This window comes from Aurantimonas sp. E1-2-R+4, assembly GCF_036549515.1.
GTDB lineage: Bacteria > Pseudomonadota > Alphaproteobacteria > Rhizobiales > Rhizobiaceae > Aurantimonas > Aurantimonas coralicida_A.
This window is the reverse complement of record NZ_JAZHLK010000006.1, coordinates 56,014-112,842: the sequence shown is the minus strand read 5'-3', so window position 1 is coordinate 112,842 and position 56,829 is coordinate 56,014. Positions and strand designations below refer to the sequence as shown.

Annotated in this window: 56 protein-coding genes (2 of these 56 cut by a window edge); 46 read left to right on the top strand and 10 right to left on the bottom strand. The window is 62.9% G+C overall.

Going from position 1 to position 56,829, the window contains the following annotated elements; all coding sequences use genetic code 11:
* The 3 genes in view from mnhG to VQ045_RS04910 are tightly spaced (at most 31 nt apart) and all read left to right on the top strand, a layout consistent with a single transcriptional unit that may run on beyond the window.
* On the top strand, positions 1-335 hold the 3' portion of the coding sequence (mnhG, locus tag VQ045_RS04920; RefSeq protein WP_327622501.1) for a monovalent cation/H(+) antiporter subunit G. It extends 67 nt beyond the left edge of the window; only the last 335 of its 402 coding nucleotides appear in the window; its start codon lies beyond the left edge, outside the window; its stop codon occupies positions 333-335.
* A gap of 31 nt (positions 336-366) precedes the next feature.
* Entirely contained in the window at positions 367-747 is a 381-nt protein-coding gene (locus VQ045_RS04915) for a DUF423 domain-containing protein (protein ID WP_331829338.1), read from the top strand.
* 22 nt (positions 748-769) lie between these two features.
* Positions 770-1,555 carry an SDR family NAD(P)-dependent oxidoreductase gene (locus tag VQ045_RS04910; protein WP_327622499.1) on the top strand — a complete coding sequence of 262 codons (786 nt, stop codon included), beginning with the start codon at positions 770-772 and terminating at the stop codon, positions 1,553-1,555.
* 94 nt (positions 1,556-1,649) lie between these two features.
* Here the strand turns inward: VQ045_RS04910 and VQ045_RS04905 are convergent, their stop codons facing one another.
* Together VQ045_RS04905 and VQ045_RS04900 are read right to left on the bottom strand one after the other, a co-directional pair.
* Positions 1,650-2,519, bottom strand: a complete 870-nt coding sequence (locus VQ045_RS04905) for a F510_1955 family glycosylhydrolase (RefSeq protein ID WP_327647598.1) — start codon at positions 2,517-2,519, stop codon at positions 1,650-1,652.
* A gap of 33 nt (positions 2,520-2,552) precedes the next feature.
* Positions 2,553-3,200: an SCO family protein gene (locus VQ045_RS04900; RefSeq protein ID WP_331829337.1), complete on the bottom strand. Its 648-nt coding sequence runs from the start codon at positions 3,198-3,200 to the stop codon at positions 2,553-2,555.
* A gap of 520 nt (positions 3,201-3,720) precedes the next feature.
* Here VQ045_RS04900 and VQ045_RS04895 point away from each other — a divergent pair.
* From VQ045_RS04895 to VQ045_RS04880, 4 genes are all read left to right on the top strand, one after another.
* A complete protein-coding gene (locus VQ045_RS04895) occupies positions 3,721-5,700 on the top strand; it encodes a CHASE domain-containing protein (protein ID WP_442879824.1) in 1,980 nt (659 codons plus the stop codon).
* Between the two features lie 178 nt (positions 5,701-5,878).
* Positions 5,879-7,252 carry an NAD(P)-dependent oxidoreductase gene (locus VQ045_RS04890; RefSeq protein ID WP_331829335.1) on the top strand — a complete coding sequence of 458 codons (1,374 nt, stop codon included), beginning with the start codon at positions 5,879-5,881 and terminating at the stop codon, positions 7,250-7,252.
* 11 nt (positions 7,253-7,263) lie between these two features.
* A complete protein-coding gene (preA, locus tag VQ045_RS04885) occupies positions 7,264-8,607 on the top strand; it encodes an NAD-dependent dihydropyrimidine dehydrogenase subunit PreA (protein ID WP_327622490.1) in 1,344 nt (447 codons plus the stop codon).
* Between the two features lie 395 nt (positions 8,608-9,002).
* Entirely contained in the window at positions 9,003-11,441 is a 2,439-nt protein-coding gene (locus VQ045_RS04880; RefSeq protein ID WP_331829334.1) for a putative bifunctional diguanylate cyclase/phosphodiesterase, read from the top strand.
* 43 nt (positions 11,442-11,484) lie between these two features.
* On the opposite strand, the gene VQ045_RS04875 is transcribed toward VQ045_RS04880, so the two are convergent.
* On the bottom strand, positions 11,485-11,793 hold the full coding sequence (locus VQ045_RS04875) for an EthD family reductase (RefSeq protein WP_327623934.1): 309 nt from the start codon (positions 11,791-11,793) through the stop codon (positions 11,485-11,487).
* A gap of 77 nt (positions 11,794-11,870) precedes the next feature.
* The gene (locus VQ045_RS04870; protein WP_442872899.1) at positions 11,871-12,539 is read right to left on the bottom strand and encodes a TetR family transcriptional regulator C-terminal domain-containing protein; all 669 of its coding nucleotides are present in this window, start codon (positions 12,537-12,539) and stop codon (positions 11,871-11,873) included.
* 168 nt (positions 12,540-12,707) lie between these two features.
* Here VQ045_RS04870 and VQ045_RS04865 point away from each other — a divergent pair, with 168 nt between their 5' ends.
* From VQ045_RS04865 to VQ045_RS04805, 13 genes are all read left to right on the top strand, one after another.
* The gene (locus VQ045_RS04865) at positions 12,708-14,036 is read left to right on the top strand and encodes an aspartate aminotransferase family protein (RefSeq protein ID WP_327647149.1); all 1,329 of its coding nucleotides are present in this window, start codon (positions 12,708-12,710) and stop codon (positions 14,034-14,036) included.
* A gap of 41 nt (positions 14,037-14,077) precedes the next feature.
* Positions 14,078-15,325, top strand: a complete 1,248-nt coding sequence (locus VQ045_RS04860; RefSeq protein WP_331829333.1) for a Zn-dependent hydrolase — start codon at positions 14,078-14,080, stop codon at positions 15,323-15,325.
* Positions 15,326-15,360: 35 nt separating this feature from the next.
* A complete protein-coding gene (locus VQ045_RS04855) occupies positions 15,361-15,579 on the top strand; it encodes an antitoxin MazE-like protein (protein WP_331829332.1) in 219 nt (72 codons plus the stop codon).
* Positions 15,576-15,959 (top strand): type II toxin-antitoxin system PemK/MazF family toxin, encoded by a 384-nt coding sequence (locus VQ045_RS04850; protein ID WP_331829331.1) that lies wholly within the window; start codon positions 15,576-15,578, stop codon positions 15,957-15,959. The genes VQ045_RS04855 and VQ045_RS04850 overlap by 4 nt, the downstream gene beginning before the upstream one ends.
* Entirely contained in the window at positions 15,956-17,404 is a 1,449-nt protein-coding gene (gene hydA, locus VQ045_RS04845) for a dihydropyrimidinase (protein ID WP_331829330.1), read from the top strand. Before VQ045_RS04850 ends, hydA begins: the two co-directional genes overlap by 4 nt.
* A 13-nt stretch (positions 17,405-17,417) precedes the next feature.
* Entirely contained in the window at positions 17,418-18,236 is an 819-nt protein-coding gene (locus tag VQ045_RS04840) for an ABC transporter ATP-binding protein (protein WP_331829329.1), read from the top strand.
* 32 nt (positions 18,237-18,268) lie between these two features.
* Positions 18,269-18,502, top strand: coding sequence for a hypothetical protein (locus VQ045_RS04835; protein ID WP_331829328.1), 234 nt, complete (start codon positions 18,269-18,271; stop codon positions 18,500-18,502).
* A gap of 74 nt (positions 18,503-18,576) precedes the next feature.
* A complete protein-coding gene (locus VQ045_RS04830; protein WP_331829351.1) occupies positions 18,577-19,446 on the top strand; it encodes an ABC transporter permease in 870 nt (289 codons plus the stop codon).
* Between the two features lie 47 nt (positions 19,447-19,493).
* Positions 19,494-20,417, top strand: coding sequence for an ABC transporter permease (locus VQ045_RS04825; RefSeq protein ID WP_442872900.1), 924 nt, complete (start codon positions 19,494-19,496; stop codon positions 20,415-20,417).
* Positions 20,418-20,450: 33 nt separating this feature from the next.
* On the top strand, positions 20,451-21,449 hold the full coding sequence (locus VQ045_RS04820; RefSeq protein WP_442879823.1) for an ABC transporter substrate-binding protein: 999 nt from the start codon (positions 20,451-20,453) through the stop codon (positions 21,447-21,449).
* Between the two features lie 206 nt (positions 21,450-21,655).
* The gene (locus VQ045_RS04815) at positions 21,656-22,753 is read left to right on the top strand and encodes a TRAP transporter substrate-binding protein (protein ID WP_331829326.1); all 1,098 of its coding nucleotides are present in this window, start codon (positions 21,656-21,658) and stop codon (positions 22,751-22,753) included.
* Positions 22,754-22,837: 84 nt separating this feature from the next.
* A complete protein-coding gene (locus tag VQ045_RS04810; RefSeq protein WP_331829325.1) occupies positions 22,838-23,389 on the top strand; it encodes a TRAP transporter small permease in 552 nt (183 codons plus the stop codon).
* Positions 23,390-23,393: 4 nt separating this feature from the next.
* Positions 23,394-24,716, top strand: a complete 1,323-nt coding sequence (locus tag VQ045_RS04805) for a TRAP transporter large permease (RefSeq protein ID WP_331829324.1) — start codon at positions 23,394-23,396, stop codon at positions 24,714-24,716.
* Here VQ045_RS04805 and VQ045_RS04800 read toward each other — a convergent pair whose 3' ends face one another.
* From VQ045_RS04800 to VQ045_RS04775, 6 genes are all read right to left on the bottom strand, one after another.
* Positions 24,717-27,929, bottom strand: a complete 3,213-nt coding sequence (locus tag VQ045_RS04800) for an efflux RND transporter permease subunit (protein ID WP_331829323.1) — start codon at positions 27,927-27,929, stop codon at positions 24,717-24,719.
* Complete coding sequence (locus tag VQ045_RS04795; protein ID WP_331829322.1) at positions 27,929-29,476, bottom strand: efflux RND transporter periplasmic adaptor subunit; 1,548 nt, start codon at positions 29,474-29,476, stop codon at positions 27,929-27,931. Before VQ045_RS04795 ends, VQ045_RS04800 begins: the two co-directional genes overlap by 1 nt.
* On the bottom strand, positions 29,473-29,985 hold the full coding sequence (locus VQ045_RS04790; RefSeq protein WP_331829321.1) for a GbsR/MarR family transcriptional regulator: 513 nt from the start codon (positions 29,983-29,985) through the stop codon (positions 29,473-29,475). Before VQ045_RS04790 ends, VQ045_RS04795 begins: the two co-directional genes overlap by 4 nt.
* Before the next feature lie 72 nt (positions 29,986-30,057).
* Positions 30,058-31,407: a flagellar protein export ATPase FliI gene (fliI, locus tag VQ045_RS04785; RefSeq protein WP_327623917.1), complete on the bottom strand. Its 1,350-nt coding sequence runs from the start codon at positions 31,405-31,407 to the stop codon at positions 30,058-30,060.
* Positions 31,404-32,129 carry a flagellar basal-body rod protein FlgF gene (gene flgF / locus VQ045_RS04780; RefSeq protein WP_327623916.1) on the bottom strand — a complete coding sequence of 242 codons (726 nt, stop codon included), beginning with the start codon at positions 32,127-32,129 and terminating at the stop codon, positions 31,404-31,406. Before flgF ends, fliI begins: the two co-directional genes overlap by 4 nt.
* Before the next feature lie 2 nt (positions 32,130-32,131).
* Complete coding sequence (locus tag VQ045_RS04775) at positions 32,132-32,914, bottom strand: DUF1217 domain-containing protein (RefSeq protein WP_331829320.1); 783 nt, start codon at positions 32,912-32,914, stop codon at positions 32,132-32,134.
* Positions 32,915-33,090: 176 nt separating this feature from the next.
* Between VQ045_RS04775 and motA the strand changes: the two genes are divergently transcribed.
* The 26 genes from motA to VQ045_RS04645 all read left to right on the top strand — a co-directional run.
* Positions 33,091-33,954, top strand: coding sequence for a flagellar motor stator protein MotA (gene motA, locus VQ045_RS04770; protein WP_327623914.1), 864 nt, complete (start codon positions 33,091-33,093; stop codon positions 33,952-33,954).
* Between the two features lie 3 nt (positions 33,955-33,957).
* Positions 33,958-34,896 carry a FliM/FliN family flagellar motor switch protein gene (locus VQ045_RS04765; RefSeq protein WP_327623913.1) on the top strand — a complete coding sequence of 313 codons (939 nt, stop codon included), beginning with the start codon at positions 33,958-33,960 and terminating at the stop codon, positions 34,894-34,896.
* Positions 34,877-35,263, top strand: coding sequence for a DUF6468 domain-containing protein (locus VQ045_RS04760; protein WP_327623912.1), 387 nt, complete (start codon positions 34,877-34,879; stop codon positions 35,261-35,263). The genes VQ045_RS04765 and VQ045_RS04760 overlap by 20 nt, the downstream gene beginning before the upstream one ends.
* A 73-nt stretch (positions 35,264-35,336) precedes the next feature.
* Positions 35,337-35,687: a flagellar motor switch protein FliN gene (gene fliN, locus VQ045_RS04755; protein WP_327623911.1), complete on the top strand. Its 351-nt coding sequence runs from the start codon at positions 35,337-35,339 to the stop codon at positions 35,685-35,687.
* Between the two features lie 12 nt (positions 35,688-35,699).
* Positions 35,700-36,737 carry a FliG C-terminal domain-containing protein gene (locus VQ045_RS04750; RefSeq protein WP_327647129.1) on the top strand — a complete coding sequence of 346 codons (1,038 nt, stop codon included), beginning with the start codon at positions 35,700-35,702 and terminating at the stop codon, positions 36,735-36,737.
* A gap of 102 nt (positions 36,738-36,839) precedes the next feature.
* Positions 36,840-37,928, top strand: a complete 1,089-nt coding sequence (gene flhB / locus VQ045_RS04745) for a flagellar biosynthesis protein FlhB (RefSeq protein WP_327623909.1) — start codon at positions 36,840-36,842, stop codon at positions 37,926-37,928.
* A 2-nt stretch (positions 37,929-37,930) separates the two neighbouring features.
* Positions 37,931-38,374: a hypothetical protein gene (locus VQ045_RS04740; protein WP_331829319.1), complete on the top strand. Its 444-nt coding sequence runs from the start codon at positions 37,931-37,933 to the stop codon at positions 38,372-38,374.
* 209 nt (positions 38,375-38,583) lie between these two features.
* Positions 38,584-38,964, top strand: a complete 381-nt coding sequence (flgB, locus tag VQ045_RS04735) for a flagellar basal body rod protein FlgB (protein WP_327623907.1) — start codon at positions 38,584-38,586, stop codon at positions 38,962-38,964.
* 5 nt (positions 38,965-38,969) lie between these two features.
* Entirely contained in the window at positions 38,970-39,386 is a 417-nt protein-coding gene (flgC, locus tag VQ045_RS04730; protein WP_327623906.1) for a flagellar basal body rod protein FlgC, read from the top strand.
* 2 nt (positions 39,387-39,388) lie between these two features.
* Positions 39,389-39,700, top strand: coding sequence for a flagellar hook-basal body complex protein FliE (locus tag VQ045_RS04725; protein WP_327623905.1), 312 nt, complete (start codon positions 39,389-39,391; stop codon positions 39,698-39,700).
* A 95-nt stretch (positions 39,701-39,795) separates the two neighbouring features.
* Entirely contained in the window at positions 39,796-40,584 is a 789-nt protein-coding gene (gene flgG / locus VQ045_RS04720) for a flagellar basal-body rod protein FlgG (RefSeq protein WP_327623904.1), read from the top strand.
* Between the two features lie 12 nt (positions 40,585-40,596).
* Positions 40,597-41,082 carry a flagellar basal body P-ring formation chaperone FlgA gene (gene flgA / locus VQ045_RS04715; RefSeq protein ID WP_327623903.1) on the top strand — a complete coding sequence of 162 codons (486 nt, stop codon included), beginning with the start codon at positions 40,597-40,599 and terminating at the stop codon, positions 41,080-41,082.
* Entirely contained in the window at positions 41,079-42,260 is a 1,182-nt protein-coding gene (gene flgI / locus VQ045_RS04710) for a flagellar basal body P-ring protein FlgI (protein ID WP_327623902.1), read from the top strand. Before flgA ends, flgI begins: the two co-directional genes overlap by 4 nt.
* The gene (locus VQ045_RS04705) at positions 42,260-42,853 is read left to right on the top strand and encodes a MotE family protein (protein ID WP_327623901.1); all 594 of its coding nucleotides are present in this window, start codon (positions 42,260-42,262) and stop codon (positions 42,851-42,853) included. Before flgI ends, VQ045_RS04705 begins: the two co-directional genes overlap by 1 nt.
* A complete protein-coding gene (gene flgH, locus VQ045_RS04700) occupies positions 42,850-43,554 on the top strand; it encodes a flagellar basal body L-ring protein FlgH (protein WP_327623900.1) in 705 nt (234 codons plus the stop codon). The genes VQ045_RS04705 and flgH overlap by 4 nt, the downstream gene beginning before the upstream one ends.
* A gap of 201 nt (positions 43,555-43,755) precedes the next feature.
* Positions 43,756-44,256, top strand: coding sequence for a flagellar basal body-associated FliL family protein (locus VQ045_RS04695; protein WP_331829318.1), 501 nt, complete (start codon positions 43,756-43,758; stop codon positions 44,254-44,256).
* Positions 44,253-45,017 (top strand): flagellar type III secretion system pore protein FliP, encoded by a 765-nt coding sequence (gene fliP, locus VQ045_RS04690; RefSeq protein WP_327623898.1) that lies wholly within the window; start codon positions 44,253-44,255, stop codon positions 45,015-45,017. The genes VQ045_RS04695 and fliP overlap by 4 nt, the downstream gene beginning before the upstream one ends.
* A 150-nt stretch (positions 45,018-45,167) precedes the next feature.
* Positions 45,168-46,442 (top strand): flagellin N-terminal helical domain-containing protein, encoded by a 1,275-nt coding sequence (locus VQ045_RS04685; protein ID WP_327623897.1) that lies wholly within the window; start codon positions 45,168-45,170, stop codon positions 46,440-46,442.
* Between the two features lie 371 nt (positions 46,443-46,813).
* Positions 46,814-48,082, top strand: coding sequence for a flagellin N-terminal helical domain-containing protein (locus VQ045_RS04680; protein ID WP_327623896.1), 1,269 nt, complete (start codon positions 46,814-46,816; stop codon positions 48,080-48,082).
* Positions 48,083-48,292: 210 nt separating this feature from the next.
* Positions 48,293-49,966 carry a flagellar basal-body MS-ring/collar protein FliF gene (gene fliF, locus VQ045_RS04675; RefSeq protein ID WP_331829317.1) on the top strand — a complete coding sequence of 558 codons (1,674 nt, stop codon included), beginning with the start codon at positions 48,293-48,295 and terminating at the stop codon, positions 49,964-49,966.
* 51 nt (positions 49,967-50,017) lie between these two features.
* Positions 50,018-50,809 (top strand): hypothetical protein, encoded by a 792-nt coding sequence (locus tag VQ045_RS04670; protein ID WP_331829316.1) that lies wholly within the window; start codon positions 50,018-50,020, stop codon positions 50,807-50,809.
* Positions 50,806-52,011, top strand: a complete 1,206-nt coding sequence (locus tag VQ045_RS04665; protein ID WP_331829315.1) for a MotB family protein — start codon at positions 50,806-50,808, stop codon at positions 52,009-52,011. The genes VQ045_RS04670 and VQ045_RS04665 overlap by 4 nt, the downstream gene beginning before the upstream one ends.
* A gap of 44 nt (positions 52,012-52,055) precedes the next feature.
* Entirely contained in the window at positions 52,056-53,330 is a 1,275-nt protein-coding gene (locus tag VQ045_RS04660) for a hypothetical protein (RefSeq protein ID WP_331829314.1), read from the top strand.
* Between the two features lie 152 nt (positions 53,331-53,482).
* Positions 53,483-54,889 carry a flagellar hook-length control protein FliK gene (gene fliK, locus VQ045_RS04655; protein WP_331829313.1) on the top strand — a complete coding sequence of 469 codons (1,407 nt, stop codon included), beginning with the start codon at positions 53,483-53,485 and terminating at the stop codon, positions 54,887-54,889.
* A gap of 303 nt (positions 54,890-55,192) precedes the next feature.
* A complete protein-coding gene (locus tag VQ045_RS04650) occupies positions 55,193-55,864 on the top strand; it encodes a response regulator transcription factor (RefSeq protein ID WP_327623890.1) in 672 nt (223 codons plus the stop codon).
* Positions 55,865-56,029: 165 nt separating this feature from the next.
* A protein-coding gene (locus tag VQ045_RS04645; RefSeq protein ID WP_327623889.1) for a flagellar hook protein FlgE crosses the window boundary here: on the top strand, positions 56,030-56,829 show its 5' portion. 460 nt of this gene lie beyond the right edge of the window; only the first 800 of its 1,260 coding nucleotides appear in the window; its start codon is at positions 56,030-56,032; the stop codon falls past the right edge of the window.

Below are 56,829 nucleotides of genomic sequence, written 5' to 3'. Positions count from 1 at the left end.
TTGCCGCGCTCGGCATTCTGCGTTTGCCGGATATCTACACGCGGATGCACGCCGCCTCGAAGGCGGGCTCGGTCGGCTCGGCCATGCTGCTGATCGCCCTCGCAATCACCGCGGACGAGACGCCGGTCGTGCTCAGGGCGCTCGCCGCCGTAGTGTTCTTCCTGTTGACCGCGCCAATCTCGGCCCATCTCCTGGCCAAGGCCTCCTATTCGGTGGGCTATCGGATGTGGGAGGGCTCCGTCCTCGACGAGATGCCTCCTGTCGATCCGACCTTGGGAGTCGCGAAAGCGCCACCGCCGCAAGGCCCGGTCACCAGCGTCGGCGAGAGCCAATGATGCCGCTCGGTCGCTCGACGGATGCCGCCGCGTGACGGCGCTGCTGATCGTCTTTGCGGGCCTCTTCGGCGCGGCCGGAGTGGCCGGCGCCGCCTTGGCCGCCCATGGCGGCGACACACGGCTTGTCGCCATCGCGGCGGCGATCGCGCTGGTTCACGCGCCGGCATTGCTGGCGCTGGCTGTGTTGCGGCCGATGATGCCGCACCTGTCGGCCATTGCGGGGATGCTGACCATCGCCGGAACGCTGTTGTTTTCCGGCGATCTGGCGGCGCGGGTCGTGTGGAGCGAGCGGTTGTTCGCCAATGCCGCGCCGCTCGGAGGTCTGATCCTGATCGGGGCGTGGCTGGTGACGGCAATCGCTGGTATCGCTGTGGGAATGGCACGGCAGCGGTCGACGCCGCCGGCACTATGAAATCGAAATTGGAGGAATCCCCATGAATGGTTTCGATCGAGCGCTCTTTGCCCGAAAGACCGTCGTCATCACCGGTGCGGGACGCGGCATTGGCGCGGCGGCCACGCGGGCGTTTCTCGCTGCGGGCGCCGATGTCGTTGCCCATGCGGGACGCAGTCTGGAACATGCGGAAAAGGACTTGCTCGCGAATTTACCGGCAGAGGATCGCAAGCGTTTGACGCTGCTGACCGCCGATCTTGCCGACCCGGAGGGGGGCGAGCGCCTGGCTGAGGCGATCCTCGCCAAAGTCGGCGGCCGGATCGACGTTCTCGTCAACAATGCCGGCACGATGGGCGGCCGGGTGGCGGCGGGAGACGTCGACCGGGCGCAATACGATCACGTCCTCGACTTGAACGTCCGATCCGTCGTGGCGTTGACGACGAAGCTCCTTCCGGCGCTGAAGGCCGCCGAAGCTCCCGCGATCGTCAACACATCGTCGGTCGCGGCGACCATCGGCGGCAGCCCGGGCTCATCGCTCTATTCGGCCTCCAAGGCCTTCATCTCGACTTGGACACGGGCACTCGCCAAGGAACTCGCGCCGGACAACATCCGCGTCAATGCCGTTTCGCCCGGCACGATCATGACCGACTTCCATCGCCGCTATTCGACGCCGGAAAAGCTGGAGGCGACAGCCGCGACGATTCCGATGCAGCGCCTTGGCACCGCCGAGGATTGCGCGCCGGCGTATCTGTTTCTCGCCAGCCCGGAGCTGTCAGGCTACATCACCGGCCAGGTGATCGAGGTGAATGGCGGTCAGTTCATGGGCTGAGGCGGAGCGCCCGCGAGCGCTCCGCCATTTTCCTCGGCCGCCCGGCGGACGCAGCCTAGCCGCCGTGAATCGTCCGGCGGCTTGGGGGGCTGGTTCAGCCGAGCGGCTTCCAGCTCTTGCCGCCGTCATTGCTGACGATCACTTCGCTCTGCTGGGTGACAGCGAACAGATTGTCGGGATTGCTCGGATCGGCGGCGAAGTGGATGAGGATACGGTTCCCGAAACGGTCGGTGATCGGCTCCCACTCGCTTGCGGATTTCGCCAGCTTGACCAGACCGGAGCCGACCACGAAGGCATAGACGGTTCCGTCCGGGGCTGCTTTGACGAAACTCGCCGGCTGTCCGGCAGGCCCGCTCGGCTCCCAGGTCTTGGCGCCATCGCGGCTGACCATTACGCCCTGGCCGGTGGCCGCGTAGACCGTTTTCGGATCTGAGACCGACGCCGCCAAGCCATAGATGTCGGCGGGCGGTGCGCCGACCACCTCCCAGGTCTTGCCGCCATCCGCGCTTGTCTGGATCTCGCCGTAAAGGCCGTAGAGCACGTTCGGATCGGCGGGGCTGACGGTCATGGCGTGGAAGTCGACCGGCCCGTTGACGCCAGGGGAGACCTGTTCCCAGGAACTCGTGCCGTCACGCGATACGAGAAAGCCCGAATTTCCGCCTGTTTTTGGGTGACCGCTCGCGAAGAAGGTGTTCGCGTCGGAGGGATGCGAGGTGAAGCTCATATAGTCGTCTGTGTTGCTCGATACCTTCTCGGCCGTGCCGTCGGGAGAGGTAAGGAACACACCGTCGTGGGTTGCCAGGTAAAGCCGGGACGGGTCGGACAGATTCACGGCAATGCCATGGATATGTGAGACCTCGGCGATTGGCATGCTCTGGGCCTGGCTGCTCGACCAACCGGAGCCTGCCACGGCCACGGCGGCGAGAGCGCCCATGGCGAGGAATGATGTCGTACGGTTTTTCATTGGAGTTCCTATTCGAGTTGCAGGGGGATGAGGTCAGAACAGCGAACGAAACGTCGTCCACCAGGAAGGATCGGCGGGCTTGTCATGCAAATCCCGATCGTTGGTCAGTGCGTTGACGAAGCTGACGAGGTTGACCGGCTGGAAAGCCAGGCCGTGAAAATTTCCTCGCCAAACGCCGTTCTGATCGATGACGTGGGTAACGATGCCGTGGAGCTGAAGGCCATCCTCCGTCACTTTGAATTTGTGACCGAAGGCTTCCGCCAGCTTGCGAGTCTGTTCCGGTCGTTCCGGTCCACTGGTGAGAAACCGCCAGTTTGCCGGATCAAGCCCATGATCATCGCCATAGCTTCGGAGAATATCGGGCGTATCGCGGACCGGATCGGTGGTTACCGTGACGAAAGTCACGCGATCCTTCATGGGGGCGATGTTCACCATCTTCTGCACGCGAGCGATCGTCTCGGCATGAAGAGGGCAAACATCCGGGCACTGCGTATAGACGAAGTTCAGCACCACGACCTGGTTACGAAGATCCTTGAGGCGAACCGTATTTCCTGCCGCGTCCTGAAGCGAAAAGTCGGGAGCGGGCTCGTTTCTCGGCTCAAAATATTGCTCGTTCTCGCCGAGTTGCGCCTGGAGATCGTCCAATGAATGCGCGGTTGCCGCAGGCGGCACGGACATCATGACGAAAAGCCCTGCCGCCAGGGCTTGGCGAAGGATGGATCGCATCTGAGTTTCCTATGTCCGGATCAGGTCGGGCCGACGATCCGAACGGCAACGAAAATCGCGGGCCGTCGGGCGCATCGGGGCGTCGACATCGACCGCCGCGGCTGCGGCGATCGCTTCGTCTTATGCGAAGAGTTTAGGAGGGAAAGGGTCTGGCGCGGCGATGGCGTCGGGCGTCGGCCGCTCGGGCATCCAACCGGGAACTTCTTCCGCCCCCGCCGGCAGACAATCGTCAGCACAAGACAGGACGCCGACGACTAGGCACGGAGAAACGCAGACCGATTTCGCCATGTCATTCGCGCACGTGTCGCATGTATCCGGCGTCGTGGCGCCGCTCGTGACCGTCAGGGCATTGTCCGCCATGTCGCCCGGCGGCATTCCATAGCCGGGCGTTCCCAACGCGAAGGTCAGGAAAAGCGTGAAGACGAGGATCCGACGAAGAGCCGACATGACGCCGATATAGCCCTTCGCGCGCCCGATGCCAACGCACGCCGGATCCGCAGCCACTCCGCCCCTGAATTGGCCGGTCGGCAGCCTCCGGCACGGGCGGCGTTCGATGTTGCCGTATCGGCCGCCGCGCCCGTCCACCGGTGGACGGCGAATCATCATTGTTCAAGCCCGTCGTCTGCGAGCGAGACAAATGGCAGGCGCACTGCTATGGCCCGGAGCGGGGGAGCATGAAACGATCGAACGGCGGCTCTGCTTGAGGACACGTATCCTTTCGGTTTTGGCGTTTGCCATCGTGACGACCTTGGGTCTCGCGCTGGCTGGCCATGTCTGGAAGGCGAGTGGCGACGCCGATCGTCTGCGCTTTGTGGGCGTCGCGGACGATGCCATGGCGCGGATATCCGCCCGTCTGCAGATGCATCTGTCGCTGCTGCATGCCACGCACGCTTTTCTCGTCGTCGAGGGTCAGCAGGTCGGGCGGGAAAAATTCTCCCGATTCCTCGACAAGGTTGATCTGACGGAACGGTTCGACGGGATTCAGGGCGTTGGTTTCGCGTTGACCGTCCCGACGCAGGACGACGCGGCCGCCCGCGCAACCCTGAGCAGGAATTACGGTGATGTGGCCGACATCTGGCCCGCGACCGACCAGACCGAGCGTACTCCGATCGTGCTGCTGGAGCCGCAGGACGAACGCAATCGCGCCGCGCTCGGCTATGATATGTTTTCCGACGCAAGTCGCCGCGAAGCCATGCAGCGGGCGGCGAGCACCGGCGAGGCGAGCGCTACCGCTCCGGTCAGCCTGGTTCAGGAGATCGACGAGAACCCTCAGGTCGGCTTTCTGATCTATCTGCCGTTTTTCTCTGAAGCGGCGCAGGCGGCGGGCGCCGTCGGTGAGACACAAGGCTTCGTCTACGCGCCCTTCCGGTTGGGCGATCTGTTTTCCGCCGCGCTTCAGCAAAGCCCGCGCCTACCGGTGCTCGTCGAGGCGTTCGACGGCGAGATGGCGCCAGGATCTCGGATATTCACATCGCGCGTCGATGCCGACGCGAGTCGCAACGAGAAGTTCGCGGTGGTGCGGAATCTCGAAGTTGCGGGTCGCGACTGGATTTTCCGGCTGACTCCCACGGCTGATTTCCAGAGAATCGGCTCGGTCCTTCCCGCGGTTGTCCTTGCGCTCGCGGGATTGTTGCTCGCCGTCCTTCTGGCGCTGCTGACCTTGGCGCAGGCGCGACGATCGGAAGCGGTCGCGGCACTGCACGCCGAAAGCGAGCGCAATCTCGCCCAGAAGGATCTGATGCTGTCGGAGATGAACCATCGCATCAAGAACTCGATCGCGCGGGTCTTGGCGATTGCTCGCCAGACCGCCCGCGGCGCCAAGGGGGTGGACGATTTTCTGGAGTCCTACGCGGCTCGGCTCGGCGCGATGGCGTCGGCCCAGGAGATATTGACCCGCTCGCAGTGGAAGCGGGCCAAGATTGGCGATCTTTTGGCGGGAGAGCTGCGCCAGGTGTTCGGCGATCGGCTGGAAGCTTGCGATATCAGCGGACCGGACATCGAGGTCAGCGAGACGAAGGCCCAGGCGTTGGGGCTGACCTTCCATGAGCTGGCCACCAACGCGCTGAAATATGGTGGCCTCGCTACGTTGCACGGAAGCCTTTCGGTTCGATGGGCGCTCTTGGGCGGCGAGGTGACGATTGACTGGTGCGAATTCGGCATCGCCGAAACTCCGTCACTGGCGCCGCGAAGCGGCTTCGGGACCCGTCTCATCGACATCAACGTCACCGGCGAACTCGGCGGTACGATCACACGGCGGCCGGGGGTGAATCGGCNCATCGCCGAAACTCCGTCACTGGCGCCGCGAAGCGGCTTCGGGACCCGTCTCATCGACATCAACGTCACCGGCGAACTCGGCGGTACGATCACACGGCGGCCGGGGGTGAATCGGCTCGGCATCCGGATCGCTTTCCCGTGGCCGGACGAGGCATTGCGCAAGGCTGAAACGACCGCGTGAGACGGACCTTGCGCGCGGGTGCCGGCCACTTTCGGAAAGCCAGCAGGTTTTGCTCATGTTTTTGACCAAACGATAAAAAATTTGACCTGCTGAAAAACTCGGATCATTCTCTTTCTCGATCAGGCTGACCGGGGAGGGCGCCTCTCGCGCGGTCGCTGATGGTGACTGGCTGGAGGGAATGTCCGTGATGAACGAAGCCCGACCGATCCGGCCCGATATCGGCGCGAAGCGCCTCGACGCCGACACGTTGAAAGCGAATTTTTCCGATCTTCACCCGCCGCTCGAGGCGCACGAGGCAGTGGTCGAGGCCGACCGCTGTTACTTTTGCTACGACGCGCCATGCATGACAGCCTGCCCGACCTCGATCGACATTCCGCTTTTCATTCGCGAGATTCAAGCCGGCAACCCGACCGGCGCGGCCAAGACAATCCTGTCGTCGAACATTCTCGGTGGCATGTGCGCCCGCGTTTGCCCCACCGAGACGCTTTGCGAGGAAGTCTGTGTACGCGAGATCGCCGAGGGCAAGCCGGTCAAAATCGGGCTCCTGCAGCGCTTCGCCACCGATATTTTGATGGACACGGGTGAGCATCCCTTCACCCGTGCCGCGCCCACGGGCAAGCGGATCGCCGTCGTCGGGGCGGGACCGGCGGGCCTGTCCTGCGCCCATCGCCTCGCCATGCACGGCCATGACGTGACGCTCTACGATGCCCGCGAAAAACCCGGCGGTCTCAACGAATACGGCATCGCCGCCTACAAGACGACGCAGGGCTTTGCTCAGCGCGAGGTGGATTTCGTCCTCGGTATCGGCGGCATCTCGCTCGAAACCGGCAAGGCGCTGGGCCGCGATATCCATCTCGCCGACCTACGCCGGGACTTCGACGCGGTCTTTCTGGGCCTCGGCCTTGCCGGCGTCAACGCGCTCAGCACCGAGGGCGAGAGCCAAGCGGGTTCGGCCGACGCCGTCGCCTGGATTGCCGAACTCCGCCAGACCACCGATCTCGCCTCGCTGCCGATCGGGCGCCGAGTTGTCGTCATCGGCGGCGGCATGACGGCGATCGACGCGGCCGTGCAAGCCAAGGGCCTCGGCGCCCAGGAGGTGACCATCGCCTATCGTCGGGGCCAAGAAGCCATGAATGCTTCCCGCTACGAGCAGGAGATCGCGCAGACCCGCGGCATTGCGATCCGCTGCAATTTGCAGCCGAAGCGGATTCTGGCTGAGGGCGGCCATGTCACCGGGATCGAGCTGGAGCGGACCCGCACCGAGGACGGCCGGCTGGTGGGGACGGGGGAGACGGTGACGCTCGAAGCCGACCAGGTCTTCAAGGCGATCGGCCAGAGCTTCCTGCCGGATGGTATCGATGGCGAAGGGGGAGGCATCCAGCTCGAGCTCGGCCGCATCAAGGTCGATGCCGACCGGCGCACGTCGCTGCCCGGCGTATGGGCCGGCGGCGACTGCATTTCGGGGGGCGACGACCTGACCGTGGTTGCGGTTGAGGATGGCAAGGTGGCGGCTGAGGCGATCCACCGGACGTTCGTCGGCGCGAAGGCATAGGGAACAAAAGCATGGCTGATCTTCGCACCTCCTTCCTCGGCATTTCCTCGCCCAATCCGTTCTGGCTCGCCTCGGCGCCGCCGACGGACAAGGAATACAACGTCCAGCGCGCCTTCGAGCAGGGCTGGGGCGGCGTCGTGTGGAAGACGCTCGGCGAGGATCCGCCGATCGTCAATGTCAACGGTCCGCGCTATGGCGCTATCTGGGGGCCGGACCGCCGGCTGCTCGGCCTCAACAATATCGAGCTGATCACTGATCGGGCGCTCGACGTCAATCTGGAGGAGATCGCCCGGGTCAAACGCAACTGGCCGGACCGGGCGATGATCGTCTCGCTGATGGTGCCCTGCGAAGAGGCGCCGTGGCGGAAGATCCTGAAACTGGTCGAGGAGACCGGCGCTGACGGGGTGGAGCTGAATTTCGGCTGTCCGCACGGGATGAGCGAGCGCGGCATGGGCGCGGCCGTCGGTCAGGTGCCCGAATATATCGAGATGGTGGCGCGCTGGTGCAAACAGCATTCGACGCTGCCTGTCATTGTCAAGCTGACGCCGAACATCACCGACGTCCGCTTTCCGGCCAGGGCCGCGAAGAAGGGTGGCGCCGACGCGGTTTCGTTGATCAACACGATCTCCTCGATCACCTCGATCGACCTGGATAATTTTGCTCCGACGCCGACAATCGACGGCAAGGGCTCGCATGGCGGCTATTGCGGCCCGGCGGTCAAGCCGATCGCGCTCAACATGGTGGCCGAAATCGCCCGCGACGCCGAGACGCGCGGCCTGCCGATTTCCGGCATCGGCGGCATCACCAACTGGCGCGACGCGGCCGAATTCATCGCGCTCGGTTGCGGCACGGTGCAAGTCTGCACGGCGGCGATGACCTATGGTTTCAAGGTGGTCAAGGAAATGGCGTCGGGCCTGTCCGACTGGATGGATCAGAACGGTTACGCCACGATCGAGGATTTCCGTGGTCGGGCCGTTCCCAACGTCACCGACTGGCAATACCTCAATCTCAACTACGTCACCAAGGCGCGGATCGACCAGGATTTGTGCATCCAGTGCGGTCGCTGCCACATCGCCTGCGAGGATACGTCGCATCAGGCGATCACGGCGATGGTGGACGGCAAGCGGCATTTCGAGGTGATCGACGCCGAATGCGTCGGCTGCAATCTGTGCGTCAATGTCTGCCCGGTCGAGAACTGCATCACCATGGAGCAGATCGCCGGTACCGACCCGCGCACGAAGAAGCCGATCCCGGACGAATACGGCAACTGGACGAACCACCCGAACAATCCGATGGCGAAAGAAACGATGCAGTTCGCACCGAAACCGGTCAATCTTCCCGACGCCGCGGAGTAGACCGAGCTCCCCCGAGTGCGACCAGACTTGCGGCATCAGGCCGCAGGATCGACCGCCGCTCGCTCGCGCGAAATGAGGAAAGTGAAACCGGTCTTCCACCTGCATTGTGCGCTAACTGACGGGAATCGATGGGTTCATGACATCGGATAGCATCGATCGGCTTTCATCGTGATCCAAGTCGCCCAAAAAAATTCGAAAATTGCAATATGTCGCGGCAAATGCTGGCGCCAGCGCTACCCGCAGGTGAAGATAATGAAAAAACAGCGGGATATGCTGACTACGCCGACTGTGGCGTAACCCCCCGGTAACTTGAGCGCTCCATAGTCGCCGCTGTTCGGAAGCTTCCTCTCGGAAGACCGTTCGGGTTTGTTGGAGCGGGCGGAATTATCGCGGTGATGTCGATCAATCTACGACTCCTAGTCGGCAGCTTTATCTTCGCATCCCTGACTCTTGTGTTCGCGGCTTTTTCCTACGATTCGCAATTGGTTTCGCTGGAGCTTGCCCGCAAACTTTATGACGGGGGCTCTGCCCCGCTGAGTCGGCTGGAGATTGCCAAGGAAAAAACCGCGGTGATCCAATTGCGGTTTTCGCCTGCGGCCGACGACAGTAGCGAAAATGACGAGGCCAGACTTCAGGGCAAAAGCGCTGGCGAAATCATGCTTGCCGCTTCATCGATCATGTCGGAGATTCGCCAGGTTCTATCCGCCGACGTGTCCCCGGATTTGCGCAGGGCCGTAGGCGCCTTGCGTTATCCGCTCAGCCGGATCGAGGCCTCCGAAGGAAACCTCTCGCGCGGCGCCGTGCGGCGGGAATTCGCTGCCTTGTGGCTGGGATTGGAGGGCGCTGTGACGGTCGCGCGAGCCGACTTGGCGGAATTGCGAGGGCAGACCTCCGACGCAATCGAAAGCGCTAGAATGCGCAACGGCGTCGCTCTGGTTGCGGTTTTCGGCGCCTTGTTCGGCTTTGCGATGTTCCTCTCCCGCTCCATCGGGAGGACCTTGCGCGAGATGGCGCTGCGCGCCCGGGAACTCGCGAGCGGTGCGTCGGCCAAGCCTGGTGTTCCGAAAGGTCCCCGGGAGGTGCGCGACGTGCTCTTCGCGCTCGAGGAGATGGGTGCGCGCTGTCGCAAGATCGAGGCCACGATGCTGAGCGAGGCCGACATGATGGCCGTGCGTCTCAATCGGCAGGAAAGCCAGTTGGGCGCGGCGTTGAACAATATGACTCAGGCACTTTGCATGCTCGATGGGCAAAAGCGGTTGGTCCTCTCCAACGAGGTGTTCTCTCGCTATTTTGGCGAGGTGGCACCGGGAACGCCGGCTCGGGCCTTTCTCACCGATCCGAGTTTGACACTGCCGTTGCGCGAAAACGAGATGGCAACGGACCTTCTCGAGGTTGGCGGAGCCGTCATGGAGGTGAAGCGCCGCGGCATGCTTGCCAAAGGGCTTTTGATCACCTTTGAGGATATCACCGAGAAACAGCGAATCTCCCGGCGCCTGGAACATGTCGCCGGGCACGACGGGTTGACCGACCTGCCCAATCGCAAGAACTTCGCCGAGGTGCTCGACCAGCGGTTGGCCAAAGGCCGAGACGGGCTCTTGGTCGCCGTGGTGGACATCCGAGGCTTCAAGTCGATCAACGATACCCACGGCCATCCGGTTGGCGATGCGATTTTAAAGGAATGCGGCAACAGGCTCGTGCGAATCGCAGGGCCAAAGGCCACCGTCTCCCGGCTCGGCGGAAACGAGTTCGCGGTCGTATTGCCGGGGGTGCGGGGAACAGGCGACGCGGATGCGTTCGCTGGGGCTCTGGTCGCGAGTTTCGACTCGCCGTTCGACGTGGAAAGTCGCCGGATCGAGGCGAGAGGCAGTGTCGGCACTGTTCATATTGCGGCCGGTCAGCGAATGACGAGCCTCGGCGCGGATATCGTCCTACAGAATTGCGACCTTGCCCTTTACCAGGCAAAGCAGGAGGCGGGGAGCGCTTACCGCCGATTCAAACCCGCCATGCGCGAGAAGCTGCAGCGCCGTCGCGAGATGGAACTCGATCTCCAGAAGGCTCTGGACGAAGGCCAGTTCGAACTGTTTTACCAACCGTTCATCGACACCGAACGGCGGCGCGTCAGCGGTTTCGAGGCCCTGCTGCGTTGGCAGCACCCCGTAAGCGGCATGATTTCACCCGCCGTCTTCATCCCGCTCGCGGAGGAGACCGGCCTGATCGAGCGGCTCGGCAAATGGGCGCTCGAAGCCGCCTGCCATGAAGCCTCCAAATGGCCCGAGGATCTCACCATCTCGGTCAATCTGTCGGCGGTGCAGTTCAAGAGCCCCACTCTCGTCGAGGACGTTCGCGGCGCGTTGGCAGCATCGGGCCTTGCGCCCCGACGGCTGCAGATCGAGGTGACCGAATCGCTGTTTCTGGACGAAGGCGACCGAGTGTTATCGATCCTCAAGGAGTTCCGTCGGCTAGGCCTGACGATTTCCATGGATGACTTCGGGACCGGTTATTCCTCGCTGGGTTATCTGAGCCGCTTTCCCTTCGACAAGATCAAAATCGATCAATCCTTCGTCCGTGATATGGGCCGCGCCGAAAACATCGCCATCGTACGCTCGATCATCGGCCTGTCGCGAGCGCTCAACATGAGTGTCATCGCCGAGGGCATCGAAACGCCGGAGCAGATGCAGATCCTATACAGCGAAGGCTGCCGGGAAATGCAGGGCTACCTCTTCTCCAAGCCAAGACCGTCTTCGGACCTGGCCAAGATGCTGATGGAGGTCGCCAATCAATGGAGAAGTGATTTTCCTTCGCTCGCCGCCGACAAGTCCATGGCTGCGGCCTGAAGCCGCCGCCGCACCGCGGCAGAATACGTCGGTCTTTGAATCGTCAAAGGTCCTTGGTGTCGAACATGAGCAGTTCGACGCCGCCGTCGGCGAAATTGCCGAGATCGGCCGCCGTCGCCTGTCCCTCAGGGGAAGCGAGCCCCGCTTCGATATCGGCCATCGAATCGAAGGTCAGCGTCGCCACGAGATGGTAGCTGCTATCGCCGCCGGGGCCGGCGAGCTTGCCGTCGCTGACATCGTAGTGCCTCAGCCCCGGAATTGTCTTGGCGAGGGGGGCGTGGGTCGCCGCGTAGTGGGCGTCGAATGCCGCCGGGTCCTTCGGATGCTTGTAAAGCGCGATCAGCTTGGCCACGAGTCGGATCTCCCTGGGTGCCGATGCCCACCGGCGCGGGCGATCATGGGCGGAAGACGGCTATTAGGCAACCGGCCTCACGACCTCGGCTTCAGGCCGTTGAGCACCAGGGTCAGGACCGCCTGCGCGGCCTCTTCGCGGAAGCCGGGCCGGTCGACCAGGTCGCCCATCACGGCGCGAATCTGAACATCGAAGTCGGCGTAATGCTGCGTCGTCGCCCAGATCATGAAGATGAGATGGTGGGGGTCGACCGGCGCCAGTTGTCCCCGGCCCACCCATTCGCGAATGATGTCGGCCTTCTCGTCGACCAGTTCTTTCAGCGTGGTCTCCAGGAAGCCGCCCATCACCGGCGCGCCGGCCAGGATCTCGTTGGCGAAGAGGCGCGAAGCGGCTGGCCGCTCGGCCACCATCCGCAACTTCTCGGTAATGTACCGACGCAGTTCCTCGACCGGATCGCCACCGGCATCGATCGCGGCCAGCGGCACCAGCCAGTCGCGGAGCGTGCGCTCGAGTACGGCGTGGTAGATGTCCTGCTTGCGGCGAAAGTAATAAAGTAGGTTGGGCTTGGACATCGCGGCGCGGGAGGCGATTTGGTCGACCGTCGAGCCGCGGAATCCGTGGACCGAGAAGACCTCCAGGGCCGCTTCCAGGATGACCTCGCGGTTGATCGCCTGAATGCGGGTGGGCTGCCGATTGTCATCCTCGACGCCGGCGCGTGAATCCGGTGGAGGGACCGTCGCGTCCAAGACCTGTTGTCCTTCCTTCTTTCGATCGCCGTCCCGTGCCGCTTATCGGTTTCGCGGCGAAGTCGCTTGACCCGTTCCGGGTGACCTTCTAGCCTTCATTTTGACCATTTAGTCAAGATTTCCGGCGCCTTTCCATACTTGGATCGTCGCTTGGCGAGGGGCAAGCCGATGAACGAGCACGCGACGATCGTCCCCAACAATCTCGAAGCCTTCTGGATGCCCTTTACGGCGAACCGGCAGTTCAAGCAGGCGCCGCGTCTGTTCGTCGCCGCCAAGGACATGCACTATACGACGTCCGACGGACGCCAGGTGCTGGATGGCACCGCGGGACTGTGGTGCGTCAATGCCGGTCATTGCCGGCCGAAGATCACCGAGGCGATCCAGCGTCAGGCGGCCGAGCTCGATTATGCGCCGGCCTTCCAGATGGGCCATCCCAAGGCCTTCGAGCTGGCCTCGAAGCTGGCGGCCATCGCCCCCACCGGCCTCGACCATGTGTTCTTCACCAATTCAGGTTCCGAGTCCGTCGAAACGGCGCTGAAGATCGCGCTCGCCTACCACCGCGCCAAGGGCGATGGCGCGCGCTTCCGCCTGATCGGGCGCGAGCGCGGCTATCACGGCGTCAATTTCGGCGGCATCTCCGTCGGCGGCATCGTTGGCAACCGCAAGATGTTCGGCACGCTTTTGACCGGCGTCGACCATATGCGCCATACCCACGACCCCGAGCGCAACGGCTATTCCCGCGGTGAAGCCGAGAATGGTGCCGAACTCGCCGAGGATCTTGTCCGGATCGCGACGCTACACGATCCCTCGACTATCGCCGCCGTCATCGTCGAGCCGGTGGCCGGATCGACCGGCGTGCTGCCGCCGCCGAAAGGCTATCTCAAGCGCTTGCGCGAGATCTGCGACCAGCACGGCATCTTGCTGATCTTCGACGAGGTCATCACTGGCTATGGCCGCATGGGCGCGGCCTTCGCCGCCGATTATTTCGGCGTGACGCCGGACATCATGGTGACCGCCAAGGGCCTGACCAACGGCGTCATCCCGATGGGCGCCGTTTACGTCAAGGACGCGATTTACGACGCCTTCATGAGCGGCGCCGAGCATCTGATCGAGTTCGCCCACGGCTATACCTATTCGGGTAATCCGATCGCCGCCGCGGCGGGTCTGGCAACAATCGAGACCTACAAGGAAGACGGGCTTTTCGAGCGGGCGAAGGCGCTGGAGCCGGTCTGGGCCGACGCGATCCATTCGCTGAAGGGGGAGCGGCATGTCATCGACATCCGCACCATTGGCCTGATCGCGGCGATCGAGCTCGATCCGGTTGCCGGCGAGCCGACGAAGCGGGCGTTCTCGGCCTTCCTCAAGGCCTATGAGGCAGGGCTGTTGATCCGCACCACTGGCGATATCATCGCGCTGTCGCCGCCGCTGATGATCTCCGAGGATCAGATCGGCGAGATCGTCGAGACCTTGCGGGGCATTCTGAAGAGCCTCGACTGACGACCGCCGCCCATTGCTGACGACCAGACATGAGGGATTCCATGAGCCTTGCTTCCAACCTCCAGATCAACGGCGACCGGCTCTGGGATTCGATCATTGAGATGGCAAAGATCGGCCCCGGCATCGCTGGCGGCAACAACCGCCAGACGCTGACCGACGCCGACGGAGAGGGCCGCCACCTGTTCCAGTCCTGGTGCGAGGCGGCCGGCCTGACGATGGGCGTCGACACCATGGGCAACATGTTCGCGCGGCGCGAGGGCGCCGACCCGGACGCGCTGCCGGTTTATGTCGGCAGCCATCTCGACACCCAGCCGACCGGCGGCAAATATGATGGCGTTCTCGGCGTCCTCGGCGGGCTGGAACTGGTCCGCACGCTCAACGACCTCAACATCCAGACGAAGCACCCGATCGTCGTCACCAACTGGACCAACGAGGAGGGCACCCGCTTCGCCCCGGCGATGCTGGCGTCGGGCGTCTTCGCCGGCGTCCATGACGAGGCCTGGGCGAAGGACCGCGAGGATTCGGCCGGCAAGCGCTTTGGCGACGAACTGAAGCGGATCGGCTGGGAGGGCGAGGAGCCGGTCGGCTCGCCCCGGATGAAGGCGTTCTTCGAGCTGCATATCGAGCAGGGGCCGATCCTCGAGGACGAGGGGATCGATATCGGCGTCGTCACCCACGGGCAGGGGCTCTACTGGCTGCAGGTAACGCTGACCGGCCGCGAGAGCCACACCGGTTCGACACCGATGCCCAAGCGGCGCAATGCCGGGCTCGGCATGGCGCGGATCACCGAGCTCGTCCACGAGGTGGCGATGGATTACCAGCCTAACGCCGTCGGCGCGATCGGCCATGTCGAAATCTATCCGAACTCGCGCAACATCATTCCCGGCCGCGCGGTTTTCACCATCGACATCCGTTCACCGTCCAAGGAGACGCTCGACACGATGCGCGAGCGCATCGAGGACGGCATCGACACGATCGCCGAGGCACTCGATATCGGGGTCGCGGTCGACGAAGTCGGGCATTTCGACCCCGTCACCTTCGACGCGGATTGCGTCAAGGCGGTCCGCGACGCCGCTGAACGCCTCGGTTATTCGCACAGGAACATCGTGTCCGGCGCTGGCCACGACGCCTGCTGGATCAACCGCGTCGCGCCGACGGCGATGGTGATGTGCCCCTGTGTCGACGGGCTGTCTCACAACGAGGCGGAGGACATTTCGAAGGAATGGGCGACGGCGGGGGCAAACGTGCTGTTCCACGCCGTGGTGGAGACGGCCGGGATCGTGGAGTAGAATTCGGATTCGACGGGCATCTTCAGGAGGTCGCAATGGGAAGGCCGAAGGAACTGACCGAAGAGCAGCGCGCCGATCTTCGCGCGAGAGGCTTCGTGCCTGTGGAAGTCTGGGTGCCCGACTGGGACAGTCCTGCGTTCAAGGAGCAGTTGAAGCGCGATTGCGACGCCATCAATGCCGCCGATCGTCGCTCTGGAGAGATTAACTGCCTTTCCGAGGAGGTCGCCGACTTGTGGGACGATCTGCCTTCATGAAGCGCGGCGATGTCGTCCTCGTTTCCGGGAAGGGAGACTGCGGGAAGGCGCGGCCGGCTGTCGTCGTGCAGGCTGACTATCTTGCCGAACATCTCGGCAGCGTGACCGTCGTCCCGTTTACGAGCGACCTCTCCAGTGACATCTCCATTCGATTCCTCGTCGAGCCACATCCTTCGAACGGGCTTCGCGTGCGCTCGCAAGCGATGGTCGACAAGGTCCAGACCTATCCTCGAGAGAAGGTCTTTGGGCCGATCGGTGCTCTCGGACCAAGCCAGATGATGCAGGTCGAGCGCGCTTTGATCGTCTTCCTGCAACTTGCAAGCTCACTTCTTGCCGGCCCGTCTACGATTCCGTCGATCAGCCAAGGAACGAACCCATGACCATCGTTATCAAGAACGGAACCGTCGTCACCGCCGACCGCACCTGGAAGGCCGACGTCCTGATCGACGGCGAGATCATCGTCGATGTCGGGCCCGACCTTTCCGGCGACGAGGTGATCGACGCCTCCGGTGCCTATGTCATGCCGGGCGGCATCGATCCGCACACCCATATGGAGATGCCCTTCATGGGCACCTTCTCGGCTGACGATTTCGACTCGGGCACGGCAGCGGCGCTGGCCGGCGGCACCACGATGACCGTCGATTTCTGCCTGCCGGGACCGGGGCAGGGGCTCATTGACGCGCTGCAAGCCTGGTACCAGAAGGCCGGCAAGGCCCGCACCGACTATTCCTTCCACATGGCGATCACCTGGTGGGGCGAACAGGTCTTCGATGAAATGCCCAAGGTGGTCAGCCAAGGCATCAACACCTTCAAGCACTTCATGGCCTACAAGGGCGCGCTGATGGTGAACGATGACGAGATGTTCGCCTCGTTCTCGCGCTGCGCCGAGATCGGCGCGATGCCGCTGGTCCACGCCGAAAACGGCGACGTCGTCGCCTTCCTGCAGCAAAAACTCATGGCCGAGGGCAACAACGGGCCGGAGGGCCACGCCTATTCGCGCCCGCCCGAGGTCGAGGGCGAGGCGGTCAACCGGGCGATCATGATCGCCGACCAGGCCGGCGTACCGCTCTATGTCGTCCACACCTCCTGCGAGCAGGCCCATGAGGCGATTCGCCGGGCGCGGCAAAAGGGGATGCGGGTTTATGGCGAGCCGCTGATCCAGCATTTGACCCTCGACGAGAGTGAGTATTTCAACCCTGATTGGGATCACGCCGCGCGCCGGGTGATGTCACCGCCGTTCCGCAACAAGCTGCACCAGGATTCGCTCTGGGCGGGGTTAGCGGCCGGCTCTCTCCAGGTCGTTGCCACCGACCATTGCGCCTTTTCGAGCGAGCAGAAGCGCATGGGCGTCGGCGACTTCACCAAGATCCCGAACGGCACCGGGGGCCTTGAGGACCGGCTGCCGGTGCTGTGGACCAAGGGCGTTCGGACCGGCCGCTTGACCATGAACGAGTTCGTCGCCGTCACCTCGACCAACATCGCCAAGATTCTCAACATCTATCCGAAGAAAGGCGCGATCCTGCCCGGCGCCGATGCCGACATCATCGTCTGGGATCCGGCCGCGACCAAGACGATCTCGGCCAAGACCCAGAAGTCGGCGATCGAATACAACGTCTTCGAGGGCATCGAGGTGACCGGCCTGCCGGTGATGAGTTTCTCGCGCGGCCGCCTCGCCTACAAGGAGGGCGACGTGCGCGCCGACTCCGGCGACGGCCGCTTCGTCGAGCGGCCCGCCAACGCGCCGGTCAACACCGCGCTGTCGACCTGGAAGGAACTCACCGCCCCGCGCAAGGTGGAGCGGTCGGGCATCCCGGCGGGTGTCTGATTTGAACGCGAGAATGGATCAGTCGATCAAGGATGACAGCGCGGAACAGCAGAGGCGGGGCGGGGTGATCTCCGCCCGCAATCTCGATCTCGTCTTCGAGACGGCCGACACGCCCGTCCATGCCCTGTCGTCGATCGACCTCGACATCTTCAAGGGCGAATTCGTCTCCTTCATCGGCCCGTCCGGCTGCGGCAAGACCACGCTTCTGCGCGTCATCGCCGATCTGGAACAGCCGACCGGCGGCACGATCTCGGTCAACGGCATGACGCCGGATCAGGCCCGGCAAGCGCGCGCCTATGGCTACGTGTTCCAGGCGGCGGCGCTCTATCCCTGGCGCACCATCGAAAAGAACATCGCGCTGCCGCTGGAGATCATGGGCTTCGACAAGGCCGAGCGGAAGCGGCGGATCGAGAGCAATCTCGAACTCGTCGGGCTCTCCGGCTTCGGCGGAAAATTTCCCTGGCAATTGTCGGGCGGCATGCAGCAGCGCGCCTCGATCGCGCGCGCCTTGTCCTTCGACCCGGATCTCTTGTTGATGGACGAGCCCTTCGGCGCGCTGGACGAGATCGTTCGCGACCACCTCAACGAGGAGCTGTTGAAGCTCTGGGGGAAGACGAAAAAGACCGTGGTCTTCGTCACCCATTCGATCCCGGAGGCGGTGTTCCTGTCCACCCGCATCGTGGTGATGAGCCCGCGGCCGGGCCGCATCCACGAGGTGATCGACTGCAATCTCGGCCCGGACCGGCCGCTGGAAATCCGCGACACGCCGGAGTTTTTGGGAATCGCCCACCGGGTGCGCGAGGGCCTCAGGGCAGGGCACGGCTATGATTAAGGCTGCCAAAGACAATGAGAGGGACATAATCGATGCGTGAAGAGCTTCAGCAATGGGTGCTGGATGCAGTCCGTGATGAAGGCGGATCTGCCACAGTATTGAAAGTCGCGAAGCATATTTGGGATAGGCATGAATCGGAGCTGAAGGACGCGGGAGATCTGTTTTATACGTGGCAATACGATATGCGCTGGGCGGGACAACGTCTGCGCGATGACGGATTTTTGGTACTCGGTGCAAATCGTACTTGGCAGTTGGTTCAGGAGTGATCGCCGCCCCGCCCATCGCCGAGCCGGGCGCCGGCATCGGCTATGCCGGCCCGCTGCGGGGGCTGGGCCGGCGCATGGTCGAGGGCCGCACCGTGCCGATTCTCACCGTTGTCGCGGCGATCCTGGCGATCTGGTATCTCGCCGCGATCGGGATGAACTGGCAGACCGAGACCGACAAGCTGGTTCGTGCCGGCGAGGCCTACGGTATCGCCGACACGATCGCGGCGACGTGGAGCGCCGAGCGGCCGATCCTGCCGGCGCCGCACCAGATCATCGCGGAAATCTGGAAGTCGACGGTGCTCGTCAAGCCGACATCGCCGCGCTCGCTGCTGTTTCATGCCTGGGTGACGCTGTCCTCGACCCTCCTCGGCTTCGTCATCGGCACGGCGTTGGGCGTGGCGCTGGCCGTCGGCATCCTCCATTCGCGCACGCTCGACAAGAGCCTGATGCCGTGGATCATCACCTCGCAGACGATCCCGATCCTCGCCATCGCGCCGATGATCATCGTCGTGCTCAACGCGGTCGGCGTGCAGGGGCTTTTGCCGAAGGCGATCATCTCCACCTATCTGTCATTTTTCCCGGTCGCGGTCGGCATGGTGAAGGGGCTCCGCTCGCCCGACGCCATGCTGCTCGACCTGATGCACACCTATTCGGCGAGCCGGCCGCAGATATTGGCGAAGCTCCGCTGGCCGGCGTCGATGCCGTTCCTGTTCACATCGATGAAGGTTGCCGTCGCCGCCGCTCTGGTCGGCGCCATCGTTGGCGAATTGCCGACGGGGGCGGTCGCCGGCCTCGGCGCGCGGCTCCTGGCCGGCTCCTATTACGGCCAGACCATCCAGATCTGGTCGGCGCTGGTCGCCGCCGCGGTGATGGCGGGCGTCCTGGTGTGGCTGGTGGGACTCGGCGAGCGCATTTCGCTCAAGCGTATGGGGGTGCAGTCGTGAGCGGGGCACGGCTCCTCGGCAGTTCCGGGCCGGCCGCGGCAGCCCTGATGGCGGTGTTTTCCTGCGCCTCGGCACTCGCCGCGCTGGCGTTGCTGGAATCGGGTCAGCGCGGGCTGACGCTGGCCGCCGTCATCGCGGCATTCTGGCTGTTTTCCTGGCGCTTGACCGTCAACCTCGCCGCGCTGGAGCCGGCGGGCCGCGCCGGGCGTGCGGTTCTCGGCATCCTCATTCCGCTGATATTCGGCGTGACGCTGTTGTTCCTGTGGGAGTTCATCGTGCGTGGGCTCGCCGTGCCGAGCGTGCTGTTGCCGGCGCCGTCGGGCATCGGCATCAGGATCGCGAATTCCTTGTCGATCCTGTGGGCGGACTTCGCCCAGACCTATTTGAAGGCGGTGGTCGCCGGCTATGTGCTCGGCTGTGGTTCGGGCTTTCTCGTCGCGGTGCTGATCGACCGCTCCCCCTTCCTCAAGCGCGGCCTGCTACCGATCGGCAATCTGGTCTCGGCGCTGCCGATCGTCGGCGTCGCGCCGATCATGGTGATGTGGTTCGGCTTCGACTGGCCGTCGAAGGCCGCCGTGGTCGTCATCATGACCTTCTTCCCGATGCTGGTGAACACCGTCGCCGGCCTTAATGCCGCAGGCGCCATGGAGCGCGACCTGATGCGCACCTACGGGGCGAGTTCGTCTCAGAGCCTCGTCAAGCTGCGCCTGCCGGCGGCGTTGCCTTTCATCTTCAATGCCCTGAAGATCAACTCGACGCTGGCGCTGATCGGCGCGATCGTGGCGGAATTCTTCGGCACGCCGATCGTCGGCATGGGCTTTCGCATTTCGGCCGAGATCGGCCGCATGAACACCGACATGGTCTGGGCCGAGATCGCGGTCGCCGCGCTCGCTGGCTCGCTGACCTACGGCCTGCTCTCCGTCGCCGAGCGGGCCGCGACCTTCTGGCATCCGTCCTACCGCAAGGGGTAGGCGGCAACATAAAGCAACAAAGGGAGAATGCAGATGAGGAAGCTTCTGGCAGGTGCGGTGGTGGCGCTCGCGGGTCTCGGTTTCACCGGACCGACGATGGCGCAGGACGCGCTGACGCTGCAACTCAAATGGGTGACCCAGGGCCAGTTCGCCGGCTATTATGTCGCCAAGGAAAAGGGCTTCTACGAAGAGGCCGGTCTCGACGTGACGATCAAGCCCGGCGGCCCGGATATCGCGCCCGAGCAGGTGATCGCCGGCGGCGGCGCCGACGTCATCGTCGACTGGATGCCGGCGGCGCTGGCGGCCCGCGAGAAGGGGCTGCCGCTCGTCAATATCGCCCAGCCGTTCAAGAAGTCGGGCATGGAGCTGACCTGCCGCAAGGAGACCGGCATCGAAAAGCCGGAGGATTTCAAGGGCAAGACCCTCGGCGTCTGGTTCTCCGGCAACGAATATCCGTTCCTGTCCTGGATGTCGAAGCTCGGCCTGTCCACCGAGGGCGGCGCGGACGGCGTCACCGTCATCAAGCAGGGCTTCAACGTCGACCCGCTGATCCAGAAGCAGGCCGACTGCATCTCAACGATGACCTACAACGAATATTGGCAGGTGATCGACGCCGGCATCCCGGAAGGCGAGCTGACGGTGTTCAAATACGAGGACCAGGGCGTCGCGACACTGGAGGATGGACTCTACGTGCTCGAGGAATCGCTGAACGATCCGGCGATGGTCGACAAGCTCGCGCGTTTCGTCAAAGCCTCGATGAAGGGCTGGGAATACGCCGCCGAGAACCCTGACGAAGCGGCGGGAATCGTGCTCGACAACGACATGACCGGCGCCCAGACTGAAGAGCACCAGAAGCGCATGGTCGGCGAGATCAACAAGCTGGTCGACGGCTCGGACGGCACACTCGACACAGCCTCCGCCGACACGACGGTCGAGGTGCTGATGGGCGGCGGCTCGGACCCGGTCATCACCAAGCAACCGGAAGGCGCCTGGTCGAGCGTCGTGACCGACAAGATGAAGGACTTGCAGTAAGGGCGCAGCAGGCCCCTTCATTTAACGAAGGCCGGGGCGTTGCTCCGGCCTTTTTTCATGGCGTGCGGGCAATGCGCTTTGAAAGCTCAAGGGCACGGTCAGCGCCGCACGACCTCTCGGTCGGGGTTGACGAGTGCCGACCTTACGGCTGCTATGTCCGCCGCAGGAATTGGTTGGGGTCCCAGGGCCCGACCTGGGAGGATCGCATGCTGAAAACATTGACCAGGCTGTCGCTCGCGGGTGCCGCGCTTGCCGCCATGATGGGTGCCACGCTCGCGCAAGAGGTGACCCTGCGGGTGCATCAGTTCCTGCCGGCGCAGGCCACCATTCCGGACAAGGTGCTGAAGCCGTGGGCCGAAAAGGTAGAGGCGGAATCCGACGGGCGAATCAAGGTCGAGTTCTATCCCTCGATGCAGCTCGGCGGCTCGCCGCCCGAACTCTTCGATCAAGCGCGGGACGGCGTCGCCGACGTCATCTGGACGGTGCTGGGCTATACGCCGGGCCGCTTTCCGAAGTCCGAGACCTTCGAACTGCCCTTCATCATGACCGATGCGGTCTCGACCTCGAAGGCGTTCCAAGCGTTCGTGGAAAAGAACGCGATGGACGAATTCGAGGACGTCCACCTTCTCGCCGTTCATACCCATGGGCCGGGGCTGTTTCACACCAAGGAGACGATCAACAAGCTGGAGGACCTGAACAGCATGAAGATTCGCGGAGGCTCGCGGATCATCAACCAGCTTCTGGAAAAACTCGGCGCGACGCCGGTCGGCATGCCGGTGCCCGCGGTTCCTGAATCGCTCTCCAAGGGCGTGATCGACGGCGCGACGATCCCCTGGGAGGTGACGCTGCCGTTGCGGATCGCCGAACTGGTGAAAAACCACACCGGCTTTTCCGGCGACAACGGCATGTACACCCAGACCTTCGCCATCGTCATGAACAAGGACAGCTACGAAAACCTGCCCGACGATTTGAAGGCCATCATCGACGACAATTCCGGGATGAAGTTGGCGGAAATGGCCGGCAAGGCGATGCAGGCCAGCGATAAGGTCGGCGAGGCAAAGGCGCGCGATGCCGGCAATACCGTCGTTACCCTCGACGAGGCCGAGACCGCGCGCTTCAAGGACGCCTCGCAGGCGGTTATCGCGGAGTGGGTGGCGCAAGGGGAGGGGCGTCAGCAGCTTCTCGACGACGCCGAGGCGCTGATCGACCAATACACCGGAGAAGGTGCGGCGGGCGCGGGCGCGGCTACGGCCACCCCGGCGGCCGCTGAGCCGGATACTGCCGCTGAGCCCGAAAAGAAATAGGACCATTGGGTCGGCGGTGCGACAGAGTATGCGCCGCCGCGCCTCGTCTGGACGATTTATCCCGCATGCAATGGTGAACCGGTTTTGAGCGATGCCGCAGGATTTGACGACGGGTCCGGCCGCCTTGGCCGCGGCGTCGACGCGGCGGCGACGCTGCTCGCCTATGCCGGCGGCTTCTGCCTCGTCTTCATCATCGTTTTGACCTGCGTTTCGATCGCGGGGCGAGCGCTTCTCACTCTCGGTTTCGGCTTCGGACCCGTGCCCGGCGATTTCGAAATGGTCGAGATCGCGTCCGGCGTCGCGGTGTTTCTCTTTCTGCCTCTGTGCCAGTTGAAGCGCGGCCACGTGACGGTGGATCTCTTCGCCGGAGCGATGGGGCGGCGCGGCGTTGCGATCACCGACCTCGCGGGCAATGCGCTGATGACCGGCGCCTCCGCCATCATTCTCTGGCGGCTTCTGGCCGGGCTCCAGGACAAGATGCGGACGGGAGAGGAGAGCTTCATTCTGGCGATTCCGGTCTGGTGGGGCTATGCGCTCTCGCTTGTCGGCGCCGCGGTCTTCCTGCTCGCCTGCCTCGTGACCGTGTGGCGCTCGGTGCACGTATGCTTGATTCTTCTCCAGAAGACCCGAGCGTAACCCCTTGTCCAATCTCGAACTCGCGCTGCTGTCCTTCCCCGTTCTCTTGGTGCTCATCTTCCTGCGGATGCCGATCGGGCTGGCCATGCTGGTTTGCGGCTTCGTCGGCAACTGGCTCGTCCTCGGCCGGCCGACGCCAATCCTCGCACAGTTGAAATCGCTGACCTTCACCACTTTTTCGAGCTACTCGCTGTCGATCATTCCGCTGTTCCTGCTGATGGGCCAGTTCGCCGCCAAGGGCGGCATGTCGCAATCGCTGTTCGGCGCCGCCAATGCCTGGCTGGGTCATCGCAAGGGCGGCGTCGCCATGGCAGCGATCGGCGCCTGCGCCGGGTTCGGCGCGATTTGCGGCTCGTCGATCGCCACCGCCGCGACCATGGGCAAGGTCGCGCTGCCCGAACTCAAGCGCTACGGCTACGATGGCGGCCTGGCCACCGGGACGCTCGCCGCCGGCGGCACCCTCGGCATCCTGATCCCGCCCTCGGTCATTCTGGTGATCTATGCGATCCTGACCGAGCAGAACATCGCCAAGCTGTTTCTCGCCGCCTTCATCCCCGGCTTGCTGGCGATGATCGGCTACATGATCACCATCGCGATCTATGTTCGGCTGAAGCCCAATTCCGGCGGCACGCGGGCGAAGGCGTCTCGGGGCGAGCGGCTGCGCCTGACCCGGGACGTCTGGCCGGTGCTCATCGTCTTTTTACTGGTCGTCTTCGGCATCTATTTCGGCTGGTTCACGCCGACCGAGGGCGCTGCGGTAGGCGCGGCGGGAACCGGCCTCATCGCCTTCCTCAATGGCGGGCTGACGAGGGAAGCCTTATCTGAAAGTTTTGTGGAAACAGCCGTCTCTACTGCAATGATTTTCTTCATCATTCTGGGTGCCGGCGTCTATAATTCGTTCCTCGCCCTCAGCCAGTTGCCGCAGGAATCGGCCGCCTGGGTAGTGGGACAGGGGCTCTCGCCCTGGCTGGTGATGACGATCATCCTTTTGACCTATCTCATCTTCGGCTGCGTCATGGATTCGCTGTCGATGATCCTCCTCACCGTGCCGATCTTCTTTCCGATCGTCACTGGTCTCGACTTCGGCCTGCCGCCGGACGAATTCGCCATCTGGTTCGGCATCCTCATCCTGATCGTCGTCGAGGTGGGGCTGATCACGCCGCCCGTCGGGCTGAACCTCTTCGTCATCAACTCGATGGCCAAGGACGTGCCGATGATCCGGACGTTTCAGGGGGCTGCGCCCTTCGTCGCCGCCGACATCGTCAGGACGATCATCCTGACGATGTTTCCGGCGATCACGCTGGTGATGGTGCGCTGGCTCTACTGATTACTCGGCCGGAGCCGTGGCGTCCGGTCGCGGCTCGAAAGACCCGTGGCCGGCCAGCGGATCGCCGCGCAGCGGACTCGGCGCATCGAGGCCGCGCCGCCGCTTTTCCCACGCGGTAATGCTTTCGCCGAGCATCAACAGGGCGGGGGTCAGCACCAGTGTTAGGATGGTCGCGAAGGTGAGGCCGCCCGCGATGGCGCTGGACAGTTCCGTCCACCATTGCGTGGAGGGGGCACCGAACTGGATCTGGCGGCGGATGAAGTCGATATTGGCGCCGACAACCATCGGCACGAGCCCGAGAACGGTGGTGACCGAGGTGAGAAATACCGGGCGCAGGCGTTGCGCGCCGGTGCGCAGGATCGCCTCCAGCGGCGGCTGACCCGATCTGCGCAACACGTTGTAGGTGTCGATCAGGACGATGTTATTATTGACGACGATGCCAGCGAGCGCGATTACGCCGATGCCGCCCATGACGATGCCAAAGGGCCTGCCGGTGATCAGCAGGCCGTAGAAGACGCCCGCCGTCGAGAACACGATTGCGCTCATCACCAGGAACGCCTGGTAGATCGAGTTGAACTGGGTGACCAGGACGACGAACATCAGGAAGATCGCCGCCGAGGCCGCTCCCGTGAGGAAAGTGGCCGCTTCGGCCTGGTCCTTGGCCTCGCCGCCGAAACTGTAGTCGACCCCGGCGGGAAGATCGGCCTTGTCGAGCGCGGCACGCAGTTTGACGATCTGGTCGTTGGCGAGAACGCCTTTCGCGACATCCGCTTCCACCGCCATGACGCGGCGTTGGTCGATCCGGATGATCGTGCCGACCTTCGGTGCTGGCTGGAAGGAGACGAAATTGCGGATCGGCACCAGCCCACGCGCCGTCGGAATACGCAGCCCCTCCAGCCGTTCCAGAGTCCGGTCGCCCGCCGGAAAGCGGACGCGGATCGGCACTTCGCCGTCGCCGCCCGCATCGTCGGGCCTGTAGTCCGAGACCTCGATGCCGGCGGTCAGAAGCCGCACTGCCTGGCCGAGAAGCGACACGTCGGCGCCGTAGCGCGCGGCTTCCTCGCGGTTCACCTGCAACTGCCATTCGACGCCCGGCGGCGAACGCGTATCGGTGACGTTCTCGAATCCGCCGATGTCCTCCATCAGGCCCCTGAGCGTGACGACGCCATTGGCCAGGGAATTCAGATCGGATCCGCGCAGCTTGACGTTGATCGGCTTGCCACCGGCCGGACCGTTCTGCTCCTGCTGAACCTGGATGGTGATGCCGGGAATGTCGGCCACGCGCGCTCGAATGTCGTCGAAGATCAGCACCGCCTTGCGCCGGGTGTCCCATTCATCCAGTTCCAGCTGTATCGTGCCGATGACGTCGGCTCCGAGCTGACGCGAGCCGCTTTCGCCAAGTGTGCGGGCATAGACGGTCTCGACCTCGTCCATGCCAAGCAGGCGCTCCTCGACCCGGCGCACGAGTGCGTCCTTTTCGAAGATCGAGAAATTGTCCCGGGCGCGGATCTGGACCTGCGCGAATTCCGGCTCGATCGCGGGGAAGAATTCGACGCCCTTGCCGTATTGGGAAAAGCCGTAAATAGCGCCGACGAGCAGCGTCAAGGCGATGACCAATGTGGCAAATGGACCTTTGACGGCGCTCCGCAGGATGCGCAGATAAACGCCCGTGAGCCCTCCGATCAGCGACAGATCGCCGTTCTCCGCCGCCTCCAATTCGCGCCGCTGCTTTGCCGGCATCGGCTGCGCCTTGCCGATCAGCCCGCCGAGAACCGGAATGAACACAAGCGCCATGAACAGCGACGCCGTCAGCGTGATCAGCACGGTGAGCGGAAGGAACTTCATGAACTCGCCGACAAGGCCCGGCCAAAACAGCAGCGGCGTGAACACGACGAGGGTCGTTACGGTCGAGGCGATGATCGGCCAGGCCATCCGCTGCGCCGCATGTCGATAGGCATCGCGCGGCGAGGCGCCTTCCAGAAGCCTGCGGTCGGCAAGTTCCGTCGTCACGATCGCGCCATCGACGAGCATGCCGACCACCAGGATCAGCGAAAACAGGACGACGATGTTCATCGTGAAGCCGAACGCCCACAGGATCGTGATCCCGGCAAGGAACGAGCCGGGAATCGACAGCCCGACGAGAATGGAGCTGCGAAGGCCCAGCGTCGCGACAATCACGATCATGACGAGGATGATCGCCGAGATAACGTTGTTCTCGAGATCGCCGAGCATCGTTTTCACCTGCGCGGACTCGTCCTGCAGATACTCGACGCCGACCGTGTCCGGCCAAGTCGCCTTGTGCCGGTCGACGACCGCGCGGACGGCGTCGACCGTTTCGATGATGTTGGCTCCGGACCGCTTCTTGATTTCGAGCGCGAGCGAGGGTTCGCCGTCGATCCGCGCGAAGCCGTCGGGATCCTCGAAGGTCCGCCGCGCGATGGCGACATCCTTGAAGGTCAGCACGGTGGAGCCGTCGACCTTGACCGGCATGTCCAGCACGTCGCGAATGTCCTCGATCAGACCGGGCACCTTGAGGACGATCCGGCCTGCGCCGGTGTCGAGGGCTCCGGCCGCGATCAGGCGGTTGTTGCGGCTGATTTGGCTGACCAGTTCGTCGAAGGACAAATTGTAGGTCTCGAAGACCGTCGGCTCGATCAGCACTTCCATCAGCTCGTCGCGGTCGCCGCCGATATCGACTTCGAGGACGCCCGACAGCGCTTCGAGGTCGTCGCTGAGGGCATTGGCGATATTGACCAGCGAGCGCTCGGGGATCGGTCCGGACAGAACCACGGTTAGAATCGGAAAAAGCGAGGTGTTGACCTCGTTGACCTTCGGCTCATCGACTTCGGCGGGAAGGTTCGGCTTCGCCCGATCGACGGCATCCTTGACGTCGGTCAGGGCTTCGTCCGCGTCGAAGCCCGCCTCGAATTTCAGCTGCACGGAAGCGTAGCCTTCCGCGGCGTGGGATTCCATTTCGTCGAGGCCCGACAGTGACGACAGCTCAGTCTCCAGGGGCCTGACCAGAAGCCGCTCGCTGTCCTCCGGCGAGATGCCCTCCAGTGTGGCAGTCACGTACATCACCGGGATCGGGATGTCGGGGGAGGATTCCTTCGGGATGGCCTGGTAGCCGATAACTCCGGCGACGAGGATCAGTGCGAGGATGAGCAGAACGGTGCGCGAGCGGTCGAAGCCCGCTTCGATGAGGGCGTTCATCAGCGCCCCCCGGCCGTGTCCGTCGCGAACAGGGCGCTCGCCAGTGTTGCCGTGATCTCACCGGTGACGTCGAGATCATTGTCGCGCTGGAACTTCTTGATCGCTTCGCGGGTCGCGTCCCCCAGCAGGCCGTCGATCGGTCCCGGTTCGTAGCCCAAGCTGCGAAGCCGTCTTTGCAAGAGCTGGATCGACGGTTCTTCGCCGGGGCGCCTGGCTTTTGGGTCGCTCGGATCGGACGGCTCGGTCAGTGCCGCAGTCTCAACTGTGTTTTGCGTCGAAGGAGAAGTGGCCGTGCGCACGCTTCCAGTCGCTGTCTCCGGACCCTCGGCTGTCGGCACATTGTCCAGAATGCCGTCGCCCGCCGCCACAGACTCGGCTTCGGGAGGCGTGATCGCCGGATTCGACGGCTCACCGCGCGCGTCACCGGGTTTTGCCTCGATCACGCGGACGTCTTCACCTTCGGAAACAAAACCCTGGCCGACGGTAATGATCCGCAGAGTCTCGGGAAGTCCGGCGACCCATAGCCCGGTCGTTTCCGCGCGAACGAGTTCGATCGGGTGGAAGGTGACCTTGTTCTCGGCATTGACGGCCTTGACGCCGAGCGTGCCGTCCGACCCGAGTGCCAGAACGGCCGCGGACAGGAAATGCGCGGGGACCTCCCCGACGGGAATACGCACCTGCGCCGAGATGCCGGCGGGAATGTCGCGTTTGGGATTGGGCACGGTGATCTCGACCGGGAAGGTTCGGGTAGCGGAACTGGCGTTCGCGGCGATATAGCGGACAGTGCCCTGACGGGTTTCCCCGGTGATGAAGGTCACCGAGGCGGACTGTCCGGTACGCACGCGCGCGACATTTTGCTGGGCGATCTCGACATCGACAGTCAGCGGATCGTTGTCGATCTGGATGCCGACCTCCGCGCTCGCGGCAACGAACTCGCCGAGATCCAGATCGAACCGGTCGAGAGTGCCGGTGATCGGCGCGCGGATCTCGGTGTCGCCGGTGGTCTTTTCGATCGCGGCCAGCGACGCTCGCGCCTTGGCCAACTCGGCCTGCGCTTCCTCCACCTGGGCCGCAGTCGTATAGCCGCGCTTGGCCAACCCCGACACGCGGTCGAATTCGCCCTGGCGGCGGGCAAGTTCGGCCTCGGCCTGGATGCGCTGCGCCTCGCGGTCGGCGAGGGCGATCTTGGCGATCAGCGCGCCTTCCTCGAGAAAGTCGCCTTTCTTGACCGCGATGGCCTCGACCGTGCCGCCCACTTTAGCGCGAACCGGCGTCGTGCGGTCAGGTAGAACCTGACCCTCCGCTGCGACGAACTCCACCACCGGCTTGGCGCGGGAGGCGAATGCCTCGACCTTGAAGGGTTCGCGGGTCTTGGATTTCGTCGCTTCGACAGCTTGATCCTGGTCGGGATAATAATAGCCCGAGCCCATCCAGCCGACGAGGGCGAGGACAAATAAAGCCGCCAGCCAGCCGGCGCGTGACTTGCGCTCCTTCGGCGCCGGCTCCGATTCAGCGACGGGGGAGGGACCTGTGTCGTGCGGATTCATTGCTTGCCCCGCCCTTCTTCATCGAGCTGGCACAGCTTGGCCGCGAGGTCATTGAGCGAGGCGACAGCGGTTTCGAAAAACGCGCGGGCCTGCTCGAGGCGCTGACGCTCGGCTGTCGCGTCGGGCGACAGGTCGGCCTCCGCCGCGATGATGCTGGCTTGCGTCTCTTCCATCCGATGGGCCACGCCGCGGATCATGTTGACGTAGGGCCGGTCGGCGAGACGGAAGAAATCCTGCCGCTCCCCCTCGACCTGAACCTTGACGATGAGCCCCTTGCTTTCGAGCAGGCGGGCATTGGTCGAGATCGAGGCCCGGCTGACACAGAGCCGCGCCGCAAGGTCGCTGAAGCTGACAACGCCCGGCTCCAGGATCATCAGCCCGAATAGCCGTCCGGCGATGCGCGGCATGCCCTCCGCTTCCAGGTGATCGCCCATCCGGTCGATGAAGCGGGCGCGGCAAAGGTCCTGCGGGCAGGCGCAGACCAGATCTTGATTGATAGCGATATTCATCGATCGCAAATACGAGTGGCCCGTCGTTCAGTCAAGACTGAACAGAAGAAATTGTTCAGTTGCGACTGAACGTTACGCCTTGGCCGGCCCCCGCGCGGCGGCAAAGCTCTTCTTCAGCCGTGCGCTGAGCTCGGCAAAGGGCTCGACGTTCGTGACGGCTCCGGGGTGCTGGATCATATAGTCGTAAACATGCGGAACGAGGTCGACGGCCTGATCCAGGGTCTCGTCGTTGCCGCGCTGATAGCCCCCGAGCAAACGCAGATCGCGCGTGTCCTCGTATCGCGAGATCATGCTGCGCAGGCGCGTGACGAGCTCGCGCTGCTGCTCGTCCCAGACCCGGTCGGCGAGGCGCGAGATCGATTTCAGCACGTCCACCGCTGGAAACCGGCCCTGCTCGGCGATCGCCCTGTCGAGAACGATATGGCCGTCGAGCGTGCCCCGGATGGCGTCGGCGATCGGATCATTGTGATCGTCGCCGTCGACCAGAACGGAGAAAATGCCGGTGATCGTCCCGGAGCCATCGAGGCCGGGGCCGGCGCGCTCGAGAAGCCGCGGCAACTCGGAAAAGACGCTGGGCGGATAGCCGCGCGCGACCGGTGGTTCGCCGGCCGCGAGCGCCACGTCGCGGGCGGCATGGGCGAGGCGGGTTACGCTATCGACGATGAGCAGGACGTTTTCGCCACGGTCACGAAAATACTCGGCGACCGATGTCGCTGTGCGTGGCGCGAGCCGCCGCATCATCGGGCTCTCGTCTCCCGTCGCGACCACAGTGACGAGCTTTTGCAAGTCGCCGCCCATCGTCTCTTCGAGAAATTCGCGCACTTCGCGGCCGCGCTCGCCGACGAGAGCGACGACCACGGTGTCGAAGCCTTGCGCGCGCGCCAGCATACCCATCAGCGTCGACTTGCCGACGCCGGAGCCGGCGAAGATGCCGATGCGCTGCCCTTTGACCAGCGGGGTAAAGATATCAATCGCATGCACCCCGGTCGGCACCGAGCCGCCGACACGGCCGCGTCGCAGCGCCGGTGGCGGCGCGGCATCGGCCAGGCGATCCTCGTCGCCGGCGGCCAGCGGCCCCGCCCCGTCGCAGGGCATGCCGAACGCGTTCACGACCCGCCCCTTCCAGCGCTCCGACGGCGCGACCGTCAGCGGACCGATCCGCCTTGCGGGCGCCTTGACTCCACGGTTGAAGCGGCTGCCGAAGGGCTTGATGGTCAGGCTGTCCGCCTCGATGCGGACTACCTCGCCGATTTCCTCACCGTTTGGGCCGGGACAGGCGACGCAGTCGCCGAGCCGCACGAAGGGCGACAGACCCGCCACCTTGAAGGCCTGGGGCGACACGTCGACGATGTGTCCCGAGATCGCGAGGCGCTCCTCCTCGAGTGGCGGGATCTTGTAGCTGCTTTCCGCGAATGCCGTCACGACATGTTACCGAGATTCTTGACCGCATCGTCGAGCGTGCGCTCGGAGGTCTGGACGAGATTGGAGGCACTTTCGAAAGCGCGCTGCAGGGCGATGAGGCGACTGATCTCCAGGACCGGATTGACGTTGGAGCCTTCGACGAAGCCCTGCATGACGCCGACATCGCCGAAGTCGACAAGGGGAACCGCGGCCTGGTCAGGGATGACGCCGGAGTTCTCGAACCGCGTCAGGTTGGCGTTCCGCGGCATGGCGAACAGCCCGACCGCGCCGATCTGGCCGCCGTTCTGCGTGATCATGCCATCGCGCGCGATCGCGATCGGTCCGGCGTTCGGATCGACCTGTAACGGTGCGGCACCAACGTCGAGGATCGGGTAGCCGTTGAGTGTTTCGACCGTCCCTTCGGCGCTGATCCGCATTCGTCCGTCGCGCGTATAGACCGGGCCGTTGGGGCCCTGGATGGCGAAGAACGCATCGCCGGAGACCGCCATGTCGAGCGTATTGCCGGTTTGGGTCATTTCCCCTGCACGGGTCGACAGATACGTCGTGCCCTCGGAGGCGAAGGCGACAGGGTCCGGTCCGGCCCGGGAGATCAGCGCCTCGAACTTGATTTCTTCGGCCCGAAAGCCGGCGGTGCGGGCATTGGCGACATTGTGCGCGATCGTGTCCAGCCGCTTCTCGAGGGCGAGTTGCGCGGACAGGGCGACGGGAAGTGCGGTCTGCAAGGTCAGAAGCCTCCGCTGCGGTACGACTGGAGTGTGAGCAGCAGGTTGCCGTCGATGCCGGCGCTCGGCGATCCGAAGAGCGCAAGGGCAGGATTGGCCGCTTGTGCCGAGGTTTCTGTCGTGTCGTAGATCGCGGTGAAGCGCGTCAGCAGCTTCTGCAGTTTCTCGGGATCCTTCAAATCCTCGATGTCCAGCCGCTGTTCATAGATCGCCGCCTGTTTGTCGATATCGAGCGCGCCGATCTCGGGGGGAATGCCGAAGGCGACTTGGACGACCTTCATCAAAGCGCTGTCGGCGAGGATGGAAAACGTCGTGGTGATCGTCGGGGCGGCGCGTTCGAAATACAGAGCGAGCCGCGCGCCTTCGCTCTGGGTTCCGGTGTCTTCCTCAAGCGTCTGGCGAACATATTTGTCGACGACGCCCTGCTGGGCTCGGTCGAAGGCCATGGCGGTCTTGTCGTAGCGCGCGAAATTGAAGGTTTCGGCGAAGTCCTTGTAGCGATTGTCGGTCAGCTTGTTGGCAAAGCTCTCCTTGTCGTCGATGCCTTCGACCAGGACCTTGCGCATGAACGCCTTGGCGTAGGTCATGTCTTCGAGCCCAAAGGCCTTCATGGCATAATTGTAGACGCGATCGTTGGAGAGGAAGTCCTCGACCGTCTTGATCGAGGAGATGGCCTCCAGATAGCGTTCGGTCGCGCGTTCGACCGTCGGTTGCTTCGCCGTGCGATCGAGAGCGGCCGGAAGGTCGCGACGTATGAGTTCGAAACTGGTCGTTGCGCCCAGCATGGTCGCGTCCTCCGGTAAACTTATTTCAAGTGGTCCGAAAATCGGGCAGCTTGCTTGCGCCAGCCTGTTCGGCAGAACCGAACGGGTTTTCGCGACCGCGCAGACCCTTCGGCAAGGCTCGCACAAGCGGGCCTACCTACCGGTGACACTCGAAAATTAAGAAATCGGGGGCCCGCATGGGTATTCTGCTTGGGCTGGTCGTGACGTTTGGAGCCCTGTTCGGTGGCTTCGTCGCGATGGGCGGGAAATTGATGGTTCTCGTCCAGCCATTCGAATACGTCATCATTCTGGGCTCATCGATCGGGACCTTCCTCGTCGCCAATCCGACCAAGGTCGTGAAGGATACCGGCAAGGCGGTCATGGAGGCTTTCAAGAACAAGGTTCCGAAGCCGAATGACTATTTGAACGTCCTCGGGCTCTTGCATCAGCTGATGCGCGAGATGCGCTCGAAATCGCGCAGCGAGGTCGAGGCGCACATTGACGATCCGAAGGAATCGACGATTTTCCAGGCCTATCCGGATGTCCTGAAAGACGATCCCATGACCAGCTTCATTTGCGACTATTGCCGGCTGATCATCATCGGCAATGCCCGGCCGCACGAGATCGAATCGTTGATGGAGGAGGAAATCCAGACCATCACCTACGATGAGATGAAGCCCAAGCACGCGCTGCAGGACATGGCGGACGGACTACCCGCGCTCGGGATCGTCGCCGCTGTCTTGGGCGTGATCAAGGCCATGGGCGCTCTGGACCAGTCCCCCGAAATTCTCGGCGGCCTGATTGGCGCGGCATTGGTCGGAACCTTTGCCGGCATCTTCTTTTCCTACGGTGTGGTCGGCCCGATCGCCAACAAGGTAAAAGGGGTGCGCGACAAGAAGTGTCGGATGTTCACCATCGTGAAATCGACGCTTATCGCCTATATGAATGGAGCGATGCCGCAGGTAGCCCTCGAATATGGACGCAAAACGATCTCTTCATATGACCGTCCGACCATCGACCAGGTCGAAAATGAAACCATCGGCGGCGGATCGGCGGCGTAGTCCATGAGTGAGCCCCGTTTATTATCCGATGCTGAAGACGTAGGGGACCGGCTTCGCGCTGCCGCCGAGTTCGAACCGGGACAACTGCCGCGTCTCAGGCACTTGGCCGAGGCATGGGCAACCGCGGCCACCGCTCGGATGACGGCGCTCGCGGGTACTTCTTTCGATTTCACCTTGCACGATATCGAAGCAGATTTCGCACCTGACTTGGATGCCGATACCGCAAGCAATTCGCTCTATGCGGTATTGAGCTCCTCGCGCTTTCGGCACCCCGGCTACGTCACTCTCAACAATTCCGGTGTCGAAGCCCTGATCGCCGCCCTCTTCGCGGCAGAGCCTTCGACCTCGGATGATCAGCCCCGAAAACCGACTGACCTCGACCGCGGCGTTGTCAAACTGGCCTTAACGACGATTGCGGAAGCTGCCGACCCGGTCTTCAATGATATTGCCGAATTCCGCCTTTCGGCGAGCAATCTGATCGATCCGTCCGAACTTGCCGAGCAGCTTGGCGACCCCGGCGACCGGTTTGTCCTGTTCCGGTTCGAGTTGCGCGTTGGCACTCTTACGACGACCATCACCTTTGGGCTGCCGAGCAGCTTCTTCGCTCCACACCGACGCTTCCTCCGCGAACTGCCTGACGTCGTCAAACTCGATCGCGACGAAAATTGGTCCGCAGGCATCAAGGCCAGCTTCGCCCAAAGCGATCTTCGTCTGGACGCGGTTCTCGCTAAGAAGAAGATTCCGCTGAGAAGGATTGCGGGATTCAAAGTGGGAGAAACGATCGAATTGGAAATCAACGCCGCCAGCCTAATCGCTGTGGAATGTGAGGGTAGGGCCCTCTTGCGCGCCCGGATGGGGCGTTCAGGGGTAGACTACGTCCTGCGGATAGAAGAGCGGGTGGACCCTGCCGAGGAGTTTATCGATGACATCCTTTCTGACTGACATCGTGCTAATGGTGGCGCTCGTCGTCACCGCACTTAGAAGCGGCCGCATGTATCAGGAGCTCCGAGCATTGCGGGCATCGGAAAGCGGCCTCGGCGCCGCGCTGACAGAAGCCAATCACGCTATCACGAGAGCCGCGGATGCCGTCGTCGTGCTGAAACATGAGGGTGTCCAGACACTGCGCTCGCTGGAGGCGCAAGTTGTCGAAGCGAAAGAGACGATCCACCGCCTCGAATTGCTGATTTCAAGGGCAGACCATAACAGGGCCCGGTGTGAATCTTGTCATGATCGTGCAGTCTCGGCGGCCTCGGATGCAGAAGGTCTTGAAACGACGATACACAGGCTTCACGCCAGTCTGGCCCGCTAACCCGTTGATGGGTTGGGCTAGGCGAATTCGCGCCGCATGAAGCGGCCCGTCAAAGCGTAAGATGGATCGCACCATGACTGAAGACAACGATACTGCAACCGAGAATGAAGACTCAGCAGTAGGGCCGACGGGCCAGGATGATCGGCTCGATCTTGATCTTGTCATGGACGTACCGGTGACGATGCATGTCGTTCTCGGTTCAACAACGATGACCGTCGCCGACATCCTTAATCTTGGCCGTGGCGCAATCGTTAAACTCGATACGAAAGTCGGCGATCCGGTTGATGTGATCGTGAACGGTCGCGTTGTGGCTCGCGGTGAGATTGTCGTACTCGACAACGAGGACCAGCGTTTCGGAGTGACCTTGACCGAAGTTGCGAAGCCAGGTGCTCGCCTTCCGTCGAAAAAACCGCGGGCCGCTTGATCCACGATGTCGATGGTTGCCACCTATCAGGACGAAAACTCGGAGCTGCCAGCGAGTAGCCGCGCTCGTGCGGCTATCGTGTTGATTGCCTTGGGCAGCGCTGGGGCCTCCCGGGTTTTGAAGCACTTCACGACCGACGAGATCAAACTGTTAAAGGAAAGTGCGGCTGGTCTTGCTTCGATTACACCGGACCAAATCGACGAATTGGTCGATCACTTCCAAGAGGCCTTCAAGAAATCGCCGGGTTTAAATGGTCCGGGCGAGCAAATGACAGAACTTCTCCAGAACGCGCTGTCGGCGGAGGAGTTCGAGTCCATCTTCTCGGTCGACGACTTCGACGGTTCGGGGAAAGAACCCGATCGCGAGACGCGTAGTGTTTGGGACGCAGTGGCGAATCTGCAGCACGAGATGCTGGCGCCGAAACTGGCGAGGGAACACCCTCATGTTGTCGCCGTCCTATTGTCGAAGATCAGGGCAGAGACCGCGGCGATGATCGCCCAAGAATTCGAGCCGGCGTTCCGCAATGAGGTAATGCGGCGGGTTTTGTCTCTGAAGTCGCTTTCTCGGCCCGTACAACGGCTGCTGGAGAACCACCTTCGTCATTCCTATCTTGCCACCTCCGATCGTCCTGACCAAGCCAGCAGTCACACGGTTCTTGCCGATATCGTCAACCGAATGAGCAAGGGTCATGCCGATGAGTTGCTCGAAATGTTGGTCGTGAAGCAGCCGAAGGATGCTGAAAAGCTTCGGAACCTTCTGTTCAGCTTCGAAGACGTCGTTACCTTGTCCAAGCGGGATCGAATGGTTCTCCTGGACGCGACGGGAACAGAGGTTGTCATCCTGGCCCTTGGCGGTGTCGACGAAGAAACCAAAGAGGCCATTCTCTCGTGCATGAGTTCGCGTTCTCGGCGAATGGTAGAGGCCGAACTTTCTCGGAGTGACGAGCCTCCTCCCGCTGAGGTTGACAAAGCCCGTCGGCAGATCGCGGCCACTGGACTTACTCTATGGGGGGAAGGCAAGCTCAATCTGCATGCCGAGGACGAGGAATGACAGCCGGCGCGGTGCAGGCGGGGACGGTAGGAATTCTGCGACATGGGGGAAGCGCCGCCAAGTCTTCACTGAACGTCAATGGGTTCGAGGGTATAATCCACCGTGTCGGATAGCGAGGACAAATCCTCCAAAACGGAAGAACCGACCGAGAAGAAGATCAACGATGCGATCGAGAAGGGTAACCTTCCGGTTTCGCGCGAGGCGCCGATTCTGGCGTCGCTTCTCGCTGCAATGGCCTTTATCGCGTTTCAGATCCGCGACGGTGCGGGCCATTTGCTTCTCGTGCTCAAGACGACGTTCGAAAACCCCCTGCAATGGGATCTGAATACGAGTGCCGATGCCCTACACGTCCTCCATATGCTGGCTCTTGAAGGCGCCCGGTTCGTTCTGCCCGCGGCCGTCTTCTTCGTCATCGGAGGCGTCGTCTCGTCGGTTCTCCAAAACGCGCCGCAGATCAATTTCGAACGAATTCGGCCAAAGGCGTCGCATATTTCGCTGTCGGCCGGGTTCAAGCGGATTTTTGGTCTGCGTGGGCTGACGGAGTTCGGCAAGTCTGTGTTCAAGTTTCTCACCATAGGCGTCGTCGTCGGCACGCTCCTCATGTCGGGTTTCCCGACGATGATGCGCACCATGTTCGCAGATCCGGTGCTGGTGCCCGAACTGATTCTCGAACTGGCGATGAAGCTTCTCTCCGGCGTCTCGATCGCGACGATCGTGCTCGTCGCAGCCGATCTGGCCATGAGCCGCATCCATTGGCGGCGCGACCTCAAGATGTCGAAGCAGGAGATCAAGGACGAAAACAAACAGGCCGAGGGCGATCCGATGGTCAAGGGACGGCAGCGCCAGATCGCCCGCGACCGGGTGCGCCGGCGCATGATGACCGACGTGCCCTTCGCGACGCTCGTGATCGCCAACCCCACCCATTACGCGATCGCGCTGCGATATGTTCGCGAAGACGGTGGCGCGCCGATGGTAGTTGCCAAGGGCACCGACCTGGTCGCCCTGAAGATCCGGGAAATCGCCGAGGCCAACGACGTGCCGGTGATAGAAGACAAGCTATTGGCAAGGTCTATGTATGATCATGTCGAAATCGATCAGATGATTCCGCCGCAATTCTTCAAGGCAATTGCCGAACTCATCTATTTCCTCCACTCCCGGACGGGTTCGAAGGTCGGAGTCGCTACCGCATAGTCATGCTCGATATCCGCAAACACAACACCTTGTCTCGCGAGCGGGCGCTTGCCGATGGCATCAAGGAAGTCGTCGCCGAACTTCGTCTCGTGGACGTGGTCGACTACATCGCCTTCCTCCGTCTCGAACGCTATGGCAATATTGCGGATATCGTCACCTCCTCGGCGGAGTTGTATCTCAAGCCTGGTGTGCTGCGCTTTGCCAATTCCGGCGACGTGCGTCTGAACTGGGGCGGCGTGCCGATTGTCTCGCTCGCCCTCGAGTTCAAACATGCCGGCGTCACCGCCCATTTCCAGCTTGAGCTGGGCGCCTCTGCGGCGGCGGTGGATATCACCTACATCGCGTTCGACGATGCCGGTGAGATGGCTGACGGCGGCACCGAGGAACTGCGTCGGGCGATCCTCGGCGCACATTTGCAAGAGTCCATCTCCCCACCCGACGCCTGACATAGCTGCTCGTCGGCCGCCGCGGCCGTGTCTGACGATGTCTTGCGCTCATCGGACGCAAGCGCTCCGCAACGGTGATGCCTTGGCCCCCTGAGCCTTTCTACGCCGTCTCGTCCGTTCCTTCTCAACCGGTTATCACCGTGAGGGCAAGCTTCGGACAAGCGCTTCCTCCTAGACCATGAGTCTCAAGAGCATTGGCGCGAGATGTCATGGAACAGGTCTATCTTTTTGGAATCGCTTCGCAGCGCACCTCGTGGTTGGCCACGCGCCAGACGGTGGTGGCCGAAAACGTCGCCAATGCGAATACGCCTGGTTACAAAGCCAAAGACCTGGCGTCCTTCAGCGAGGTTCTGGCTTCGACACGTCTCGATCTCGCGAGCTCCAGCAACATGCATATGGCCTCGCTCGGCGGTACCAGCGACAGTCAGGATGTCGTCACTGAAACGCCTTGGGATGTCACCCATTCCGGCAATTCCGTGAGCCTTGAGCAGGAGATGCTCAAGGCCGGTGAGATTTCTCGGGCGTATTCTCTCGATACGTCGGTCGTGAAGGCGTTTCACCGCCTGCTCGTCATGTCCGTGAAGGGATAACTCCGATGTCCGATCCGCTTCTTGCCCCGCTCAGGATCGCCGCTAGTGGCCTTCAGGCACAGTCCACGCGCATGCGGGTGGTTTCCGAGAACATCGCCAATGCCCAGACCACGGGGACGACAGCCGGTAGCGATCCGTATCAGCGCAAGACGGTCACCTTCCAGGGTGAGCTCGATCGTGTCACCGGTGCCGAAATGGTCCGGGTCGGCGGAATCGGGACTGACGAAACCCCCTTCGTCCTCGAGCATGACCCGGGCAACCCGGCGGCCAACGCCGAGGGCTACGTGAAAATGCCGAATGTACGGATGCTCGTCGAAATGGCGGACATGCGCGAGGCGAACCGCTCCTACGAAGCCAACATCCAGGTGGTGAAGCAGGCGCGCGAAATCATCAACATGACCATCGACCTTCTGAGGAGCTGACCATGATCCCATCCATCGGAGCAACCTTTCCGAGCATCGGCACCAGCGCGGTCGGCAATACATTCACCCCAACGGGACCTGCTCAGGCGGCCGCTGGAGCCGATTTCGGCACCGTCCTGTCGCAGATCGCGAGCGAAGCCGTCAACACGGTCAAGACCGCCGAGGCAACGTCGATCAAGGGGATCAACGGCAATGCGACGACGCAGTCCGTTGTCGAATCCGTCATGGCCGCCGAACGGACGCTCCAGACGGCTGTTTCCATCCGCGACAAGGCCGTCAGCGCCTATCTCGAACTGTCCCGCATGGCGATCTGAGGCGATCCGGCCCTGTCATTCGCCTCGCGAATACTGCTTTTCCGGCGCTCCAGGAACATTGGAATGCCGGTCCATCATCCTGAAGGAGCCACCCGATGCGAGCCCTTGCAATCGCCGCCACCGGCATGAACGCCCAGCAGACCAACGTTGAGGTCATCGCCAATAACATCGCGAACATCAACACGACCGGATTCAAGCGCGCGCGCGCCGAGTTCACCGATCTGCTCTACCAGGTGGAACGGATGCAGGGCGTTCCCGCGCGGGGCGGGCAGGGTGTGGTGCCGGAAGGCGCCCAGCTGGGCCTCGGCGTGCGTCTCGCGGCAATCCGCAACATCAATCTCCAGGGCACGCTCAATCAGACTGGTAACAAGCTCGATCTCGCCCTGAACGGGGCCGGCTGGTTCCAATTGGAAGGGCCTGGCGGCGAGATTCTCTATACCCGCGACGGCGCATTCAACACCAATGGTGAGGGGCAACTCGTCACGCTCGACGGTTATCGCGTCGAACCGGCCATCACGGTCCCGCAGAACGCCACCGAAATCACCGTCAACGAGAGCGGACAGGTTTTCGCTCAGGTGGACGGTCAGGCCGATGCGCAAGAGATAGGCCAGTTGACGATCGCGACTTTTGCCAATGACGCGGGATTGGCTGCACAGGGCGGCAACCTGTTCAAGGAAACCCTCGCTTCGGGCGGCCCGACCGCGGGCGTTCCGGGGGATCCGGGCATGGCGGTGGTTCATCAGGGCTATCTGGAGGATTCCAACGTCGATCCCGTGAAGGAAATATCGCAGCTCATTTCCGCTCAGCGGGCTTACGAAATGAATTCGAAGGTGATTTCGGCGGCCGACGAGATGGCAAGCGTCGTCACCAAGGGACTCCGTTAGACCATGAGCTTCATGGCAACCACCCCTCGAGCCCTGTCATCCGGCCTTTTGGTGGCCGCGGGTCTCGCCGCGTTTGCGGCACTGCTTGTTCCAATCCAGGGATTTGCGGCCGAGCTCGACCTTCCGGTTCCTGCGGCCGTCGTCTATCCGGGTCAAAGCGTTGTGGACCGGGGCATTTCCTACAAGGCCTATATCGTCAAGGACGAAAAGATCACGCTCTACGTCATCGAAGACGACATGCTCGCGGGGCAGGTGGCACGGCGCACTCTTCTGCCGGGCAAGCCAATCCTTCTGTCGGATCTCAAAACCCCGGACCTGGTGCGGGCCGGCGCGGCCGTGACGATGGTCTTCCGCGAAGGCGGGCTGATCATCACCGGCCTCGGCACGGCGCTGCGCTCGGCCGCCGAAGGCGAGATCGTGCGCGTGCGCAACGCCGACAGCGGTCTCGTCGTCTCCGGTATCGTCGAAGCCGACGGCAGCGTTCGGATCCACGGATGATCGTTCGGCTGCTCCTCGGGGTCCTCCTCATCGCCGCGAGCCTTCAGGGCACGTCGGCCGCCGACTATAGCGGCGCCGGCGGTCAGGCTGTGGCAAAGCTCCAGCATGTCCGTGGGAACCCGGCAGATGCGGCCGGCACCGTCCGCATCAAGGACATCGTCAATATTCGCGGCGTGCGGGCCAACCAACTCGTCGGTTACGGTCTCGTGATCGGTCTTCAAGGGACCGGCGATTCCATGCGCAACGCGCCATTCACCGAGCAGTCGATGCAGTCGATGCTCGATCGGATGGGCGTCAACATCCGGTCCCAGTCCTCGCGCAGCAAGAATGTCGCGGCGGTTATCGTGACCGCAGAACTGCCGGCTTTTATCGGCACCGGCTCGCGCATCGATGTCACCGTGTCCTCGCTCGGCGACGCCTCGTCGCTGATGGGGGGTACGCTGGTGATGACGCCGCTGTATGGCGCTGATGGTGAGATCTACGCAGTGGCACAAGGCCCGCTTGCGGTGAGCGGTTTTTCCACCCAGGGCGACAGCGAACGCCTGACCCAGGGCGTACCAACCACTGGCCGGGTCGCGAACGGCGCGCTTGTCGAACGGGAGGTGCCTGGTGCCTTCAACGATGACGGCCGATTGGCGATCGAGCTTTTCAATCCGGATTTCAAGACCGCGATCCGCGTCGTCGACATCGTCAACAACTATTCCGTCAATCGCTGGGGCGCGGCCGTCGCGCAGGAAGAGGACTTCCGTACGATCCATCTCAAGCGGCCCGCGAAGGTGTCGAGCACCCGTTTCATCGCCGAGATCGGTGATCTCAGGATCGAGCCCGACCAGGTGGCGCGGGTCGTTATCGATGAGCGGACCGGCACGGTCGTCATTGGCAGGGATGTGCAGATCTCCACCGTCGCCCTGACCCATGGCAATCTGACCGTCCGGGTCAGCGAACTGCCGGCCGTCTCGCAGCCTGAGCCCTTCTCGAAGGGGCAGACCGTGGTGACCTCCGAAACCATCGTCGACGCCCAGCAGAGTGGCGGGTCCTTCGCCTTCGTCGGCGGCGCCGATCTGGAATCCGTGGTTCGCGGCCTCAACGGTATGGGGCTGAAGCCGACGGGGATCATCGCGATCCTGCAGGGGATCAAGACGGCTGGTGCCTTACAGGCCGAACTCGTGGTGCAATGATGATTCAGACTTTCACGCGAACGGGATGGCGCGCTGCCTGGCTCGTCGTTTTCGCCCCTGCTCTGGCGCCGATCGGCTTCGCGCATGCGGCTGGAGCGCCCGAAATCCCACCTCAGGAAGTCCGAATCATCGGCGAGAGCGGTGACGTCGCCAAACGCAAAAAGCCCGCCAGTGAGGTCGAGAAGTACTGTCTCAATATCGCTGACAAGGCCCAGGACGCTCGCTACGCTTTGGAGCAGAAGCAATTGACCGAACTCGAAACCGAGATCGGCAAGCAGATCGACGCCCTCGAAGCCAAGCGGAAGGATTATCAGGAATGGCTGGCGGAGCGAAACCGCTTCCTCGACGGCGCATCCACGATCATCGTCGACATCTATGCCAAGATGAAGGCTGACGCTGCCGCCGCGCAACTCGCTCAGATCGACCGCGATTCCGCTGCCTCGTTGATCGCCCGGCTGAAATCGCGTCAGGCCAGCGACATTCTCAGCGCGATGCCGCCAGCCACCGCCGCCGAAATCACCAACTTGATCGTTCAAAAGACCTCCGCCGGTGGTTCGATGGACGAGAAACAGGTCGCGGAGAGCAAATCGTGAGAGCTTTGGCCGTTATTGCGCTCGCCGCCCTGGCCGGCTGCTCGACGACGCGCGAGGACGCGTTTCGCGAGCCGGCCCTGTCGCCGGTTGGCGCCGGGCTCTATGAGAATCCGCCGATCGTCGCCCAGCCGGCCGCGTTCCCGGCCGCCGGACCGCGCACACCGCATTCGTTGTGGAGCGACGAGCGTGCCGACTTCTACCAGGATCCGCGCGCCCTCGGCGTTGGCGATATCGTCACGGTGAAAATCCAGATCCGCGACCAGGCATCGCTCGACAACAATTCGGAGCGTTCGCGCAAGTCCGGCATCGACTCCGGGCTCGATCTGGCTGGAACTTTCGGCCAATACACACTGCCGACCGTTGGGGCGACACTGGGCGCCAACGGCAAGTCCGACATGGCTGGCAAGGGCAGGATCAAGCGGTCCGAGGACATCGATCTGTCGGTCGCGGCCGTGGTCGGCCAGAAGCTGCCGAACGGCAATTTGTTCATCAGCGGCCAACAGGAAATGCGGGTCAATTTCGAGGTCAGGGTGCTGTCCATCGCCGGCATCATCCGGCCCCGCGACATCCTGGCGAACAACACCATCGAATATGACAAGATCGCCGAGGCGCGGATTTCCTATGGCGGCCGCGGCCGCATTACCGAGGTTCAACAGCCCGGTTGGGGCCAGCAGATCTACGATATCGTCGCGCCTTACTGAGGCCTGTCGCCTTTCCGGCAAAGCCGCGGATCGGCCCGGGCAACCGGCGGCTGTACCCCCGCAAGTCTCGCGACAGCCAGACCCGATATCGCTCGGTCGTCGGCAAAGGCATCGCCATGAGGGCGCTGCCGCCGACGCGTGAGTGGAGAGGGGTCGTCGCATGGTCGAGATCGGCACTTCCGGCAAAAACAAGACAGCGCCATGAAGGGTGACGGACTGATTCCGACCGTCGTGGTGGTGGTGATTCTGACTCTCGTCGCGGGCGGTGGCGGAGCCTTCCTCGGCAGTATACTCGGCAAGTCCGGGGCATCGCCGGAGCAGAAAACTGAGCCTGCCACGCCGCCGGTCGAAACGGCAAACGAGGTCGACAGGGGCGATAGCGACCTGGCTACGGCGGAGCATGACGAGACGCCGCTCCGCCTGATTCCGCTAAAGCCGATCCTCACCAACATCTACGCGCCCCCGCGCACCTGGCTTCGCATCGAGGCTTCGCTGGTCCTGAAAGACGATGGCAGCGTCAACGCCGATGTCCTCGCCGCGGAGATCGAATCGGATACGCTGGCATTCCTGCGTTCGGTCCAGCTTGCCCAGATCGAGGGTACGCGCGGACTGCTTCATCTGCGCGAAGACCTGCGCGAACGGGCCCGCCTGCGCTCACCGGCGGTCATCGACTATCTCATCCAGACCATGGTCGCCGAATGAGACCGCTGCTCTTTCTTCTCGCCATTCTCTTCGCCACGCCGGCCTTTGCGCAAACCCCCGATCTATCCGGGCTGGCAGCTCTGATCCCTGCCGGGGATTCGAGCGCGTCGGGCCGCATCGTGCAATTGTTCGGCATCGTCACGATTCTGTCGGTCGCGCCGGGGCTTCTGGTGATGGTCACCTCCTTCACGCGTATCGTCATCGCGCTGTCGATCCTTCGCGCCGGAATTGGCCTGCAGACGACGCCGGCAAACCTCATCCTGATATCCCTGTCGCTGTTCATGACCTTTTTCGTCATGGCACCGACCTTCGACCGCGCCTGGAACGACGGTCTGCAACCGTTGTTGAACAATTCGATCAGCGAGGAGGACGCGTTCTATCGGATCACGGATCCGTTCAAGGACTTCATGCTGACCCAGGTGCGACCCGCGGATTTGGCGCTATTCGGAGACATTGCCGACGCGACCAGCCGCACGCGGGTCGAGCCGGCCGAGCAGGGGGCCGCCGACGAGCGCGACGTCGCATTGCGTGTTCTGATACCGGCCTTCATGATTTCCGAGCTGCGCCGCGGCTTCGAGATCGGCTTTCTCATCGTGCTGCCATTCCTGGTGATCGATATGATCGTCGCCACGCTGACAATGTCGATGGGCATGATGATGCTGCCGCCGACGATCATCTCGTTGCCCTTCAAGATCCTGTTTTTCATCCTGATCGACGGTTGGAACATGCTTGTCGGATCGTTGGTCCGCTCGTTTTTTTAGCCGCGCCAAACACACCCGGTCGGGACGCATTTTCACACTTGGTTAACGTTAAGAACCTAGGTTAACCCGCGACGGTACCGAACATGATGACGCGGACCTTGATTTAGCAAAAAGCCCATGAAGGGCGACTGCGCCATTAAGGGTAATGGAATGACGAGTATCAACACCAACGTCGCAGCGATGACGGCTCTGCAGACGCTGCAGCAGACGAACATGGCGATGGACGACACCCAGAACCGGATCTCGACCGGACTTCGTGTGGCGGAAGCCAAGGACAACGCGGCCTACTGGTCGATCGCCACCGGCATGCGTTCGGACAACCAGGCCATGTCGGCGGTATCCGACTCGCTCGGCATCGGCGCGGCCACGGTCGACACCGCCTATACCGGCCTGAGCGCCGCTAAAGACGTGCTCAACGAAATCAAGGCCAAGCTGACGACCGCGACCAGTGATGGCGTCGACAGGTCCAAGGTGCAGTCGGAAATCACCGCGCTGCAGGAACAGCTGAAGACGATTTCCGATTCGGCTTCGTTCTCCGGTCAGAATTGGCTCAGCAACACGGCCGCGACCACCCAGAAGGAAATCGTTTCGTCGCTGTCGCGCGATGCCAGTGGCAAGCTCGCCGTCGGGTCGATCAAGGTCGACATCGTCAGTATCCGCCTCTTCGCCGCCAATGCCGGCATTCTCGACAAAACCATCGATATCGACCAGTTCGAGGCCGCGACCGGTACGTCGACGGTCGAGACCACCGCGGTCGATTTTGCCAACGCCGACGACAAGATCACTTTCAGCATCTCGCAGAACGGCGCCGCTGGCCGCACCGTGGAAATTACCCAGGCAACCCTGACCGCCGCGGGTCTGGCCGGTACGTCCATCAAGTCCGACGGCGATCTCAAGGCAGTTTACGCGCAGGCGCTGCAGGACGCCGGCATTCAGGGTATCGATGTGTCGATTACCGCGGGCGCCTTGAGCTTCAAGTCGCTCGAGAGCTTTACGGTCACCGCCGCGACGGGCTCCGGGACGAGTGGCCTCGCGGTCGCCGATATTGGTCTGGCGGCTATCGATACCGTTTCTGCTGCCACGGGCACCTTCTCCACGGCGGTCGATGCCATCGACATCTCGGTGGCTGGCGTCACTTCGGGACAGGTTCAGGCCTATATCCGGGTGGTCGACGAAGCGCTGTCGCAGGTTACCACCGCGGCATCCAGCCTCGGCGCCGTCCAGAACCGGGTGGAGATGCAGACGAACTTCGTCTCCAAGCTTATGGACACAATTTCCAAGGGTGTCGGCGCTCTTGTCGATGCCGACATGACCGAGGAGTCGACCCGCCTCAAGGCGCTGCAGACCCAGCAGCAGCTCGGTGTCCAGGCGCTGTCGATCGCCAACACCTCTACCCAGGCAATTCTGCAGCTGTTCCAAGGCTAACCCACCCCCAACAGCCATATCACTGCATGAAAGGGCCGCTCCGCAAGGGGCGGCCTTTTCCGTTGGCGGCATGGTTCGGTCGCTTGGACGCTCTGGGTTGCAATCTGTCGGATCTCACACGCGTTGATGTTACTTTTCATTAACTATACCTCATTCCGATTGGTTAACCATAAGGAGATGGAGTTTCGGCAGAAGCAGAAGAGGTCGTGTTGCTTTAAGGAGCTGGAAGGAAATCGCCCGTTATATCGGAGGCATAGCGAAGTGGTCGGACGGGAAAATCAGACCACAGGCATGATGCCGACTCGCTATCCCGGCCAACCCGGACTGTCTCATCCCAATTTTGTATTCGCGTAACGGGAAGACACCCTACTATGACCAGCATCAACACCAACGCTTCCGCCATGACGGCTCTCCAGAGCCTTCAGATGATCAACTCCTCGCTCGACCAGACTCAGTCCCGCATCTCCACCGGCTTCCGCGTCGGCGAGGCGAAGGACAATGCGGCATACTGGTCGATCGCCACCACCATGCGCTCGGACAACCAGGCCATGTCGGCGGTGTCCGATTCGCTCGGCATTGGCGCTGCCACGGTCGACACTGCCTATACCGGCCTCACCGCCGCCAAGGACGTGCTCAACGAGATCAAGGCCAAGCTGACCACGGCAACCGGCGAAGGCGTCGACAAAGCCAAGGTTCAGTCGGAAATCACCGCTCTGCAGGAACAGCTGAAAACGATTTCCGATTCGGCTTCGTTCTCCGGTCAGAATTGGCTCAGCAACACTGCCGCTGGCACGCAGAAGGAAATCGTTTCCTCGCTGTCGCGTGACTCTTCCGGGATGCTTTCGGTTGGTTCGATCAAGGTCGATATTGCCAACATCCGGCTCTTCTCCGCCGATGCCGGCATCCTCGACAAGACCATCGATATCGATCAGTTCGCTGCGGCAACCGGCACTTCTACGGTCGAGACGACGGCGGTCGCCTTCGGTGCCGACAACAAGGTCTCGTTCAGCATCTCGCAGAACGGCGCTGCCGGCCGCACGGTCGAAATTACCCAGCAGACGCTGACCGACGCCGGCCTTGCCAGCAGCACGATCAAGTCCGATGGCGATCTCAAGGCGGTCTACACCCAGGCCCTGAAGGACGCTGGCATCCAGGGCATCGACGTGACGATCGCCGCAGGCGCGGTGAGCTTCAACTCGCTCGAGAGCTTCACGGTCAGCGCCGCGACCTCTTCCGGCACAACCCCGCCGGCCGTAGCCGATCTCGGTCTGGCAGCGGCTGACACCGTTGCCGGTGCCACCGGCACCTTCTCGACGGCAGTCAACGACATCGACATCTCGACGGCTGGCGTGACGTCCGGCCAGGTCCAGGCCTACATCCGGGTCGTCGACGAGGCACTGTCTCAGGTCACCACCGCGGCATCCAGCCTCGGCGCCGTCCAGAACCGCATCGAGATGCAGACGAACTTCGTCTCCAAACTTATGGACACGATCGCCAAGGGCGTTGGCGCCCTGGTCGACGCGGACATGACCGAAGAGTCGACCCGTCTCAAGGCGCTGCAGACCCAGCAGCAGCTCGGTGTTCAGGCGCTGTCGATCGCCAACTCCTCCAGCCAGTCGCTGCTCTCGCTCTTCCGGTAAACCTCCGCCGGAAATAGACAGCAGGACATCTGAACGGGTCCGGCCTCCAAGGCCGGGCCCGTTTTCGTTTGCCTACAGTCCTGCGGCTGCCCTGACGTAATTGCTGGGGCAGGGCGTTAACCTTTCGTTAACCGTGGTCTCGCGCAAGCTTCGGTCGGCATGGTCCGGCCGATCGCATACCGTGCCACCGGAAAATCGTAGGGTTAATTCATGGCGCTCGCCATTAACGGACAAGCTCAGCAGCTTTTCAGCAGTCTCTCCTCTCTCGGCCCGAGAAAGCTATCGGCTCTCGGCCTCGTCGGGTTTCTCGTCATCGCGCTCGTCGGCCTCGGCAGTTACTATTTGTCCCGTCCCGACATGGAGACGCTGTATTCCGGCCTCGATCGGACCGATGTGACGCGGATTGGCGCGGCGCTGACCGAGGCTGGCATCTCCTTCGACGTCAGTGCCAAGGGAGACGCCATTCTGACGCCTTTCTCGCAGACAGCTCCGGCGCGCATGCTGTTGGCCGAGAAGGGATTGCCGCGCTCTGAAAACGCCGGCTACGAACTCTTCGACAATCTCGGCTCGATCGGCCTGACCTCCTTCATGCAGGAAATCACCCGCGTCAGGGCGTTGGAGGGGGAGATCGCCCGCACCATCCAGACCCTGAGAGATGTCCGCGCCGCGCGTGTCCACATTGTCCTGTCGGACGAGGGTTCGTTTCGACGCGAGCAGCGCAAGCCGTCGGCCAGTGTGGTCATCCGTACCGACAGCTCGCAGGATTTCGGCTCCGCCCAGGCGATTCGCTCGCTTGTCGCATCGGCCATTCCCGGCATGACGCCTGGCGAGGTGACGGTGCTCAACGCCGATGGCACGCTGCTCGCATCGGGGGACGATGCTGCCTCCGCTGCGCCCGGCAAGCTGCTCGGCATCGAGAGCGTGGTGTCGAAGAGCGTCGAGGAATCGATCCGGCGTACGCTCGCGCCCTATCTTGGCATCGGCAATTTCCAGAGCAGCGTCTCGACAAGCCTCAACACCGACCGCAGGCAGGTGAGCGAGCGGATTTTCGATCCCGAGAGCCGAGTGGAACGCTCGACGCGCAGTATCCGTGAGACGGCGCAGAGCCAGGATTCGACGAACCAGGCCCCCGTGGGGGTCGAGCAGGACGTTCGTGCCGCAGACGAGACGGCGACGGGGACGGGCGAAAAATCGGTGGACGAAAAGGACCGGCGCGAGGAGCTCACGAATTACGAGATTAACGAGAAGACGATCTCCACGACCAGCGACGGCTATGAGATCGAGCGCCTGTCGATCGCCGTTGTCATCAACCGTCAGCGTATCTTGGAAGCGATCGGCGAGAGCGCGACGGATGATCAGGTCGATGCGCGCATCGGTGAGATCGAGTCGCTCGTCGCTTCGGCCTCGGGCTTTTCCAGCGAGCGAGGCGATCAGCTCAAGGTGACCGCCGTCGATTTCCTCGACACCGGCAGCGCGCTCGAGCCGATTCCCTCACCAGGGTTCGGCGAGATGTTCATGCGGCAGTCCGGTACGCTGATCAATGCGCTGACGATCCTTGCCGTCGCCGTGCTGCTCATCTGGTTCGGCTTGAAACCCGCGATTCGAGCGATCGTCGCGATTCCGCCGGCCAAGGACGAGAACGAGGTCGATCCCTTCGACTCGCCCAATACCGACCTTTTGAACAGCCTGAACTTCGACGTCGGCGCCGCACCAGCTTCCGACGATATAGCTCAGATGGTCGGGATGGACCCGGCCTATCTTGAGGATTTGACCCGCAACCAGGCGACGTCGCCAAAGGCGCGTCTCGAAAAGCTCGTCGATTTCGACGAGGAGCACGCGGCGCAAGTTCTCAAGCAGTGGATACACCAAACACAGGCGGCGTAATACATGCTCCCTCTCGCGCACTACCTCCCAGAATTCGACGCGGACGACGGAATGCCATTCGAGAGTCTGGCGCCCGTGAATCGCTCGAGCAAACCGACCTTTGAGCATCCGATCCTGGTTGCCAGCCGCGATGTCGAGGCGGGGACTGCCGTCCCAGTCATTTCATCGCCTATTCCGGAGATCCTCGAGGTCGATGAGGTCGACGAGCTGGTCCTGCCTGAAGCAGGGATGCCCGACCGGACGGGCGAGGCGCATTGGCCGGCGACGGACATGCCGGAGTCGCTCGACTTCGGCGACGGAACCGACGCCTTGCCGGACTTGGACGCGGACGTCGACGGCGCCGAAGAGCCCGATGACGGGCGCCTCGCGTTGCAGGCGGAAATGGATGCAGCGATAGAGGCCGCCCGGGCCGAGGAACGCGAGTTGGCCGAAGCGGCCCAATCCGCTGCGATCGAGGCGGCGCGCGCCGAGTGGGCGACGGCCGAAGGCGAGCGGCTTGCGACACTACTTTCAGGTCGGCTCGACCGTATCGAGATGGTCGTGCGGACCACCTTAGCCTCCGTATTGAGACCAATCGCCGTCAATACCCGCCGGCGGCAAAGCGTTCTGGAACTTGCCGACGCTACCCGCATGCTGATCGGCGATGGCAAGGCGTTGTCGGTTCGCGCGACCGGTCCCGCCGATCTCCTCACGGCCCTTGACGAAGCCTTGGGCACCGGCCGCGACTTCGTGACGTGGCAGAGCGACGAGACCCTGGTCGACGTTCGCATCGAGTGCGACCAGACCGTCATCGAGTCACGTCTGCACGGCTGGCGCGCGGCACTGGAAGAGGCCCTCGCGTGAGCGAACAGTCCGAGGCGGGGCATCTCGAGCGCCAGGAAATCATTATCGTCCGTCGCCGGGCCCACACCGAGGAGGCGCATCACGGTGGCGTCTGGAAAATCGCCTTCGCCGACTTCATGACGGCGATGATGGCGTTCTTCCTGGTTATGTGGCTGACCAACGCCTCGGACGACGCGACACGCAAGCAGGTCGCGCAGTATTTCAACCCGATCAAGCTGAATGATGCCTCGCCGGCGAGCCGGGGTGTCGAGAGCAAGGACGACGGCGCCTCGCGGGACGCCAACGACCAGGGGCAAAGCCGCGCCGAGACCAATGGCGACCCCAACGGCATGCCGCTGGCGGGCGATCAAACCGGCGGCGAAGAGCAGGCGTTGTTCCGCGATCCTTACGCGGTTTTGGCCGAGATTGCCGCGGAGAGCGTCTCCAGCAATTCCGGCAAACTCGAAGGCAAGCCCGATGGATCGGGCCTGCCCGGGCTCAATGGCGGCGATGCCTATCGCGATCCGTTCGACCCCGCGTCGTGGCAGCTCACGCCCAACACCGTGGAAAGCGGCGGGCAGACCGAAGCGCAGCCACCGGCCGAATTCCAGACTGCGGTTCTGCCGCCAGAAAATTCGGCGGCGGGCGATCTGGCCGAACAGGACATCGCTCCTGTGGAGGACGTGGCCGATGCGGCACCGGACGAACAGGTCACTCCCGGTGAGCCGGCCGATCCGACAGACGGCGCCGATGCGGCGTCCGAGCACGCGACTGCGATCAGGTCGGAGATCGAGGCGGAGCTGGCCAAGTCGGGGCAGGCTTTGCCGCCCAATATCGAAGTAACTGCCGGGGAGGGCGGCGTGACGGTCTCCCTCGCCGACGATCTCGCAACCGGCATGTTTCAGATCGGATCGGCCAAGCCGACGCCGGAGGCCGTGGCGATGATGGAGAAGATCGCAGCGGTCCTTGCCCGGCGCGACGGCGACGTCGTCATTCGCGGTCACACCGACGCGCGTCCGTTCCACAGCGCCGAATACGATAATTGGCGCCTATCCACCGCGCGGGCCCATATGGCCTATTACATGCTGACCCGCGGCGGTTTCGACGAAACCCGTATCAAATCGATCGAAGGTGTGGCGGACCGCGATCCGAAATATCCCGACGATCCGGAAGCTGCCGGCAATCGGCGGATCGAGATCCTGCTGATCGAGCCGGTTGCGTGAACTGGCGGTTTGCTCGATGTCTTGGAAGGACGGTTGCGGCGGTCTTGATCGCTGCGGCATCGGCCGCTGTCGCCGAGCCGACGGCGCCGCCGACCGCGGTGGTCCAGCCGGATGCTGAAGCGGCCGCCACGCGGGTCCGTGCAGCGGGCGAGGCGGCCAAGTCGCTGGAAATCGCCGTTGCGGCTCAGGACGAGGAACCTGCCGATCCGGAGGCATCGAAATGGCCGCGCGAACGCGCCCCGATGCCATACGAGATCGTCCGTTCGCTTCAGTTCCTCCAGGATCAAGTGGCGCGTGGCAACGGGCCTGCGATCCGCGTGCAGTCGATGCTGCTGAGGCGTTACGGTCCGACCTTCCTCGGACTGAAACCGGAAACCTGGGAGGATCCGCGCAATCGGCGTGCCGCGGCGCTGTTCGTCCTCAGCGGTGGGCCGCCGTCCGTGCTGCGGGGAATTCTGGCACGGGTGACCCTTGCGCCAGAAGATCGCCCGTTGCTTGAAGGGGCGCTGGCCTATGTGGAGAACCGCAGCGCGGATGCCGAGAGAAAACTATCCGTAGTTGATTTGACCCACGTGGAGAGTGGCCTTGCGGCACAGGTCAATCTGGCAGTTGCCCAATTGCAGCAGGCGGACAAACCGGCAGAAGCGCTGCGGCGTCTTTCCCAGGTCATGTTGGTCGCGCCAGGAACCTTGCTGGAGGAGGCGGCACTCCGTATGGGCGTTTTGCTCGCCGAGCAGACCGGGGACCAGGAAGCCGCGAACCGCTACGCTCGGCAGTATTTCGATCGCTTTTCCGCCTCCGCTTACGCGGGTAATTTTCGCGCTCGCTTTGCCGCAGTCTATGCCGCCCGACCGGCGGGAACGGAGGATGCGGTCATCGCGACGATTGCCGACGCGACAGCGACGATTCCGCGCTTGGAACAACTCGGTATCTATCTGGCTGTCGGACGGCGGGCCCTGGTGGCCGGAAATCTGACGCTGGCGAACAAGGCAGCGGCGAAGGCGCTGACCTATGACGAAGCCGGGGAGAGCGAGCGCCAGCGGGCGCTGCTATACGAGGTCGCGTCGACATTGACGGAACGCGACTTCGCCGAGGTGAAGGCAACGCTCGAGGCCATCGATCCGGACGCGCTGCACCCGGCCGACCGCGAACTTCGCAACGCCGCTATGGATGTGCTGAGCGAAATGCGCAAACCTATGGTTGCCGGCATCGTCGGCACTGAGGCTCCGCAGGAGGCCGCGACGCTGTCGCCGATTCTCGCGCGGGGCGCGGCGATCCTCGACGCTGTTCGCGACGATTTGAAAAAGGCTGCACCATGACCGCCCCCATACTCGCCCATACCGAATCACAGTCGCTCAATGCACAACGACCCGCCGGCAGGGGAGCGGGAAGCCAGGCCGGTTCCGGTGAAAGTTTTCAGTCGGCGGTGGACGCCGCGGGGAAAATGGGAGGCCGCGACCCACGGGATGTCGTGAGCAAGGATGGTCAGGATCCGCATGTCGACGCGAATGGGCACGGTGATCCCAGCGAGACGGAAGTTGAAACGGCCCTCGCCAAACTTCTGGGCGAGTTCGATCAGACGAAACGGGCCGGCACCAGCCTTGAAACGCCCCCCTCCGACCAGCAAAAGAGTGAAGACGTCTCGCCGCTCACACTTCTGGTGAACCATGCGCTGGGGACCCGCTCCGACAGCGGCCGGGCCCACGCCTTGGCGAAACCGGACGGCATTCCGGCCACGGACTTCGACCGGGCCGCCCGCGCACTGCCGAAACCGGACGGCATTCCGGCCACGGACTTCGACCGGGCCGCCCGCGCACTGCCAAAACCGGACGGCGCGCCGACAACGGCCCTCGATCGGTCGAACCTTATGTTGAAAACCGTCGCGGTCCCCCATCAGGCCGAAGTGGCAGTCAGGCTGCTTGGTGGCAGCGTAGATGGTCGTCCGAACCCTGCTCGGGTTGACCTCGTCTCCATGCGCACCGATTTTCAACCGGCGGATACTGTCGCGCTCGACGGTCAGGTGCGCTCGGTCGGCCCGGCCCTCAGGGCGTCCGGCTTCGGACGTCTTCTGGCGTCCACCGATGCGCCAGTCGAGATGAATCGCACCGACGGAGCCGAGGCGTCCGGCGATGCGGACGGCCAGGAAGATGGCGAGGCGACACGGTTGCGCGGTGTTTCCGAGACGGGATCGGCCGATAGAAACATCCGGGTCTCTGGAAAAGGCGGCAAGGGCCCACCGGATGGCGGGATGGCGACCGCTACCGGGGCCTGGGGTGTCGACAATTCGAACGCCGATACGGCGGTCTTCAATGATCCGGCGGCAGGCGGACGGCCGTCTCGTCAGGTCGCGTCCGCCGTCACCAGCGCCTTGGCCGATCTTCGGCCGGCTCCGGGGACCGCCGGCGATGACGGGCGACTGCATCTGCGAGCTGGAGGTGCCGCGCTGAAGACTATCCAGATTCAGCTGCAGCCGGAGCAACTCGGCAAGCTCGACGTCACCATGCGGTTAGTGAACGGGCAATTGGCGATTCATCTGGTTGCGAGCAAGGCCGAGACGGCACTTCGCTTGAAAGATGACGCCGAGGGCCTGAAGACACTGCTTTCCAAGGCGGGCTTTACGGTCGACGAGGCGGCGATCAGCATCGCGGTTCGTGATCCTGCGACCCAGCGCTCGCCGTCGGCATCGCCATCCGCCAATGCCGGGACTGGCAGTGAAGGACGCGCAGGTGACGGTTCCGCGGAAAACGGGCGGTTCGAACATCGCCAGTCCTCGCGCGAAGGACGCGAAGGCGGCGGCCGGGAGCCTGGACCATCCTCGTCGACGCCGGCTGCATCCCCGATCGCCCGGCGCAACCTCGATCCCTCGACTTATCTCTGATCCAAAAGATCGGCCCCTCGGCTCGATCCCCGCATGAGGGAACCGCTCGGCCTGGGAGGATATATCGGCAATTTCTCCGACCGGCGGCGATAGGTGGTCGGCCAAGTATTCGATATCGCAGGCTTTTTTCGCGAATGGCGACCATTAAGGTTTTGTTTACGAAAAAAATTCCTGAGTCGGATTCGATACTTAGCCGAAAATCGGGCAGGATGGTTAACGGACTACTAAATTTCAGGATAGGCGCAAGACTCGGGTCAGGTTAGGTCTTTGTTCATAGACATAACGTCGAGGCCGGAGGGAAATATGATCGTTGTAGTCGACAATCGTGAGCTTGTTACGAGTGGCTACCAGTCCTTGTTTGGACGCGAGGGCGTTTCGGCGGCCGGTTTCCATGCGGATGAATTCCGCGAGTGGGTGGAGACGGCGCCTGAATCGGATATTTCCGGCGTCGAAGCCTTCCTTCTCGGAGATTTCGACGAGCGCAAATTCTGCCCGCGTCTGATCCGCTCACGTTCCAATGCGCCGATGATCGCGCTGTCCGAAAGCCGCAATCTGGACGGTACGCTCGATCTGTTCGCGGCCGGGGTCGACGACGTTGTCGCCAAGCCGGTTCATGTGCGGGAAATTCTGGCCCGGGTAGGCGCCATTCGTCGCCGCGAAAGCGCCGAGGATACGGGCACGGTAGTCGGAGAAATCGCCGTCTACCAGGATGGGCGAGACGCCGATGTTGCCGGTAAGCCCATGGCGCTGCCGCGGCGCGAGCGCCGCATCCTGGAATATCTGGTCTCCAACCGCGGCCGTCGCGTCTCCAAGCAGCAATTGTTCAGCGCGATCTATGGCATCTTTGACGAGAACGTCGAGGAGAACGTCATCGAGAGCCATATTTCCAAGCTTCGCAAGAAGCTGAAAATGCGCCTTGGTTATGACCCCGTCTCGTCGAAGCGCTATCTCGGCTACGGGATTGGGGTTGAGTAAGGTCGAATTGGTTTCAAAAGTATTAACGGACAAAGGCTCTGCCAATATATTTGGCAGAGCTTTTTCTTTTTCGAATGTTATTTAAACGGAAGTTTCACAATCAGGTCGACGCAAGCTTCGCTCCCTATTCATGGCCGCCAAGTCATGGACATGGAGTAACGGACGATGAGCATAAACGGCGTCTTCAGAACGAGCGTCTCGGGGATGAACGCGCAGGCTAACCGCCTGTCGGTCGTCTCCGAAAACATCGCCAACGCCAGCACCGACGGCTATAAGCGCGGCTCCACGGAGTTTTCTTCGCTATTGGTTGCGAACAGCGGCAACGAATACAACTCGGGCGCTGTTAAAACCCAGATTCGTCAGTTGATCAGCCAGCAGGGCGCGGTCTCGGCGAGTTCGTCGGCTAGCGATCTGGCGATCCAGGGAGATGGTTTCTTCGTCGTTCAAGACGCGGCCGGTCGTGATTTTTATACCCGCGCCGGTTCTTTCGTCCAGCGCACCGAGGCCGAATCCAACAAGACTTACCTCGTGAATTCAGCGGGCTTTCGGCTGACCGGAACGTCGCTGGCGAGTGGCCAGACCGAACCGGTCGTGCTGCCGGTCGGCAAGCTGATGGCGCCCTCGGCAACGACGGCGGCCGACCTTTCTTTGCAGTTCCCCGCTTCGGCAACCGCCGTCGGCGCTGTCAACACACCTGCTGACAATGCCGCCGACAGCGTCTTCAGCAAGAAGCTGTCGCTCGTCGTTTACGATAATGTCGGCCGGGAGAGAACGCTCGACGCGTATTTCACCAAGACCGCGGGCGACCCATCGACCGACAGCACGTGGGAAGTCACGATCTACGATCGCGCCCAGTCGACCGGTGGCGGTTTTCCCTATGCCGGGACGCCCTTGACGAAGATGACCCAGGATATCGTTTTCGATAGGACAAACGGTCTTCCCGTCACGGCCCCCGCGGCTGGTAC

Excerpts from the sequence above, each read along its gene's own strand:
- VQ045_RS04765 (WP_327623913.1), top strand. The coding sequence starts at position 33,958 with ATGAGTGAGCCCCGTTTATTATCCGATGCTGAAGACGTAGGGGACCGG.
- VQ045_RS04850 (WP_331829331.1), top strand. The coding sequence starts at position 15,576 with ATGAAGCGCGGCGATGTCGTCCTCGTTTCCGGGAAGGGAGACTGCGGG.
- flgC (WP_327623906.1), top strand. The coding sequence starts at position 38,970 with ATGTCCGATCCGCTTCTTGCCCCGCTCAGGATCGCCGCTAGTGGCCTT.
- VQ045_RS04680 (WP_327623896.1), top strand. The coding sequence starts at position 46,814 with ATGACCAGCATCAACACCAACGCTTCCGCCATGACGGCTCTCCAGAGC.
- VQ045_RS04860 (WP_331829333.1), top strand. The coding sequence starts at position 14,078 with ATGAGCCTTGCTTCCAACCTCCAGATCAACGGCGACCGGCTCTGGGAT.
- VQ045_RS04750 (WP_327647129.1), top strand. The coding sequence starts at position 35,700 with ATGGTTGCCACCTATCAGGACGAAAACTCGGAGCTGCCAGCGAGTAGC.
- fliN (WP_327623911.1), top strand. The coding sequence starts at position 35,337 with ATGACTGAAGACAACGATACTGCAACCGAGAATGAAGACTCAGCAGTA.
- VQ045_RS04815 (WP_331829326.1), top strand. The coding sequence starts at position 21,656 with ATGCTGAAAACATTGACCAGGCTGTCGCTCGCGGGTGCCGCGCTTGCC.
- VQ045_RS04775 (WP_331829320.1), bottom strand. The coding sequence starts at position 32,914 with ATGCTGGGCGCAACGACCAGTTTCGAACTCATACGTCGCGACCTTCCG.
- VQ045_RS04670 (WP_331829316.1), top strand. The coding sequence starts at position 50,018 with ATGCCATTCGAGAGTCTGGCGCCCGTGAATCGCTCGAGCAAACCGACC.
- motA (WP_327623914.1), top strand. The coding sequence starts at position 33,091 with ATGGGTATTCTGCTTGGGCTGGTCGTGACGTTTGGAGCCCTGTTCGGT.
- fliF (WP_331829317.1), top strand. The coding sequence starts at position 48,293 with ATGGCGCTCGCCATTAACGGACAAGCTCAGCAGCTTTTCAGCAGTCTC.
- VQ045_RS04900 (WP_331829337.1), bottom strand. The coding sequence starts at position 3,200 with ATGATGTCCGTGCCGCCTGCGGCAACCGCGCATTCATTGGACGATCTC.
- VQ045_RS04685 (WP_327623897.1), top strand. The coding sequence starts at position 45,168 with ATGACGAGTATCAACACCAACGTCGCAGCGATGACGGCTCTGCAGACG.
- VQ045_RS04855 (WP_331829332.1), top strand. The coding sequence starts at position 15,361 with ATGGGAAGGCCGAAGGAACTGACCGAAGAGCAGCGCGCCGATCTTCGC.
- VQ045_RS04740 (WP_331829319.1), top strand. The coding sequence starts at position 37,931 with ATGCTCGATATCCGCAAACACAACACCTTGTCTCGCGAGCGGGCGCTT.
- VQ045_RS04905 (WP_327647598.1), bottom strand. The coding sequence starts at position 2,519 with ATGAAAAACCGTACGACATCATTCCTCGCCATGGGCGCTCTCGCCGCC.
- VQ045_RS04650 (WP_327623890.1), top strand. The coding sequence starts at position 55,193 with ATGATCGTTGTAGTCGACAATCGTGAGCTTGTTACGAGTGGCTACCAG.
- flgA (WP_327623903.1), top strand. The coding sequence starts at position 40,597 with ATGGCAACCACCCCTCGAGCCCTGTCATCCGGCCTTTTGGTGGCCGCG.
- VQ045_RS04840 (WP_331829329.1), top strand. The coding sequence starts at position 17,418 with ATGGATCAGTCGATCAAGGATGACAGCGCGGAACAGCAGAGGCGGGGC.
- VQ045_RS04790 (WP_331829321.1), bottom strand. The coding sequence starts at position 29,985 with ATGAATATCGCTATCAATCAAGATCTGGTCTGCGCCTGCCCGCAGGAC.
- flgG (WP_327623904.1), top strand. The coding sequence starts at position 39,796 with ATGCGAGCCCTTGCAATCGCCGCCACCGGCATGAACGCCCAGCAGACC.
- flgB (WP_327623907.1), top strand. The coding sequence starts at position 38,584 with ATGGAACAGGTCTATCTTTTTGGAATCGCTTCGCAGCGCACCTCGTGG.
- VQ045_RS04725 (WP_327623905.1), top strand. The coding sequence starts at position 39,389 with ATGATCCCATCCATCGGAGCAACCTTTCCGAGCATCGGCACCAGCGCG.
- hydA (WP_331829330.1), top strand. The coding sequence starts at position 15,956 with ATGACCATCGTTATCAAGAACGGAACCGTCGTCACCGCCGACCGCACC.
- VQ045_RS04705 (WP_327623901.1), top strand. The coding sequence starts at position 42,260 with ATGATTCAGACTTTCACGCGAACGGGATGGCGCGCTGCCTGGCTCGTC.
- flgI (WP_327623902.1), top strand. The coding sequence starts at position 41,079 with ATGATCGTTCGGCTGCTCCTCGGGGTCCTCCTCATCGCCGCGAGCCTT.
- VQ045_RS04760 (WP_327623912.1), top strand. The coding sequence starts at position 34,877 with ATGACATCCTTTCTGACTGACATCGTGCTAATGGTGGCGCTCGTCGTC.
- VQ045_RS04800 (WP_331829323.1), bottom strand. The coding sequence starts at position 27,929 with ATGAACGCCCTCATCGAAGCGGGCTTCGACCGCTCGCGCACCGTTCTG.
- VQ045_RS04795 (WP_331829322.1), bottom strand. The coding sequence starts at position 29,476 with ATGAATCCGCACGACACAGGTCCCTCCCCCGTCGCTGAATCGGAGCCG.
- VQ045_RS04695 (WP_331829318.1), top strand. The coding sequence starts at position 43,756 with ATGAAGGGTGACGGACTGATTCCGACCGTCGTGGTGGTGGTGATTCTG.
- VQ045_RS04830 (WP_331829351.1), top strand. The coding sequence starts at position 18,577 with ATGGTCGAGGGCCGCACCGTGCCGATTCTCACCGTTGTCGCGGCGATC.
- VQ045_RS04880 (WP_331829334.1), top strand. The coding sequence starts at position 9,003 with ATGTCGATCAATCTACGACTCCTAGTCGGCAGCTTTATCTTCGCATCC.
- VQ045_RS04835 (WP_331829328.1), top strand. The coding sequence starts at position 18,269 with ATGCGTGAAGAGCTTCAGCAATGGGTGCTGGATGCAGTCCGTGATGAA.
- VQ045_RS04910 (WP_327622499.1), top strand. The coding sequence starts at position 770 with ATGAATGGTTTCGATCGAGCGCTCTTTGCCCGAAAGACCGTCGTCATC.
- VQ045_RS04820 (WP_442879823.1), top strand. The coding sequence starts at position 20,451 with ATGAGGAAGCTTCTGGCAGGTGCGGTGGTGGCGCTCGCGGGTCTCGGT.
- VQ045_RS04825 (WP_442872900.1), top strand. The coding sequence starts at position 19,494 with ATGGCGGTGTTTTCCTGCGCCTCGGCACTCGCCGCGCTGGCGTTGCTG.
- VQ045_RS04890 (WP_331829335.1), top strand. The coding sequence starts at position 5,879 with ATGTCCGTGATGAACGAAGCCCGACCGATCCGGCCCGATATCGGCGCG.
- preA (WP_327622490.1), top strand. The coding sequence starts at position 7,264 with ATGGCTGATCTTCGCACCTCCTTCCTCGGCATTTCCTCGCCCAATCCG.
- VQ045_RS04865 (WP_327647149.1), top strand. The coding sequence starts at position 12,708 with ATGAACGAGCACGCGACGATCGTCCCCAACAATCTCGAAGCCTTCTGG.
- fliP (WP_327623898.1), top strand. The coding sequence starts at position 44,253 with ATGAGACCGCTGCTCTTTCTTCTCGCCATTCTCTTCGCCACGCCGGCC.